Annotated in this window: 51 protein-coding genes, 9 tRNA genes and 1 pseudogene (2 of these 61 cut by a window edge); 21 read left to right on the top strand and 40 right to left on the bottom strand. The window is 43.1% G+C overall.

Annotated features, from left to right (window positions below):
* The 3 genes in view from BDE27_RS17225 to BDE27_RS17215 are tightly spaced (at most 13 nt apart) and all read left to right on the top strand, a layout consistent with a single transcriptional unit that may run on beyond the window.
* Positions 1-602, top strand: the 3' portion of a protein-coding gene (locus BDE27_RS17225) for a Bug family tripartite tricarboxylate transporter substrate binding protein (RefSeq protein ID WP_222941512.1). It extends 373 nt beyond the left edge of the window; 602 of the gene's 975 nt are visible here — the last part of the coding sequence; its start codon lies beyond the left edge, outside the window; its stop codon occupies positions 600-602.
* A 13-nt stretch (positions 603-615) separates the two neighbouring features.
* Complete coding sequence (locus BDE27_RS17220; protein ID WP_099132030.1) at positions 616-1,047, top strand: tripartite tricarboxylate transporter TctB family protein; 432 nt, start codon at positions 616-618, stop codon at positions 1,045-1,047.
* A gap of 10 nt (positions 1,048-1,057) precedes the next feature.
* Entirely contained in the window at positions 1,058-2,566 is a 1,509-nt protein-coding gene (locus BDE27_RS17215; RefSeq protein ID WP_099132031.1) for a tripartite tricarboxylate transporter permease, read from the top strand.
* Positions 2,567-2,626: 60 nt separating this feature from the next.
* Here BDE27_RS17215 and fabB read toward each other — a convergent pair whose 3' ends face one another.
* Positions 2,627-3,841, bottom strand: coding sequence for a beta-ketoacyl-ACP synthase I (fabB, locus tag BDE27_RS17210; protein ID WP_099132032.1), 1,215 nt, complete (start codon positions 3,839-3,841; stop codon positions 2,627-2,629).
* Between the two features lie 204 nt (positions 3,842-4,045).
* On the opposite strand from fabB, the gene mnmC reads away from it, so the two are divergent.
* On the top strand, positions 4,046-6,094 hold the full coding sequence (mnmC, locus tag BDE27_RS17205; protein WP_099132033.1) for a bifunctional tRNA (5-methylaminomethyl-2-thiouridine)(34)-methyltransferase MnmC2/FAD-dependent 5-carboxymethylaminomethyl-2-thiouridine(34) oxidoreductase MnmC1: 2,049 nt from the start codon (positions 4,046-4,048) through the stop codon (positions 6,092-6,094).
* A gap of 95 nt (positions 6,095-6,189) precedes the next feature.
* Here the strand turns inward: mnmC and BDE27_RS17200 are convergent, their stop codons facing one another.
* From BDE27_RS17200 to hutI, 13 genes are all read right to left on the bottom strand, one after another.
* A complete protein-coding gene (locus BDE27_RS17200) occupies positions 6,190-6,723 on the bottom strand; it encodes a GNAT family N-acetyltransferase (RefSeq protein WP_099132034.1) in 534 nt (177 codons plus the stop codon).
* 5 nt (positions 6,724-6,728) lie between these two features.
* The gene (locus tag BDE27_RS17195; RefSeq protein ID WP_099132035.1) at positions 6,729-7,565 is read right to left on the bottom strand and encodes a hypothetical protein; all 837 of its coding nucleotides are present in this window, start codon (positions 7,563-7,565) and stop codon (positions 6,729-6,731) included.
* Positions 7,566-8,302: 737 nt separating this feature from the next.
* A complete protein-coding gene (locus tag BDE27_RS17190; protein WP_099132036.1) occupies positions 8,303-8,578 on the bottom strand; it encodes a YfcL family protein in 276 nt (91 codons plus the stop codon).
* Between the two features lie 16 nt (positions 8,579-8,594).
* A complete protein-coding gene (locus BDE27_RS17185) occupies positions 8,595-9,152 on the bottom strand; it encodes an elongation factor P hydroxylase (protein ID WP_099132037.1) in 558 nt (185 codons plus the stop codon).
* 21 nt (positions 9,153-9,173) lie between these two features.
* Positions 9,174-9,974 (bottom strand): sulfite exporter TauE/SafE family protein, encoded by an 801-nt coding sequence (locus BDE27_RS17180; RefSeq protein WP_099132038.1) that lies wholly within the window; start codon positions 9,972-9,974, stop codon positions 9,174-9,176.
* Positions 9,975-10,060: 86 nt separating this feature from the next.
* The gene (gene aroC, locus BDE27_RS17175) at positions 10,061-11,146 is read right to left on the bottom strand and encodes a chorismate synthase (RefSeq protein WP_099132039.1); all 1,086 of its coding nucleotides are present in this window, start codon (positions 11,144-11,146) and stop codon (positions 10,061-10,063) included.
* Positions 11,147-11,357: 211 nt separating this feature from the next.
* Positions 11,358-12,293 (bottom strand): 50S ribosomal protein L3 N(5)-glutamine methyltransferase, encoded by a 936-nt coding sequence (gene prmB / locus BDE27_RS17170; protein WP_099132040.1) that lies wholly within the window; start codon positions 12,291-12,293, stop codon positions 11,358-11,360.
* Positions 12,294-12,430: 137 nt separating this feature from the next.
* On the bottom strand, positions 12,431-13,795 hold the full coding sequence (locus tag BDE27_RS17165; RefSeq protein ID WP_099132041.1) for an amino acid permease: 1,365 nt from the start codon (positions 13,793-13,795) through the stop codon (positions 12,431-12,433).
* 92 nt (positions 13,796-13,887) lie between these two features.
* The gene (hutH, locus tag BDE27_RS17160; protein ID WP_099132042.1) at positions 13,888-15,420 is read right to left on the bottom strand and encodes a histidine ammonia-lyase; all 1,533 of its coding nucleotides are present in this window, start codon (positions 15,418-15,420) and stop codon (positions 13,888-13,890) included.
* A 14-nt stretch (positions 15,421-15,434) separates the two neighbouring features.
* On the bottom strand, positions 15,435-17,129 hold the full coding sequence (gene hutU, locus BDE27_RS17155) for a urocanate hydratase (protein ID WP_099132043.1): 1,695 nt from the start codon (positions 17,127-17,129) through the stop codon (positions 15,435-15,437).
* 301 nt (positions 17,130-17,430) lie between these two features.
* Positions 17,431-18,162 carry a histidine utilization repressor gene (gene hutC, locus BDE27_RS17150; RefSeq protein WP_099132044.1) on the bottom strand — a complete coding sequence of 244 codons (732 nt, stop codon included), beginning with the start codon at positions 18,160-18,162 and terminating at the stop codon, positions 17,431-17,433.
* 37 nt (positions 18,163-18,199) lie between these two features.
* Entirely contained in the window at positions 18,200-19,159 is a 960-nt protein-coding gene (gene hutG / locus BDE27_RS17145) for a formimidoylglutamase (protein WP_099132149.1), read from the bottom strand.
* Positions 19,160-19,178: 19 nt separating this feature from the next.
* Positions 19,179-20,447 (bottom strand): imidazolonepropionase, encoded by a 1,269-nt coding sequence (gene hutI / locus BDE27_RS17140; protein ID WP_099132045.1) that lies wholly within the window; start codon positions 20,445-20,447, stop codon positions 19,179-19,181.
* A 181-nt stretch (positions 20,448-20,628) separates the two neighbouring features.
* On the opposite strand from hutI, the gene smrB reads away from it, so the two are divergent.
* Entirely contained in the window at positions 20,629-21,171 is a 543-nt protein-coding gene (smrB, locus tag BDE27_RS17135; protein ID WP_099132046.1) for an endonuclease SmrB, read from the top strand.
* 47 nt (positions 21,172-21,218) lie between these two features.
* On the opposite strand, the gene sixA is transcribed toward smrB, so the two are convergent.
* The 4 genes from sixA to BDE27_RS17115 all read right to left on the bottom strand — a co-directional run bounded on the left by sixA (position 21,219) and on the right by BDE27_RS17115 (position 25,898).
* Positions 21,219-21,701, bottom strand: a complete 483-nt coding sequence (gene sixA, locus BDE27_RS17130) for a phosphohistidine phosphatase SixA (RefSeq protein WP_099132047.1) — start codon at positions 21,699-21,701, stop codon at positions 21,219-21,221.
* Between the two features lie 114 nt (positions 21,702-21,815).
* Entirely contained in the window at positions 21,816-23,999 is a 2,184-nt protein-coding gene (fadJ, locus tag BDE27_RS17125) for a fatty acid oxidation complex subunit alpha FadJ (protein WP_099132048.1), read from the bottom strand.
* Positions 23,999-25,309: an acetyl-CoA C-acyltransferase FadI gene (fadI, locus tag BDE27_RS17120; RefSeq protein ID WP_099132049.1), complete on the bottom strand. Its 1,311-nt coding sequence runs from the start codon at positions 25,307-25,309 to the stop codon at positions 23,999-24,001. The genes fadJ and fadI overlap by 1 nt, the downstream gene beginning before the upstream one ends.
* Before the next feature lie 292 nt (positions 25,310-25,601).
* Positions 25,602-25,898: a YfcZ/YiiS family protein gene (locus BDE27_RS17115; protein ID WP_099132050.1), complete on the bottom strand. Its 297-nt coding sequence runs from the start codon at positions 25,896-25,898 to the stop codon at positions 25,602-25,604.
* Between the two features lie 360 nt (positions 25,899-26,258).
* Here BDE27_RS17115 and fadL point away from each other — a divergent pair, with 360 nt between their 5' ends.
* The gene (gene fadL, locus BDE27_RS17110) at positions 26,259-27,569 is read left to right on the top strand and encodes a long-chain fatty acid transporter FadL (protein WP_099132051.1); all 1,311 of its coding nucleotides are present in this window, start codon (positions 26,259-26,261) and stop codon (positions 27,567-27,569) included.
* Between the two features lie 67 nt (positions 27,570-27,636).
* Here fadL and mlaA read toward each other — a convergent pair whose 3' ends face one another.
* The gene (gene mlaA / locus BDE27_RS17105) at positions 27,637-28,389 is read right to left on the bottom strand and encodes a phospholipid-binding lipoprotein MlaA (protein ID WP_099132052.1); all 753 of its coding nucleotides are present in this window, start codon (positions 28,387-28,389) and stop codon (positions 27,637-27,639) included.
* Positions 28,390-28,933: 544 nt separating this feature from the next.
* On the opposite strand from mlaA, the pseudogene BDE27_RS19655 reads away from it, so the two are divergent.
* A pseudogene (locus tag BDE27_RS19655) lies at positions 28,934-29,114 on the top strand (helix-turn-helix transcriptional regulator).
* On the opposite strand, the gene BDE27_RS17095 reads toward BDE27_RS19655, so the two are convergent.
* On the bottom strand, positions 29,101-30,276 hold the full coding sequence (locus BDE27_RS17095; RefSeq protein ID WP_099132053.1) for a tyrosine-type recombinase/integrase: 1,176 nt from the start codon (positions 30,274-30,276) through the stop codon (positions 29,101-29,103). The pseudogene BDE27_RS19655 and the gene BDE27_RS17095 sit on opposite strands and share 14 nt — an antisense overlap.
* Before the next feature lie 193 nt (positions 30,277-30,469).
* On the opposite strand from BDE27_RS17095, the gene BDE27_RS17090 reads away from it, so the two are divergent.
* Positions 30,470-30,544: transfer RNA gene (locus BDE27_RS17090), tRNA-Arg, on the top strand.
* Positions 30,545-30,705: 161 nt separating this feature from the next.
* Here the strand turns inward: BDE27_RS17090 and BDE27_RS17085 are convergent.
* Genes BDE27_RS17085 through BDE27_RS17055 form a run of 7 tightly spaced genes read right to left on the bottom strand, consistent with a single transcriptional unit; the run spans position 30,706 to position 36,654 of the window.
* Positions 30,706-31,560 (bottom strand): tagatose bisphosphate family class II aldolase, encoded by an 855-nt coding sequence (locus tag BDE27_RS17085; protein ID WP_099132054.1) that lies wholly within the window; start codon positions 31,558-31,560, stop codon positions 30,706-30,708.
* Between the two features lie 9 nt (positions 31,561-31,569).
* Positions 31,570-32,004, bottom strand: a complete 435-nt coding sequence (agaF, locus tag BDE27_RS17080) for a PTS galactosamine/N-acetylgalactosamine transporter subunit IIA (protein ID WP_099132055.1) — start codon at positions 32,002-32,004, stop codon at positions 31,570-31,572.
* Positions 32,005-32,013: 9 nt separating this feature from the next.
* A complete protein-coding gene (locus BDE27_RS17075) occupies positions 32,014-32,907 on the bottom strand; it encodes a PTS system mannose/fructose/sorbose family transporter subunit IID (RefSeq protein ID WP_099132056.1) in 894 nt (297 codons plus the stop codon).
* Positions 32,897-33,685, bottom strand: coding sequence for a PTS N-acetylgalactosamine transporter subunit IIC (agaW, locus tag BDE27_RS17070; RefSeq protein ID WP_099132057.1), 789 nt, complete (start codon positions 33,683-33,685; stop codon positions 32,897-32,899). Before agaW ends, BDE27_RS17075 begins: the two co-directional genes overlap by 11 nt.
* Positions 33,686-33,695: 10 nt before the next feature.
* Positions 33,696-34,178, bottom strand: a complete 483-nt coding sequence (gene agaV / locus BDE27_RS17065) for a PTS N-acetylgalactosamine transporter subunit IIB (protein WP_099132058.1) — start codon at positions 34,176-34,178, stop codon at positions 33,696-33,698.
* Positions 34,179-34,192: 14 nt separating this feature from the next.
* The gene (locus BDE27_RS17060; RefSeq protein WP_099132059.1) at positions 34,193-35,362 is read right to left on the bottom strand and encodes an SIS domain-containing protein; all 1,170 of its coding nucleotides are present in this window, start codon (positions 35,360-35,362) and stop codon (positions 34,193-34,195) included.
* Positions 35,359-36,654: a D-tagatose-bisphosphate aldolase, class II, non-catalytic subunit gene (locus BDE27_RS17055; RefSeq protein ID WP_099132060.1), complete on the bottom strand. Its 1,296-nt coding sequence runs from the start codon at positions 36,652-36,654 to the stop codon at positions 35,359-35,361. The genes BDE27_RS17060 and BDE27_RS17055 overlap by 4 nt, the downstream gene beginning before the upstream one ends.
* 530 nt (positions 36,655-37,184) lie before the next feature.
* On the opposite strand from BDE27_RS17055, the gene BDE27_RS17050 reads away from it, so the two are divergent.
* The 5 genes from BDE27_RS17050 (at position 37,185) to BDE27_RS17030 (ending at position 41,908) form a co-directional block, all read left to right on the top strand.
* Positions 37,185-38,132 (top strand): glycosyltransferase family 9 protein, encoded by a 948-nt coding sequence (locus BDE27_RS17050; protein WP_099132061.1) that lies wholly within the window; start codon positions 37,185-37,187, stop codon positions 38,130-38,132.
* Between the two features lie 173 nt (positions 38,133-38,305).
* Positions 38,306-38,677 (top strand): YkgJ family cysteine cluster protein, encoded by a 372-nt coding sequence (locus BDE27_RS17045; RefSeq protein ID WP_099132062.1) that lies wholly within the window; start codon positions 38,306-38,308, stop codon positions 38,675-38,677.
* Between the two features lie 189 nt (positions 38,678-38,866).
* Positions 38,867-40,132: an S-methyl-5-thioribose kinase gene (mtnK, locus tag BDE27_RS17040; protein ID WP_099132063.1), complete on the top strand. Its 1,266-nt coding sequence runs from the start codon at positions 38,867-38,869 to the stop codon at positions 40,130-40,132.
* Positions 40,133-40,141: 9 nt separating this feature from the next.
* On the top strand, positions 40,142-41,236 hold the full coding sequence (gene mtnA, locus BDE27_RS17035) for an S-methyl-5-thioribose-1-phosphate isomerase (protein WP_099132064.1): 1,095 nt from the start codon (positions 40,142-40,144) through the stop codon (positions 41,234-41,236).
* A 27-nt stretch (positions 41,237-41,263) separates the two neighbouring features.
* Positions 41,264-41,908 (top strand): L-fuculose-phosphate aldolase, encoded by a 645-nt coding sequence (locus BDE27_RS17030; protein WP_099132065.1) that lies wholly within the window; start codon positions 41,264-41,266, stop codon positions 41,906-41,908.
* Between the two features lie 89 nt (positions 41,909-41,997).
* On the opposite strand, the gene BDE27_RS17025 is transcribed toward BDE27_RS17030, so the two are convergent.
* The 6 genes from BDE27_RS17025 to BDE27_RS17000 form a co-directional block, all read right to left on the bottom strand.
* Positions 41,998-42,073, bottom strand: a tRNA-Lys gene (locus BDE27_RS17025).
* 30 nt (positions 42,074-42,103) lie between these two features.
* Positions 42,104-42,179 (bottom strand) — tRNA-Lys (locus BDE27_RS17020).
* A gap of 30 nt (positions 42,180-42,209) precedes the next feature.
* Positions 42,210-42,285, bottom strand: a tRNA-Lys gene (locus BDE27_RS17015).
* A gap of 46 nt (positions 42,286-42,331) precedes the next feature.
* Positions 42,332-42,407 (bottom strand) — tRNA-Val (locus tag BDE27_RS17010).
* A 45-nt stretch (positions 42,408-42,452) separates the two neighbouring features.
* Positions 42,453-42,528: transfer RNA gene (locus tag BDE27_RS17005), tRNA-Val, on the bottom strand.
* A gap of 34 nt (positions 42,529-42,562) precedes the next feature.
* Positions 42,563-42,638, bottom strand: a tRNA-Val gene (locus BDE27_RS17000).
* 270 nt (positions 42,639-42,908) lie between these two features.
* On the opposite strand from BDE27_RS17000, the gene gltX reads away from it, so the two are divergent.
* The 3 genes from gltX to BDE27_RS16985 all read left to right on the top strand — a co-directional run bounded on the left by gltX (position 42,909) and on the right by BDE27_RS16985 (position 44,739).
* The gene (gene gltX / locus BDE27_RS16995; protein ID WP_099132066.1) at positions 42,909-44,324 is read left to right on the top strand and encodes a glutamate--tRNA ligase; all 1,416 of its coding nucleotides are present in this window, start codon (positions 42,909-42,911) and stop codon (positions 44,322-44,324) included.
* A gap of 197 nt (positions 44,325-44,521) precedes the next feature.
* Positions 44,522-44,597, top strand: a tRNA-Ala gene (locus tag BDE27_RS16990).
* 66 nt (positions 44,598-44,663) lie between these two features.
* A tRNA-Ala gene (locus tag BDE27_RS16985) sits at positions 44,664-44,739 on the top strand.
* A 255-nt stretch (positions 44,740-44,994) separates the two neighbouring features.
* Here BDE27_RS16985 and BDE27_RS16975 read toward each other — a convergent pair.
* The 4 genes from BDE27_RS16975 to zipA all read right to left on the bottom strand — a co-directional run bounded on the left by BDE27_RS16975 (position 44,995) and on the right by zipA (position 49,704).
* Entirely contained in the window at positions 44,995-45,210 is a 216-nt protein-coding gene (locus BDE27_RS16975; RefSeq protein ID WP_099132150.1) for a DUF3820 family protein, read from the bottom strand.
* Positions 45,211-45,319: 109 nt separating this feature from the next.
* Positions 45,320-46,510, bottom strand: coding sequence for a NupC/NupG family nucleoside CNT transporter (locus BDE27_RS16970; protein WP_099132151.1), 1,191 nt, complete (start codon positions 46,508-46,510; stop codon positions 45,320-45,322).
* A 176-nt stretch (positions 46,511-46,686) separates the two neighbouring features.
* Positions 46,687-48,705: an NAD-dependent DNA ligase LigA gene (ligA, locus tag BDE27_RS16965; protein WP_099132067.1), complete on the bottom strand. Its 2,019-nt coding sequence runs from the start codon at positions 48,703-48,705 to the stop codon at positions 46,687-46,689.
* 63 nt (positions 48,706-48,768) lie between these two features.
* Positions 48,769-49,704: a cell division protein ZipA gene (zipA, locus tag BDE27_RS16960; protein ID WP_099132068.1), complete on the bottom strand. Its 936-nt coding sequence runs from the start codon at positions 49,702-49,704 to the stop codon at positions 48,769-48,771.
* Positions 49,705-49,924: 220 nt separating this feature from the next.
* Here zipA and cysZ point away from each other — a divergent pair, with 220 nt between their 5' ends.
* The 5 genes from cysZ to crr all read left to right on the top strand — a co-directional run bounded on the left by cysZ (position 49,925) and on the right by crr (position 54,992).
* Positions 49,925-50,701 carry a sulfate transporter CysZ gene (cysZ, locus tag BDE27_RS16955; protein ID WP_099132069.1) on the top strand — a complete coding sequence of 259 codons (777 nt, stop codon included), beginning with the start codon at positions 49,925-49,927 and terminating at the stop codon, positions 50,699-50,701.
* A 230-nt stretch (positions 50,702-50,931) separates the two neighbouring features.
* Positions 50,932-51,885, top strand: a complete 954-nt coding sequence (gene cysK / locus BDE27_RS16950; protein ID WP_099132070.1) for a cysteine synthase A — start codon at positions 50,932-50,934, stop codon at positions 51,883-51,885.
* 442 nt (positions 51,886-52,327) lie between these two features.
* A complete protein-coding gene (gene ptsH / locus BDE27_RS16945) occupies positions 52,328-52,585 on the top strand; it encodes a phosphocarrier protein Hpr (protein WP_047767271.1) in 258 nt (85 codons plus the stop codon).
* A 124-nt stretch (positions 52,586-52,709) separates the two neighbouring features.
* Positions 52,710-54,437, top strand: coding sequence for a phosphoenolpyruvate-protein phosphotransferase PtsI (gene ptsI / locus BDE27_RS16940; protein ID WP_099132071.1), 1,728 nt, complete (start codon positions 52,710-52,712; stop codon positions 54,435-54,437).
* Positions 54,438-54,482: 45 nt separating this feature from the next.
* The gene (gene crr / locus BDE27_RS16935) at positions 54,483-54,992 is read left to right on the top strand and encodes a PTS glucose transporter subunit IIA (RefSeq protein ID WP_047767273.1); all 510 of its coding nucleotides are present in this window, start codon (positions 54,483-54,485) and stop codon (positions 54,990-54,992) included.
* Positions 54,993-55,140: 148 nt separating this feature from the next.
* On the opposite strand, the gene cysM is transcribed toward crr, so the two are convergent.
* From cysM to cysW, 3 genes are all read right to left on the bottom strand, one after another.
* Positions 55,141-56,022, bottom strand: coding sequence for a cysteine synthase CysM (gene cysM, locus BDE27_RS16930; RefSeq protein ID WP_099132072.1), 882 nt, complete (start codon positions 56,020-56,022; stop codon positions 55,141-55,143).
* 132 nt (positions 56,023-56,154) lie between these two features.
* Positions 56,155-57,243, bottom strand: coding sequence for a sulfate/thiosulfate ABC transporter ATP-binding protein CysA (cysA, locus tag BDE27_RS16925; protein ID WP_099132073.1), 1,089 nt, complete (start codon positions 57,241-57,243; stop codon positions 56,155-56,157).
* A gap of 14 nt (positions 57,244-57,257) precedes the next feature.
* Positions 57,258-57,671, bottom strand: partial view of a sulfate/thiosulfate ABC transporter permease CysW gene (gene cysW, locus BDE27_RS16920; RefSeq protein ID WP_099132074.1) — the final stretch only. It continues 420 nt past the right edge of the window; 414 of the gene's 834 nt are visible here — the last part of the coding sequence; its start codon lies beyond the right edge, outside the window — the gene reads right to left on this strand; the stop codon is at positions 57,258-57,260.

Below are 57,671 nucleotides of genomic sequence, written 5' to 3'. Positions count from 1 at the left end.
TGATTGCTGTACGCGATGATTCTCCTTACAAAACACTGACAGATTTGATGGAGGCTTTTAAAAAATCTCCCGATAGTATTGTGTTTGGCGCAGGTGCTTCCATCGGTAGTCAAGACTGGATGAAAACCGCATTACTGGCAAAAGAGGTCGGTATTGATCCCCGCAAAATGCGCTATGTCGCGTTTGAAGGTGGCGGAGAACCTATTACTGCCCTGCTGGGTAATCATATTCAGGTCGTATCCGGTGATCTAAGTGAAACTTTACCTTATCTCAATGGCAATAAAATTCGCATACTCGCTGTTTATGCAGATAAACGTCTGGATGGTGATCTGGCAAAAATTCCAACAGCAAAAGAACAGGGTTATGACCTTGTTTGGCCAATTATTCGCGGTTTTTATATAGGGCCAAAAGTTTCTGATGAACAATATCAATGGTGGGTAGATACCTTTAAAAAACTCCAACAAACTGACGAATTCAAAAAACAACGTGAACTGCGCGGGTTATTTGAATTCAATATGACTGGCAAAGAGCTGGATGACTATGTGAAAAAACAAGTTATTCAATATCATGAAATGGCCAAATCCTTTGGTTTAGCAAAATAACAGGGGTAGCATCATGAGCGATCGTATCTTTGCTACTGTATGGCTAGTGCTATGTGGAATAGGGTTGGTGATTGGATGGGGTATCCATAGCGAATATAGCTATGAACCTCTGGGTCCTCGTCCATTTCCAATTGCGATTATTTCACTAATGGCACTCTGTGCTTTATTGTTGCTGTTTAAAAAACCTGATCCTATTTACTGGCCGACACCACAAGTGTTACGTCGCTTAATTTTATTGATTGCCACACTAACCATTTATGCATGGTCATTTGAGTGGTTGGGTTTTCCACTAGCAACCACATTATTGACTATCTGTGTGGCACTACTCTTTAACGCTACTCTTCTTGCCGCGATTATTTCTGGGATATTTCTCGGCAGTTCGCTCTTTTTTGCCTTTGATCGTCTGTTAGAGGTCACACTGCCCGTCGGCAGTTGGCTCAGCTAAGGAGACAACGATGGATACTTGGATTTATCTGAGCCATGGTTTTGAAGTCGCATTAGTACCCAAAAACCTGGTCATTGCATTGATAGGCTGTTTTATCGGTACTGTTGTTGGGTTACTGCCTGGTCTTGGTCCCATAAATGGGGTGGCGATCCTGCTGCCATTGGCTTTTGCGTTAAAATTACCCGCTGAATCTGCCCTAATTTTATTGGCAACTGTCTACATTGGTTGTGAGTATGGAGGTCGTATCTCTTCAATCTTACTGAATGTACCGGGAGATGCCGCTGCCATTATGACAACGCTTGATGGTTACCCGATGGCAAAACAAGGGAGAGCCGGCGTTGCACTCTCTATTTCTGCCGTTAGTTCGTTTTGTGGCTCGCTTTTGGCTATCATGGGTATCATTTTATTCGCTCCACTTTTGGCTCAGTGGTCTTTGGCATTTGGGCCAGCTGAGTACTTTGCACTCATGGTATTTGCCATTGCTTGTCTCGGCAGCATGATGAGCCAAAACCCCATAAAATCACTACTCGCGGCCTTAATCGGTTTGGCTTTAGCAACCGTGGGCGTGGACGCTAATTCCGGCGTTTATCGTTTTACCTTCAATAACGTGCACCTCTCCGATGGTATCCAATTTATTGTTGTCGTCATTGGGCTATTTTCAGTCAGTGAAATTTTATTGATGTTGGAGAGTACTTCTTCGGGGCAAAAAGTCATTAGACAAACAGGGCGCTTGCTATTCAATAGAAAAGAAGCGGCAACGTGTGTAGGGCCAACCTTACGTTCCTCAGTGATCGGCTTTTTTGTGGGAATATTACCCGGCGCAGGGGCTACAATCGCCAGTGCAATTACATACATGACTGAAAAACGGCTCAGCGGTAACAGTGATTCATTTGGTAAAGGTGATATCCGTGGTGTAGCTGCACCAGAGGCAGCCAATAACGCATCAGCATGTGGTTCATTCATCCCCATGCTGACTCTCGGTGTACCTGGTTCAGGTACAACCGCTGTGATGCTAGGTGCTTTGACACTTTACAACATCACTCCTGGCCCTACCATGTTCACCGAGCAACCTAATATCGTCTGGGGACTCATTGCGGCTTTGTTGATCGCCAATATTTTGTTACTGATCATGAATATCCCGATGATTGGGCTATTTACCCGTATGCTGAGTATTCCAATGTGGTTCTTGGTTCCTTCAATCGCCATCGTTTCCGCAGTTGGGGTATATGCTATCCACAGTACTACTTTTGATCTTATGTTGATGATCGGATTAGGCGTTTTCGGCTACATACTGCGAAAAATGAATTTCCCAATGTCACCACTGATTTTAGGTTTCGTCTTAGGCGAAATGCTGGAACAAAATCTACGGCGGGCATTATCAATCAGCAATGGAGATTTTGAGATCCTATGGAGTAGTACTATTACACAAGTTTTGCTGGCTCTGGCAGTATTGGTAATTGTTATTCCACCAGTTCTGCGCATCATTAATAAACGCCGCAATAAAATCACGGCTCCTTAATAAAAATAGCCAATCCACATAATCAATGGATTGGCTGTAAATTCTTTATGACTTAAAAAATCAGTTTGAATACTTGCGCATCACCAGGGATGCGTTTGTACCACCGAACCCGAAGCTATTGGACATCACTGTGCTTAGCTCGCGTTCGGTAGGTTCAGTAATAATATTCATGCCCTGCGCTTTTTCATCCAGGTCTTCAATATTAATGCTTGGTGCAATAATTCCATGCTCCAACATCAACAAGCTATAAATCGCTTCATGGGCACCCGCTGCACCCAATGAATGCCCTGTCATCGCTTTAGTGGCGGAAATGGCAGGTGTATTGTCACCAAAAACTTCTCTAATAGCTTCCAGTTCTTTCAAATCACCAATTGGTGTCGAAGTTCCGTGGGTATTGATGTAATCGACTCCACCTTCAACACCATCTAATGCCATCTTCATACAACGTACAGCGCCTTCTCCCGAAGGAGCGACCATATCTGCACCATCTGAATTTGCGCCATAACCGATAATTTCAGCATAAATATGCGCACCACGGGCCAGTGCATGCTCTAATTCTTCAACAACAACAATACCACCCCCCCCAGCGATCACGAAACCATCGCGATTCTGGTCATAAGTACGGGAGGCTAGTTCTGGGGTTTCATTATACTTAGTGGAAAGTGCTCCCATTGCATCAAATTCACAAGCCATTTCCCAGCTTAATTCCTCACCACCGCCGGCAAAAATAATATCTTGCTTACCAAGTTGGATTAACTCAACGGCATGACCAATACAATGTGCCGAAGTTGAACAGGCAGAACTGATGGAATAGTTGACTCCCTTGATCTTAAACGGTGTTGCTAAACACGCTGATACGCCAGAGGCCATTGCCCGTGTGACCATATAAGGCCCCACACCACGCAACCCACGAGCACGCATGCCATCTGAACCAGCGACTTGGTTATAGGGAGAGCCTCCTCCTGAACCAACAACCAATCCAGTACGAAGGTTAGAAACTTGTTCATCGGACAGGCCAGAATCTTTAATTGCCTCATCCATTGCCAGATAAGCATAAATAGATGCGTCACTCATGAAACGTAAAGTTTTGCGGTCAATCAAACCAGAAGTATCCAGTTTTACATTACCCCAAACGTGGCTGCGCATACCCATTTCTTTAAATTTTTCAGAGAAAGTTATCCCGGAACGACCTTCTTTCAGAGATTCCAGCACCTCTTTCTGGTTATTACCAATACTGGAAACAATACCCAGACCGGTGATCACTGCACGTTTCATTACTTACCTCATCAATATGTTTACCTGCGGGATTTACTCACCCGCACTTTAGCGTACACTTGTACGCCGAACAAGTCCGATCAGGTTAAAAATTCAAGGAAAAATTGATCTGGACTCAACTCTGAATCTTTACTATGGGTGGTGCAACTGAATGAAGACCGTTAAAATCCACATATTATTGTTATCAACAGTACAGGCATTATTGTGAAAAGCAGTGCTATCAACAACGCAACCCTAAGCTGGAATGAGCAGGGCACTCCTATTTCAGAGCATTTTGATGATGTTTATTTTTCAAATCAAGATGGCTTGGAAGAAACGTTATATGTATTTTTGCAAGGCAATCATTTTCCTCAACGTTTTAATACACATTCCCGTTCAGAATGCGTTATTGCAGAAACAGGATTCGGTACTGGATTGAATTTTCTGACACTTTGGCGATCTTTCTCTCATTTTAGACAACAATATCCTGAAGCTGCATTAAAACGACTGCATTATATCAGTTTTGAAAAATATCCATTAAAAACAACTGACCTGAAAACAGCACACCAACGTTGGCCAGAACTTAAGGCGTTTTCTGCCCAATTATACCAACAATGGCCCTTACCACTGGCAGGCTGCCATCGATTAATTCTGGATAATGGCGCTATTACCTTGGATCTTTGGTTTGGCGATGTAAATGATCTATTACCGAAGATAAATTCCAGCCTGACAGGGAAAGTTGATGCCTGGTTCTTAGATGGTTTTGCGCCAGCAAAAAATCCACAAATGTGGAGTGAACAGTTGTTCGCTGCAATGGCAAGATTTTGTCGTCCTGAAGGTACTTTTGCAACCTTTACCTCCGCCGGAATAGTCCGCCGAGGATTACAAGCAGCAGGCTTTAATGTCACTAAGGTTAAAGGATTTGGACGTAAAAGAGAGATGCTAACTGGTACTTTATCTCCATTAAGTAACCCACTTTCCTTACCTTATACACCATGGTTTTCTCGCAAATCCGCTACCTGTACCAATGATATTGCCATTATCGGTGGTGGTATTGCTAGTACATTAACTGCACTTGCTCTACTGCACCGTGGCGCCAAAGTTACGCTATATTGCCAGGATGCTCAACCTGCCCAAAATGCGTCCGGCAATCAACAAGGGGCCCTTTATCCTTTACTAAATGGTAATGACGATCCATTAGAACGCTTCTTTACATCAGCATTTACTTTTGCCCGCCGTCAATACGATCAGTTAATTGACGAAAATATATCGTTCGATCATCAATGGTGTGGCGTCAGCCAATTAGCTTATGATGAAAAAAGCGCGAATAAAATAAGCAAAATGCTACGAACAACATGGCCAGAAGAAATTGCACTCGGTATGAACCGCGATCAATTAAGCCATGTAAGTGGACTAGATGTAAATTATGATGGCATTCACTATCCACAAGGAGGATGGTTATACCCCGCACAACTGACTCAAGCAGTGATTAAACTGGCTGAGCAACGTGGAATGCAGGTTTATTTTAATCATAAAGTAACTGAGCTCATCCAAAGTGAAAACGGCTGGCAATTGCAGATTGAACACAAAGAAAACCTGCAATGCAAGGATCACAACGTTGTCATTATTGCCAATGGTCACTGTCTGCCACAATTTGAACAGACTAAAAAACTCCCTGTAACCGCTGTTCGTGGTCAAGTTAGCCATATTCCAACTACAGATAGCCTAAGTCAATTAAAAAGTGTACTGTGCTACGATGGCTACATGACTCCCGTTAATCCTAATAACCAATATCACTGTATCGGCGCCAGTTATCAACGCAATCAGTTAGATACACTGTATTCTTCTATCGAGCAACAAGAAAACCGAGATCGTTTACTAAAATGTTTTCCTGATGTTGGTTGGCCACAGGAAGCTGACATTTCAGAAGAGAAATCTCGCCAGGGTATCCGGTGTGTCATTCGGGATCATATGCCAATGGTCGGTAATGTTCCTGTTTTCAGTAAGCTTATGGATAAATATGCAAATTTATCTCTGCAAATAAACGCTAATAAAATCATTGAAGAATCTCCTTGTTACCCAGACTTATTTGTTCTTGGTGCGTTGGGTTCACGTGGATTATGTTCTGCTCCTTTAAGTGCCGAATTATTGGCTAGCCAAATTTTTGGGGAACCTCTACCGCTTGATGATGAAACATTAGCGGCTTTACACCCAAATCGCTTTTGGGTTAGGAAGCTATTACGTGGCAAAGCAGTAAGAACAGAAAAACCTTAAAGTAGTTTATTCTGTTGCATCAGGTATGGAAACAATCATGCCTGGTGCCCCACGGTCTTTATTCCCAAAACTGATATTATTTCAAATTCAGTATGTTATTTAGGTATGGTGGTCATAGTAAGCAAACGTCTCATTGCACAACGTTGTTCTTCAGCAAATCCATCATCAATTTCACTTTGTAGTATTTGCTGCAATGACACAGAAAGTTGCTGCGAATCTAAGATCTCAAATCCCAATTTATGGTAAAAGGGTGCGTTCCAATTAACATAACGAAAAGTTGTTAATGTCACAGCGTTAAGATGGCGTTGTTCAGCAACCTGAATGACTTTTTCAATCAATGCCCTTCCGATACCTTTTCTCTGCCAATTTTCATGCACAGAAAGCTCCATAATATGTAACCCATCATCTAATGGCTTAGCTAAAATAAAACCAATAGGACAAGAGTTTTCGTTAAGGGCAACCCAGCTATTGCCTTGCATAATATAGTCCAAATGTTGCTGCTCCGTTTGCACATAACCATCAACTATCCAAGCCAGTTCAGATATAAACCTAAATAATTTCGCAGCAGAATGTTCTATTGCGGGTAAATGAGTTACATCTGATTTTTGTGTTAAGCGAATAGAAGACATTGTATTCAAATCATAAACCTCATTGCTGCAATAATGGCACCAGAAAAACCAAACATTATTGTTACCATCCATTTAGTTTGAGCAACTATTTTATTGGATAGCTCCTCACTTACAGTTGATATTTTCTGATGTATAGATGATATATCACTACGTACAACTACCATATCCTTCTGCAAAGTCGATATGTCACTACGTACAACTACCATATCCTTCTGCAAAGTCGATATATCGCTACGTACAGCTACCATATCCTTCTGCAAAGTCGATATATCACTACGTACAACTACCATATCCTTCTGCAAAGTCGATATATCGCTACGTACAGCTACCATATCCTTCTGCAAAGTCGATATATCACTACGTACAGCTACCATATCCTTCTGCAAAGTCGATATATCACTACGTACAGCTACCATATCCTTCTGCAAAGTCGATATATCGCTACGTACAGCTACCATATCCTTCTGCAAAGTCGATATATCGCTACGTACAGCTACCATATCCTTCTGCAAAGTCGATATATTATTGCTTACAGATCCCATATTATTCTGCAAGGGTAATATATTTCCACGCATAGAAGATATTTCTTTATTAATCAATACATTAATAGACTCAATATCCGCTTTTGTTGCATAATTTGATTTTATAACAGCAACATCCATTTTTATTTGAGCAACGTCTGATTCCAGATTTTCAACCCTTTTTTCCAGTGTTGTATTCATCACTTTTTTCTCAGCAAATTTTAATGAGTCAGAATTTATCGATTCAGGTAACAAAAGTATTTTGTTACTTTCAGTATGATCTCTGTAACCACTCTGAACAAAATTATTTTCCAGCTTCATGCCACTATTTCCTGAATAATCCTTTTCTGATTTTGACTTTCCAAGGGAAATTTATCTGTTTTGTTAATATAAAATTTTACTGATTTTTTATTTAGCAATATTTCACCTACTCCATCAGTCTTTTAGTGCGGAATTACCATCATTATTACTGTTCATTTGTTCTGAACAAGGATTTGTCCATATACCAGAGATATCTTATTGCATATCAACCTCTTATTATTTATGGTTTTCCGTTAGTTAATCAGGTAAAAATCACTTCATTTTCCAACATATCATTGTCAAAACTTTAGCATTTCTACTTATTTTAATCATCAGTTGTTCTATTAATAACATGATTAATAAAAATAAATAATAAAATAATTATATTAACAACCGTTAAAACAGAACACATTTATACATTATTTAGATAGCAAGTAAAAAACCTTTTTAAATAACAACAATAAATAGAATTTCATTATTTTGTCCACCGCATTATATTCATATTAAATATATTAACACCCTAATCATTTTAATTGTAAATAATTAAAAAACACATGTAGGATAGATTTAACAACCAAATTACTGTACTTTATATTTACTATAAAAAGATCAATAAAGATTTAATTATCACTATTTATTCTCATTATTGAGAAGCACTACGAGTTTTTTTGTAACTGAAGATGGGAAGTTACTCAGTTAAAGCAAAAATAAAGGGCTACATGAATAGCCCTAAATAAAGTTATTTTTATATCAAAGAATTAATCTTTTGCACCATTCAGCAATTTTTGCCAAGTTGCCAAAACCAAAATCTGATCCGGTGGAGTCAGTTCTCCCACTTTAATTGCTTTGTGGATGCTTTCTTCAACACGCTGATGGAGCTGTTCGATAGTGTTTGCACCTTCTTGCTCTAATTCAGCAACAGCTAATGTCAGATGCCCGCGGAGGTAACCACCAGCAAATAATTCATCATCACTGGCCTGTTCAACCATATCATCAATTTGCGCCAGAATACGTGTTTCAAACTCTGCGAGCATTATTTTTTCCTCAAAATCAATTTCTGTTAGCAAAGAGATCTTCCGGATAAGGAAAATGCTCTGCTTTTAATGGAGGCGTATTGTAGAACGATTGCAGACCTTGAATAAAGCGTTCAGCTCGTGCGGGTATCCCATTTTCAAGGTATTGCATGACTTGCGCATGCACTTTCTGCTGAAAAGCCAGGCGATCCGGCTCAAAATCGCCTTCAAGGTTGTCACAACTGATATTAAAGGGAAACCCCGCTGCTATACAGAATAACCACTCCAGCGATTGTGGTTTAATCTCCACCTTTTCAAACTTCTCCTGAGTTTGGGCATCGCGCCCATCAGGGCAATACCAGTAACCAAAATCGATCAGTTTGCGACGCTCTTCACCCGCAATGCACCAATGAGAAATTTCATGTAATCCACTGGCATAAAATCCGTGGGCAAACACTATCCGGTTATAGTTAACTTCATCATCTGCAGGCAGATAAATCGGCTCATCATCACCTTTTATCAAACGGGTGTTATAGTCATTGCTAAAGCAATTATCAAAAATTTCAATCAGTTGCTGATAATGATGTGCGGTCATGTATTAATGCCAGATCCTAAATCAAAAATAAAATGCCAGCCAAGAACGGACTGTATCTCCGTGATGATCATAAAGAAGTTTGATGCTCATCAAAAAGGAAATTGTCACCAACAGCGGACGAATAAGTTTCTTCCCTTTGCTCAGTACTAAACTCGCCCCAAATCGCGCACCGATTATTTGTCCTACCAACATCACAACTCCCGCCAGCCATAAGATCTGTCCGCCAAGAACAAAGAATCCTAAGGCTCCGATGTTAGATGCAAAGTTCAGTACCTTGGCATGAGCCGTTGCTTTTGCCAAATTGTAGCCACAAAGCATGACATAAGAGAGTGCAAAAAAAGATCCCGTCCCTGGCCCAAACACGCCATCGTAAAAACCAATACCACATCCGGCAAGGCAACCAAACGCAATTGGACCAAGACGATGTTGCCGATCTTCTGCCCCAATATTCGGCACCAATAGGAAATAAACGCCGATAATGATCACTAATGCCGGCAATAAATAACGCAAAAAATCCGGTGAGATAAATTGAACCAGCAAAGCTCCTAACATGGCGCCAATTATCGTCATGAAGATAGCAAAACGCTGGGAACGCAAATCCACTACGCCACGGCGGATAAAATAGAGGCTGGCAGAGAAAGAGCTACCTATAGCCTGTAACTTACTTGTTGCCAGCGCTTGGACAGGAGAAACGCCCACCGATAGCAACGCAGGGATGGTCAATAATCCACCACCTCCGGCAATGGAATCGATAAACCCTGCCACCATCGCAACTAAAAAGAGGAAACCGTAAATTTCCGGCCCCAATAATGACCATTCCATTATGCATTTCACCAGAAAACTGCTTGCCTATTCTCATGATACCTTTCAGCACCAACCAAAGCGGGTATCAGGAGCCTCTTCCCTAATTACCAGCGTGGAAGTGATGATATCACATCAGCACATTGTGCCCGCTGGCGCAGTAAGTGATCCATCAGTACAATTGCCATCATTGCTTCTGCGATAGGTACGGCACGAATACCAACACAAGGATCGTGGCGGCCGCGAGTTACCATATCCACTTCTTCTCCCTGACGATTGATAGTTCTGCCTGGCACCATAATGCTGGATGTTGGTTTCAAGGCGATATGCGCAATAATTGGCTGACTACTGCTAATTCCGCCTAAAATGCCGCCTGCATGGTTACTGGTAAATCCCTGTGTCGTCATTTCATCGCGGTTCTCGCTGCCACGTAAGTTGATAACACCGAAACCCTCACCGATTTCAACACCTTTGACCGCGTTAATGCTCATCAAAGCATGAGCGATGTCTGCATCCAAACGGTCAAAAACCGGTTCACCCAATCCGGCAGGAACGTTTTCGGCAACCACACTCACTTTCGCACCGATAGAATCCCCCTCTTTTTTCAATGTACGGAGTAATTCATCAAGCTGAGTCAACTTACTTGCATCCGGGCAGAAAAAAGGATTCTGTTCAACAAGATCCCAATCTTTCAGTTCACAATGAATATCACCCATCTGAGTCAGGCAAGCACGAATAAGAATACCGTGTTTTTCGAGTAGATATTTTTTAGCAATTGCCCCTGCTGCAACGCGCATAGCGGTTTCACGGGCAGATGAACGCCCGCCACCACGGTAATCACGCACCCCATATTTCTGTTCGTAGGTATAGTCAGCATGGCCAGGGCGGAAAACATCTTTAATTGCACTGTAATCTTGTGAACGCTGATCGGTGTTTTCAATCATCAGGCCAATGCTAGTACCGGTTGTCACGCCGTTAAAAACACCAGAAAGAATGCGAACTTGATCGGGTTCACGACGCTGCGTCGTATAACGGGAAGTTCCCGGACGACGCCTGTCTAAATCGATTTGCAAATCAGCTTCTGTAATAGCAATACCCGGTGGAACACCATCGACAACGCATCCCAGTGCGATCCCGTGAGATTCACCAAATGTGGTGACACGAAAAAACTGTCCAATACTATTTCCTGCCATTCTTACCCTGCCATCATTATTTATGCGTTACAAATGAGATCGAATAACAATAACTCACCCAATGATTAAAACCTATCTTATTTCAGTAATTTTATTTGCCTTTTATCCTTAATCTTTCGAGCAACAATATTGCTAGCTGCTACTCGAAATCCACTGGATATAGATACAATTATGAAATATCTGTTTTAACCATTGGATGAATGAAAAAATATCAGTCTTTGAATTGCTGGAAATATTCGTGATATTCAACAAGCTGCTGGCGAGTCAGCACGAAAACACCATCACCATAATCATGTTCGAATGTTAGCCATTTGAATGGTACTTCAGGGTATTGCTCAATCAGGTGTACCATACTGTTACCTACTTCACATACCAGTATTCCATCTTCTGAAAGGAAATCCGGGGCAGTTGCCAGAATACGACGAACCAAATCCAACCCGTCAATACCTGCAGCCATGGCTAATTCAGGTTCATGATCGTATTCCTGAGGAAAATCACTCATATCTTCTTCATCGACATAAGGAGGATTAGTGACAATGATGTCGTATTTCACCGATGGTATATCATGAAATAGATCTGAACGAATCGGGATTACACGGTGAGAAAGCTTATGATTCTCTATATTTATTTCTGCAACTTCCAAAGCATCTGGAGAAATATCAACAGCATCAACTTCGGCTTCTGGGAAGGCATGGGCACAGGCGATTGCAATACAACCGCTTCCTGTACAAAGATCCAAAATTGTCGATGGCTGACGTGAGATAAGTCCTTCAAAATGGTTTTCAATCACATCTCTAATCAGTGAACGTGGAATCAAAACTCGCTCATCGACATAAAATTCATGACCACAGAACCAAGCTCGATTTATCAAATAAGCAACAGGAATACGTTCATTAATACGACGTAAGACAAGTTCCACGATACGTTGACGCTCTGTTGATGTCAGGCGTGAAGCCATCATTGAATCAGGGACATCCATAGGCAAACGCAATGAGGGGAGAACTAATTGCAAAGCCTCGTCCCACGGATTACATGCAGTATGTCCACAATAGATATCCGATTCGCTAAAACGGCTAGTAGACCAACGCAACATATCTAAAATAGTACGCAGCTCTGCAACAGCCTCATCGACTAAAATCTTATCCAAAAAACACCTCCAAACAACAAAAAAGATATATCAACTCGTTAGTTTGCCATGATCCAGAACACAAATCAGCTTTCTTAACACTGAGTTATCTTAGGATGAAATTGTATTCACAAAATACATAAGGTGGTATGGGAGGGTTAACCATGACTTGGTTTTTTTACCCATAAATAATAGCTGATAGTCAATAATACTATCCATACTATCCCTACGTATAATGCAATCCGGGTATTAGGGAAATAGCCTAATACCACAATAACAAATGCCATAAAAGCAATGGCTAAAGTCGGCGCAACAGGCCAGAAGGGAACGGAGAATTTAAGCTGCTTGGCCTCCTCTGCCGGCATTTTTCGGCGCATAACATATTGTGACAGCAAAATCATCAGCCATACCCAAACGGTTGCAAATGTTGCGATGGAAGCAATGATGACGAAAACTTTTTCCGGCAACAAATAATTCAAAAGGACGCCCACCAACAAGATCCCAGACATTGCCAGCACCGTAACCCACGGTACCCCGTTTTTAGTCAGTTGGGTAAAAGAGGCTGGTGCCTGTTTTTCCTGGGCCATGCCATACATCATCCGTCCGGCACCAAAAATATCACTGTTGATCGCGGAAATTGCAGCGGTAATCACGACAATATTTAAAATATTGGCTGCGGAATCAATTCCCAGGCTGGAGAAGATCTGGACAAATGGGCTGCCATTTTGTCCCACTTGATTCCACGGATAAATGCACATCAAAACAAACAGTGTAAGAACATAAAACAGTAAGATACGGAACGGAACCGCATTGATCGCACGTGGGATGGATTTTTCTGGATTTTTAGCTTCACTGGCCGTGATGCCGATGACTTCAATGCCACCAAAGGCAAACATAACGACTGTAAACGAAGCAATTACCCCCGCTATGCCGTTTGGCATAAATCCACCATGTTCCCATAAATTCGACAGGCCTGTGACATGCCCTGCTTCCTGACCAAACCCATACATCATGATGGCAAAACCACCGACAATCATGGCGATAATCGCAGCAACTTTGATGATAGACAGCCAAAATTCCATTTCACCAAATACCTTGACGTTACATAGGTTGATTGCGCCAATAAAAAAGACAATGCCAAGAACCCAAATCCACTGGTCAACATGGGGAAACCAGAGCTTCATATAGATGCCAAATGCGGTGACGTCAGCAAGACAAACAACCAGCATTTCAAAGACGTAAGTCCATCCGGTCAGAAAACCTGCCAATGGCCCTAAGTATTGGGTGGCATAATAAGAGAAAGAGCCAGGTGCAGAGCGATGTACCGCCATTTCCCCCAATGCCCGCATGACCATAAAAACGGCTGCACCGCCAATTGCATAAGCCAGCAATACCGCCGGTCCTGCGGCTTTAATAGCGCCTGCCGAACCATAGAAAAGACCTGTGCCAATTGCCGAACCCAGAGCCATAAACCGAATGTGGCGAACGCTTAACCCGCGCTTGAGTTGTGAAATATTTTGCATGATTTATCCTTATGTCTTTTATTATTAGATTGGAAGAGATAAATACTACGATAAGGCCGGATTTTATCCGGCCTAAAACGATGTGTTTGTACTTAGTTTTCTAAGATATTCCCAGCAGGCAACAAAGCAGAAAGTTGCTGCTCGGCCAACAACTGAATTGTTACATCAATATCCGGAGCAAAAAAGCGGTCTTTATCATAATGTGTAACTTTATCACGAAGAATATGGCGAGCTTTTTCTAATACCGGACTACTCTTCAAGCCATGACGGAAATCCATGCCCTGGCAAGCTGTCAACCATTCAATTGCTAAGATCCCTCGCACGTTATCTGCCATCTCCCACAGGCGACGGCCTGCGGCGGGTGCCATTGAAACGTGATCTTCTTGATTGGCAGATGTCGGCAGACTATCGACACTGGAAGGATGCGCCAGTGCCTTGTTTTCACTTGCCAGCGCAGCCGCCGTCACCTGTGCAATCATGAAACCAGAGTTAACACCGCTGTTTTCAACTAAGAATGGTGGCAACTGGGACATATTGCTATCCATCAGCAAGGCAATGCGACGTTCTGACAATGAGCCGATTTCTGCCAAAGCAATAGCCAGATTATCTGATGCCATAGCGACGGGTTCCGCGTGGAAATTACCACCAGAAATCACCTCATCTTCTTCGGTAAATACCAGTGGGTTATCAGAGACTGCATTGGCTTCAACCATAATAACATCAGCAGCATGGCGGATTTGGGTTAAACAAGCCCCCATCACTTGTGGCTGGCAGCGCAATGAATAAGGATCCTGAACTTTCGGGCAGTTTTTATGGGATTCACAAATCTCACTTTGTTCTTCCAATATCAAACGGTAAAGGGCTGCCACATCAATCTGGCCTTTCTGTCCACGTACTTCATGGATACGGGCATCAAAGGGTTTACGGGAGCCAAGAGCGGCTTCAACAGACATGGCGCCACAAACAATCGCTGATGCGAGTAAATCTTCTGCGGCAAATAGCCCTTTTAAGGCAAAAGCGGTAGAAGCCTGCGTACCGTTGAGCAGTGCCAAACCTTCTTTTGCGACAAGACACATCGGCTCAAGTCCTGCTTTTTCCAGTGCCTCTTTTGCCGGTAACCATTCACCACGATAACGGGCTTTACCTTCGCCCAACAATAACAAGCTCATATGCGCCAAGGGTGCTAAGTCACCGGAAGCCCCTACCGAACCTTTGCTTGGAATACAGGGATAAACCTCAGCGTTGACCAAGGCAATCAGTCCCTGAATGACTTCCAGACGAATGCCAGAATAACCACGGGCAAGGCTATTAATTTTCAACACCATAATCAAGCGGACAATTTCATCCGGCAGAGGTTCACCCACTCCCGCCGCATGTGACAACACGATAGAACGCTGCAACTCTTCCAAATCCTGCTCTGCAATACGGGTATTCGCGAGCAAACCAAAACCGGTATTGATACCGTAAGCCGTTTTATTTTCACTGATAATGCGATTCACACAAGCAACACTACCTTCAATGGCAGGGAAACAGTGTTCGTCCAAACTAATGTGAACAGGATGCTGATAAACATGACGTAATTCTTCAAGCGTCATTTTTCCCGGATGAATAGTAATATTTTTCATTTTAACAACGCTCCTTATTTCGCATCAGTCACTGGCAGGTTTAACATTGGCAGGTTTAGCCCCTGCTCTTTCGCACACTGGATAGCCAATTCATAGCCCGCATCAGCATGACGCATAACGCCCGTTGCCGGATCATTGTGTAATACACGGGCAATGCGCTCAGCAGCTTCATCAGTTCCATCACAAACAATGACCATGCCAGAATGTTGAGAGAATCCCATACCAACGCCACCACCATGATGCAGGGAAACCCATGTTGCACCACCAGCCGTATTCAGTAAGGCATTCAGTAATGGCCAATCAGAAACAGCGTCAGAACCATCTTGCATGGATTCAGTTTCACGATTAGGGCTGGCGACAGAGCCAGAATCCAAATGATCACGGCCAATCACGATTGGTGCAGAAAGTTCCCCTCGGCGAACCATTTCATTGAATGCTAAACCTAATTTGGCACGATCTCCCAACCCTACCCAACAAATACGTGCAGGCAAGCCTTGGAAACTGATGCGCTCTCTCGCCATATCTAGCCAGCGGTGTAAATGGGCATCATTCGGCAACAGTTCTTTTACCTTGGCGTCAGTTTTATAAATATCCTCAGGATCACCGGAAAGCGCCGCCCAACGGAAAGGTCCTATACCTCGACAGAACAGCGGGCGAATGTAAGCGGGAACAAAGCCAGGAAAATCAAAAGCGTGTTCAATACCCACCTCTTTCGCCATTTGGCGGATATTATTGCCATAATCGAAGGTAGGTATACCCTGTTCCTGAAAGGCCAACATAGCTTCAACATGTGCGGCCATTGACGCTTTTGCCGCTTGGATCACCACTTCTGGCTCACTTTCGGCACGGCGGCAATACGCTTCCCATGTCCAACCAGCCGGCAAGTAACCGTGTAATGGATCATGGGCACTGGTTTGGTCTGTTACCATATCAGGACGCACGCCACGGCGTACCAGCTCAGGTAAAATCTCTGAAGCATTACCACACAATGCTATCGAGATTGCTTTACCTTCCTGGGTATAACGTTCAATACGCGCCAAAGCATCATCCAGATCAACGGCCTGCTCATCCACGTATTTGGTACGCAGACGAAAGTCAATGCGACTTTGTTGGCACTCTATGGTTAATGAAGAGGCACCTGCCAATGTCGCAGCCAGTGGCTGGGCACCGCCCATACCGCCCAAACCCGCCGTCAGTATCCAACGTCCGGTCAAGTTGCCGTTGTAGTGTTGGCGGCCTGCTTCGACAAAAGTTTCGTAAGTTCCCTGAACAATGCCCTGACTGCCAATGTAAATCCAACTACCGGCTGTCATCTGGCCATACATAGCCAGCCCTTTGGCATCCAATTCGTTAAAATGTTCCCATGTCGCCCAGTGTGGCACCAAATTCGAGTTGGCAATTAATACACGCGGGGCATTCTCATGGGTTTTGAACACCCCCACAGGTTTACCGGATTGCACCAGCAGGGTTTCGTCATTTTCCAGATTCTTTAAGGTTTCAACGATTTTTTCATAGCATTCCCAGTTTCTGGCTGCACGACCAATGCCACCATACACCACCAATTCACAGGGATTTTCCGCCACATCGGGATCAAGGTTATTCATGAGCATACGAAGTGGTGCTTCGGTTAGCCAGCTTTTTGCTGTCAGTTGCGTCCCTCTGGGAGCGCGAATGGTTACGTTGCTGAATTTATTATTTTGCGTCGTCACGGTTTTTTCCTATCTCATCGTTGTGAATTTTATTAATTGTATAGTTGTATATACATGTGCATTCAATAGGCAAAAATGTGACGGAGATAAAGTTAATGATGCGGGTAAAATATTTTTTTGATGAAAATCAAAAAGATGATATTGATTTATTTCGTGATAAACAGGGAAATATTTTTGCTGGTTTTGTGTTTAACATCACATTGATTTTACATTATTGTTACAAGGACTAATGAAAAACCTCTTCTCCCCAAAGGAAAAAAGAGGTTTTTGCAGCCTGATTTTTTGTAGCTCCATTAGGGAACTATGAACTAAAACGCCCTTTCAATTTATATCGATACCCAGGAAACAATAACCTGGCACTGGAAACAATAAATTCTCTCGACCAGGTTCGTCGGCTGATTAACAAACAGGGCGTATTTGCCTCAATTTGTAATAACCGACAAGAGAGGGCATCTCCCGCCACGGCTTCAACGATATGTTCCCCTTCTGTCAATGGCGCTACCTGGGATAAATAATCATGGGCCGTTTGCTGACGGAAATCTTGCCGCAAATATTCCGGTGCTGCCTGAACATTGACAAAGCGATCTTCAATTTGCACAGGTACATCATTTTCATAATGTACAATAATGGAATGGTAGAGCGGCGCACCTACTGCAATACTGAATTCCTCAGCCTGAGTCATATTGGCGCTCACTTCAGCGAGTTTCAACACCTTGCAACTATGTCGGTTAGAGCGGGAAGCAATTTCATCTGCAATACTGTGAATTTCAAATAACGCAGATTGTCCTTTCGGCTCAGAGACAAACGAACCCACCCCTTGCAGACGGAATAGAAAACCTTCTGCCGTTAGCTCCCTTAATGCCCGGTTAGCCGTCATGCGACTACAGTTAAATTGCCTGACCAATTCCGCTTCCGAAGGAATCCGATCATGCGGTTTCCATTCCCCTGTATAGATCTTTTCAATAATCGCTTGTTTAACTTTTGCATATAAAGGTACTGGCTTGGTACATATATCTGGTAAATCGTCTGTCACTATTCCTTCCTTCTCACTTTCTACTCTTCCCACCAGCCTATTTATTCCACCAATGCACCAACTGCCATGCAAGCCGAGCCGCCGCTTTCCCTCCCATTCCCTGGATATCATATAAAGGGTTAAGCTCAACTAAATCTACGGCTTGCAATTTTTTGCTCTGACAGATGAGTTGAACTAATGGCAATAAACGCTCCAGCGGAACTCCCAACGCCGCAGGTGCAGAAACGGCTGGCATTTGCCAAATTGGCAGCACATCCAAATCGATAGTCATATAAATGATATCAACCTGATTAATGATATCTTGTAATTGCTTCTGTACCTTATCCAACATGGATTCAACACAGTGGGTATCCCAAATAATGGTGACATCAAGATGATTAGCCTCATCCAGTAATGCCTGGGTATTTGATGCCAAGCTGGCGCCAACACAACTGTAATTAAATGGACGCTGATGTTGCTGGCAGTAATGCGCAAGTTGCCGAAATGGGGTTCCTGATGTAGGCTGCGGCGAATTTCTCAGATCCAAGTGGGCATCAAAATTGATGATACCGACACGCTGCTCCGAAAACGCACGGTAAATTCCCATCCCATGAGCAAAAGCCGTTTCATGCCCACCGCCAAAAATCAGCGTTTTCATATTATGCTGCTGGCATTCATAGACAGCATCACTGAGTGCCTGCTGTGCTTCACTCAATTCCCCAGAATTAGCGCGAATATTTCCCAAATCCACCAATCTATCATGACCATCATAACTCGCCAGGTTTGCCAAGGATTGGCGCAAATATTCTGGTCCTAACTTCGCTCCCGGACGTCCCTGATTAAGTTTAACGCCTTCATCACATTCAAATCCCAATAGCGCAATATGATGAGGAAATTCAGCTGGAGAAAAACTGGCCGGCTGTTTTATTGTCTGGAATAGACGTAAGGCGTTATTGGCTTCTGCAAGATCATTGCGCCCTTGCCAAATGTTTTCTGATGTTGGATGCCATAAATTCATATTTTTTCCCTCACCACCATTAATTAAAGCCATTTAAGTCATCACGATGCGTGATTTCACCATGATAAATACGATAAACCAACGGGTTATGTCCCAGTTCATATAAAATATCAACTGGATTCTGGGCATCCCAAACGACAAAGTCCGCTATAAAACCTGCCGCTAATTGACCGTGACTATCCGCTCGTCCCAGTGCCTGAGCTGCATGAATAGTCACTCCTCGCCAAGCTTCTTCTGGTGTCAAGCCAAATTGTACACAAGCCATATTCATAATCAGGCGCAAGGAAGCAAAAGGACTCGTACCGGGATTAAAATCTGTTGAAATAGCCATTGGAACACCATATTGACGCAATAATGCAATAGGAGGACGTTGAGTTTCTCTCAGAAAATAAAATGCCCCCGGCAATAACACTGCTACTGTTCCACTACGGCTAATGGCTTCAATACCCTTTTCATCCAAATGCTCAATATGATCAACGGATAAACCTTGATATTCAGCAACCAGTTCACTTCCTCCCAAATTGGAAAGTTGCTCAACATGACCTTTTACGGGAATATTTAAGCGTTTTGCGGTTTCAAAAAAGCGTTTGGTCTGATTCAAAGTGAAACCAACTGTTTCACAGAATACATCTACAGCGTCGAATAACTGTTTTTGCCAAAGAGTAGGCAGGATGGAGTCACAAACTAAATCAATATAGGCATCAGGATCATGTTTATATTCAGGTGGGACAGCATGGGCAGAAAGTAATGTTGGGCTAATTTCGATGGGATTTTTCTGTGCCAATGCCCGCACAACCTTCAATTGTTTTTCTTCATTTGCCAGATCCAACCCATAACCTGATTTCATCTCAATCGTTGTCACCCCTTCGGCCATCAATGCATTGAGACGCTTCTGGGATACGTTTTCCAACTGTTGAGCCGAACTATTGCGGGTGGCATTAACTGTGGAATTAATACCTCCCCCTTTGGCGCTAATTTCTTCATAAGAAACCCCATTCAGGCGTTGTTCCCACTCAGAGGCTCTATTGCCACCAAAAACTAAGTGAGTGTGGCAATCGATTAAGCCAGGTGTGATCAAGCGCTGTTCTGCGTCAATGATTTTACATTGATTGGCGGGTACACTATCTGTCGGCAAAATCGCTAAGATTTTTTCATCCCGCACAATAAGGTCATGCTGTTCTAACATGCCGTAATAACTTTCACCATCAACGTTTTTAATTGCAGGGTTCATTGTGGCAAGTTTGGCATTGCGCCATATAACATCAGTGTCTCTTAGTTCAATCGACATTGTACTATCCTGTTATTTTTCTCGTTTGTATCAGAACTCATGTTGTATATACATTTATTTTATAACCAAACATAATTGTCAAATCATTTTGTGAACGATTTGTTACTTAAAATGATAACTGCCAGGAAAAATCACAAAAAATCATGTACACTTGCCAAAAGTGTGAGTAAATGAATGTGTAATGAAGAAGAAATATCAATTAAACTCAGAAGACATCAGTCTATTCAGAACGTCTGTTACAGGAACCCGTCGTATTACGCAAGATACGGTTTCCCATCCCCCGAAAAGAAAAAAAATCAACCATGTTGCCCCTGAACGCTTAATGCAAGAACAAGCTGATGCCAGTTACTATTTTTCCGATGAGTTCCAGCCAAATTTGGATATGGAAGGCCCGACTCGTTACATTCGGGAAGATGCCAGTCATTATGAATTAAAGAAATTGCGTCGTGGAGATTATTCCCCTGAACTTTTTCTGGATTTACATGGGCTAACTCAGTTACAGGCCAAACAAGAAATTGGGGCATTAATCGCTGCCTGTCGTCGTGAGCATGTCTATTGTGCCTGCGTTATGCATGGACACGGTAAACACATTCTCAAACAACAAACCCCGCTATGGCTTGCCCAACATCCTGATATTATTGCTTTCCATCAAGCCCCCAAAGAGTGGGGAGGGAACGCTGCGTTACTCATTTTGGTGGAAATGGATGAGTTTACGCGGCGCTAATTTGGTTTTTATATTTAATTAAATTGCCTAATAATTAAGGTGTCTGGTTAGGATTTCGCCGCCAATTGTGCAGGTGATGTTTGCCATAACAGACACCCTTTTTCTGTTTGGGGTTCCAACTCGACACAAGCAATGCTGGATGTAGCAAACATTGGCGGAGTTTGTCCAGGGCAAAGCTCAGACACCAAATAGCCGACTAACGGTAAATGGGAAACTACCAATACAGATTTATGCCCTTGTGTTGACAAAACGTGCAAATAGCTGGCAACCAACATGACATCTCCTGATGGCGTTAACTCAGCCAGTATTTCTTCATTGTCAGGAAGTACCAAATTTTCTCGCACCACCTTTAATGTTTGTTCTGCACGGACATAAGGGCTGACCAAAACACAATCGATGTCAGGCGATTGCTGCGAAAGCCAGCCAGCCATTGTCTGTGATTCCTGGCACCCTCTGGGTGTAAGTTCCCGTGCTGCATCACTGATTGCATTCAAGGCAGCATCACCATGACGCATAATAAAAACGTACATAATCCACCGTTTAGTTAATTGCGAACCTATCTCAGAATAATCATTTAATTCCTATAAAACATCGACTCTTAATTAAAAGAGCCGATCTAACTGTTTTAACAAGAAAAATTAAAATTATGCGTGAAATTTATTTTTCTGTTCAGCCATCTGGATTAAACGCTCACAGGGAGCAAACCTTTCGCCATATTGCGCCTCCAGACGACGTAGGATTTCTACAACTTTATCGCTGCCAAGCCTATCAATATAACGGAATGGTCCTCCCAGGAATGGCGGGAATCCGATGCCAAATACAGCACCAATATCACCATCACGAGGACTTCTGATAATTCCCTCATCCAAACAGCGCACTGCTTCATTCAGCATCAGCATCACACAACGCTGGGCTATGTCAGCAGGCAACATTTTTATAGCTGGCTTGATCTTTAATAAGGAATAAATCGATGCGTCCACTTCTTTGTTAGGTTTTTTGCCAAAAGGCCAGAATGAACTTTTTTTACTCGCATACAAATAGAAACCGCGGCCATTCTTTTTGCCCTTTCGGTCATCCCGCAAAATTGCATCCAAAATCTCTGGTGCTTCAAATCGACTTCCCAATTCTTCTACCAAAACAGGGATAATTTTAGTACCTACATCTATGCCAACTTCATCCAGCAGATTGATTGGGCCAATAGGAAAACCGAAATTCATTAAAGCATTATCAATATGTTCAATCGGCTCACCTTCCAATACACAATAACCAGCCTCATTAATGTAAGGTGTCAGAATTCGGTTCACATAAAAACCTGCTTTATCCCCGACAACAATCGCTGTTTTTCCCTGTTTCTTGGCCAACGCCACAACAGTTGCGATCGTTTTTTCACTCGTTCCCGCATGTGGAATGACTTCCACCAACGGCATTTTGTCTACAGGGCTGAAATAGTGAAGGCCAATTACCTGTTCTGGTCGAGTCGCCGCTTCAGCGATCTTATGGATTGGCAATGAAGAAGTGTTAGATGCAAAAATAGTTTCGGGTTTCGTATTTTCTTCAATTTCTGCAACCATTTGGCGTTTCAATACTAAATCTTCAAATACCGCTTCAACTATAATATCAGCTTGCTTAAACCCACTGTAATCCGTCGTTCCTGTCAATAACGACATCTGACGAGAACGCTCACTTGATTTCAAACGACGCTGTTTTACCCGCTTAGAAAGGAGATCCCATGTATATTTCAATGCCTGACTAATGCCTTTTTCATTAATATCTTTAATGCGAGCAGGCAAATTTCCCCGCGTCACAGTCACATTGGCAATACCGCCCCCCATCAGGCCTCCTCCCAAAATCCCCACATGTCTGATTTCCGCGGGCTGTTCTGAAGAGCCAGTTTCATTCTTCAACGTTGTAGAAGCAAAGAACAAGCTCCGCAATGCTTCTGATTCCTGTGTCATCGCCAGTTCACCAAATGCCTTGGCTTCAAGCTGAAAACCTTTCTCTGAGCCTTTTTCCAGGCCAGCACAAATCACATTGATGATTTTCTCTGGAGCAGGATAATGGCCACGAGTTTTTTCTCGCGTTTTTTTATGAACCATTTGGAATAACAACGGCCTGCCTAACGCACTTGCCAGTATACGCTGCGACCATGCCAATGGCTTACGCTTCACGATGCCTTTTTTAACATATTGCACAGCAACATCTAGCAAGATATCTAAAGGAACTGCCTCATCTACAACACCCAACCGTTGCGCCTGTTTTACCTTAAGCTGACGGCCGGTCAATATGATGTCCAAAGCAGCACTGACACCAATCAAACGAGGCAATCTCTGCGTTCCGCCTGAACCTGGTAATAACCCTAGCTGAACTTCCGGCAAACCAAGACGGGTTTTTTCATCCAAAGAACAGATACGCGCATGACAAGCCAATGCCAACTCCAGCCCACCACCTAAGCACGCGCCATGAATTGCTGCCACAACAGGTAGAGGATAATTAGCAATCTGCGCAAACAGTTTTTGCCCTTTTTCAGCCAATGCTGTCGCTTCTTCCTGGGTTTGGCAATTCGCTATCATGCTAATATCAGCACCTGCAATGAAGGTATCTGGCTTACCGGATACAATAACCAGCCCTTTCAAGCCTGAAACTTGTTGTGCTTTTTCAAACATGATCAGGAACTGTTCAACAAATTCGGCTTTCAGTGTGTTAACTTTCTCTCCTGGTACATCAATGGTGATAATTCCCACCTTGTCGTCCCTGACAGAAAAACTGAATACCGATTGCTCCGGTTGCATTACTGCTGACATAACCGTTTCTTTTTCAGCCTGAACCATTATTCCACCTCCAATACCATTGCTGCACCCAAACCACCCGCGGCACAAGCTGTTGTTAATCCAAACCCACCCCCACGGCGACGCAATTCATTCAACGTTTGGGTAACCATTCTGGCTCCTGTCGCCGCGAAGGGGTGCCCATAAGCAATTGATCCACCCAATACATTGAATTTATCCATATCCACTTCACCAATTGCCTGAGTACGCCCCAACTTTTCACGGGCAAATTTCTCACTGGCAAACATTTTTAAATTCGTTAGTGTTTGGGCAGCAAATGCTTCATGCATGTCGATAAGAGTCAGTTCATTCAAAGTGATACCAGCACGCTCCAGTGCCAACGGGGTTGCATAGGACGGCCCCAGTAACATGTCCTGCCAAACATCAATGGCAGAAAATGCATAACTACGTAAATACCCCAGTGGAACCATACCGAGTTCTTTGGCAACGGATTCACGCATTAACATCACTGCTGCTGCACCATCCGTTAGTGGTGTGCTGTTTGCTGCAGTCACTGTGCCATGTTTACGATCAAAGGCCGGACGCAATTTGGCATACGAAGCTAACGTCGAGTTTTTTCTGATGTTGTTATCTTCTGCCAAGGTTTTGCTGTATGGCGGGAAATATGCCGATATAATTTCCTCTTGCAAAAGCCCTTGCTCCCAGGCTTTGGCTGCCATTACATGAGAGCGGTGCGCAAATGCATCCTGATCTTCGCGACTGATATGATAAGTTTTTGCCATCTGCTCAGCGGTATCCCCCATTCTCAACCCCGTGGAATACTCAGCAACAGCAGGAGATACAGGCAATAAATCACGTAATTTCAATCGGCTGAGTAATTTTAATCGTTGGGGGAGACTTTTGGCTTTGTTCATGTCAACTAACGTGCGCGCCAATGACTTAGTCACTCCGATAGGCAAAACAGATGAGGAATCCGCGCCTCCAGCGATCCCTATATTGACTACTCCTGCCATAATACTTTCAGCCACGTTTGCGATTGCCTGAAAACTCGTTGCACAGGCACGGGAAACACTATAAGCATCAGTATTCACACTTAAGCCTGCCCCCAAAACAATTTCCCTTGCAATATTTGGAGCTTCCGGCATTTGAACAACCTGCCCAAAAACCAATTGGTCGATCTTCTCAGGCGACAAACCGCTCCTAATAACCAGCTCGCTTACAACAGCCTTTCCCAAGTCAACAGCCGGAATACCGTGGTAGAAAGTTGCTTGTTTCGCAAAAGGAATGCGCAACCCGCTGACAATAGCGACACGTTCCCTTTGCGGTATTACTTTTGTTGAAGAACGACCCATAGCAACTCCTAATTATTATTAACTAAATCAATTGATTGATTAAAAATATTTACTTACCTCATAAGAGGTCAGACCTGATGATGCATTGTTAACGCAATGTTGGAAAATAGCAAATAGGTATAAACTAAAAATGAGAACAAACTCAACTTTAAACTATTTATAATTTATACAACTTAAATGAAGAATAAGTGGCAGGAGTACAAAGAAAAGGCCATAATTTACAATCTATTACTAGCGATTTTCTCACTGTTTGGCATGACAAAACAATGAGAAAACCGTTGTTCAGCGTGAATTAACGCAAGCCTAACTGAAAAATGAGAGCTTCTGCTTGACAACTAAAGGTAAAATCCACAGATAGTTGCATTCCACCGTCAACTGCTTCGATGCTGTGATGTATAATACATGGATCAGATTCCACTGATTTAGCCTTTTTGATCAATGAATTAAGCATAACTTCGGCTTCTTGTTCACTCACAAAAACACACTGGTAAGAAGCGGTGCAATCTTCATTATCAATAACGGTTCCCACATCAACACAGCAGCAAGCAGCCGTTTCTTCGGCACTACAGCGGTTAATCGCATCAGACATTTAAATTTCTCCGGCTAAAAAACATGCTGATAATTCTACGTTCTCCTGACTACTGATAACCAGCATTTACGCTGTTTGGAGCCATTTATCTCACAATTTATTGATCTGACCACACCAACAGAAATCCATTTACACTTCATTAACGGAAGCTGTCTACTTTTTGTTAAGCAAGTCCCAATTTAAGAATCATTTTAGTTATATTTAGAAAACATTCTTGCAACATATTCTATTATCAAGCCTATACTTCGTGCACTGGTCTGATTTGTCATTGTTGTCATTGCGACAAATCGACTCTACAATCCCGCGCTCTCAGCTACTTGAGTGGCATGTTAATAATAATTAGACAATGAGGTTTTGGTTATGGACCAGAAAAACCTATTTACACGTTCAGCGTTAGCAGTGGCGGTTGCAATCCTCTCATCCAACGCTAGTGCTGCTGGTTTTCAATTGAATGAATATTCATCATCAGGACTAGGCCGTGCATTTTCTGGGGCTGGTGCCGTTGCAGATAACGCTTCCGTAGGCAGTCGTAACCCTGCGGCCATGACCTTATTTGATCGTCCATCGTTTTCTGGTGGTTTGGTGTATGTCAACCCAGATGTTGATATTACCGGAAAGTCACCTGTGACTGGTCAGAGCACAGATGCTAAAAACATCGCACCACATGCATGGATCCCAAACCTGCATTTTATCATTCCAATCAATGATCAATGGTATGTTGGTGCATCAGCCGTGAGCAACTTTGGCTTATCCACGGAATTCAGTAATAATTATCCTGCTGGCCTAATTGGTGGGAAGACATCACTCAAAACGTTGAACTTTAATCTAAGTGGTGCTTACAAATTTAATGATCAATTCAGCTTTGGCTTAGGTGTCAATGCTGTTTATGCCGATGCCAAAATCACTCGTCATATGGGTGAAACTGGTCCTGCAACATCCACAATGACAGGACTTAATACCCAAGCAACTACTGAAGCTGCCAAATTGGAAGGTAAAGATTGGGGCTATGGCTGGAATGTAGGATTCCTATATCAGTACGATGAAAACAACCGTTATAGCCTGACGTATCGTTCCAAGGTCAAAGTTAAGTTCAAAAAGGGGGATTACAGCAATGAAATGCCAGCTCTGCTCCCCGGTGGCCTCGCTGGCAACACCATTAAAGGTACTCTGGATCTGAACTTACCTGATATGTGGGAACTTTCGGGCTATAACCGTGTTGCACCACAATGGGCAATTCACTATAGCTTCTTGTATACAGGCTGGAGCGAATTTAAAGAATTACGTGGTAAAAGCAAAGATTCCGGTGCTACCTTATTCCAAAAGCACGAAGGTTTCCGCGATGCTTACCGTATCTCGCTAGGTACAACTTACTACTATGATGATAACTGGACATTCCGTACCGGTATCGCCTTTGATGAAAGTCCTGTACCAGCCAAAAATCGTTCTATCTCCATTCCGGATCAAGATCGTTTTTGGTTTAGCTTAGGAACCACTTATGCATTCAATAAAGATGCTTCTGTGGATGTCGGTGTTTCCTATATGCGCGGTAAGAAAGTACATGCTAGCGAGAAACTGCAAGAGAATGCACCTGCTCCTTTCAATACACCATATGAGTTTGATTCCAAAGGAACCGCATGGTTGTATGGCATAAGCTTTAACTACTCGTTCTAGTACATATTAGAACCGAATCTAAAAAAAGGATAGCACCGCTATCCTTTTTTTAGTTATAGGTAACGAATTAATCTATAGAATCCAATTCATCTTGAATACTTGCCGCATTAGGATTTTTTTCCGGCTCCAACTTGCCACCATTAGCCATAAAATCGTGGCGTTGGAAGTAAGCATCGCGCATCATCAAATAAGGATCTGAAGAGTTTTTTAGCAGGCCATCAGAGTCCAGCAAGCGAGCGCGGGTTTCTATACCTTCGAACACCCATTTGCCTACCAACATCCAACCAGTAAGATAACTCAATACGGGATAAGTCATATCCGCAAAGTTACCGCCTTCATCACGCAATGTAAAACTACCGTAACCGGGCAGAACAACATATGGGCCATACCCCACGTTATAGTGTCCTAATGTGCTACCAAAGCGCATTGGATCTTCTTTTGCCAGTTTGGGATTCGCCATGGAAGCAACATCAATAAGCCCCCCCATTCCCAACAAGGTATTCAAAAAGAAACGGTTAAAGTGTTTCGCACCTTCATGAACATCTCCACGCAAAAAACTGTTAACCATGCTGGCTGGTTCTTCAAGATTACTCATAAAATTGCCAATGCCATTTCGCGCTGGCATCGGCATATAATTACGCCAACCTACAGCAACCGGGCGCAGTACATACGGATCGAGAACATCATAATTAAAGTTGAACATAGCACGGTTAAACCCTTCCAGCGGATCAGAACGCCCCTGTTCCATCATATTCGATGAACTGGCACATCCCACAAGTAAGACTGCTGTAAGAGCAACCCCGCTCAGACGAGACTTCATATTGTTCTCCATATAATTATTTTTAGATATTAACTATCACGCTGCATACCAGCTAATGCACCCAATATGTAAAATATACCGCCAATCTTTCATTAATGGTAATCAAAAAGAGGGGTGATTATATAGGCAAACAGTTCGTTATGCCTTATCTTTGACAAGAAAAACAGGTATACTGCGTTTCGTTGTCCCCTTAGTGGATATAACGAACTAATAAGGTAATTAGTTGATAATTAAATAAAAAATATTAAATAAATATCTTACAAGTACACCAATATCTACACAACTTCAAAAACAACCCTCTTTTTCTTACTTCTTATTTTACTATCTCTATCTTAATCCCGACAGTTACCTGTGGTTATCTTTCGGGACCCGTCCCAAATGCGTTCCACCTTTTTAGTCTCTTGATATTTCATATTGTCATTTATTAACTTAACCGCAATTCTCGATAAATACACACCTAAATTCAAACCATTCAACCACATGAAGTTCAGCGCTAAATCTGTGCTGGCGTATTATGTGAGGATAATTCAGAAGGAGATGAAGGATGGATAAAAACTTAATTGAAGAAAAAGAGGTTTTTGATATGTTAGGAAAGAAAAGAACGGCAATATATCGGCTCAGGAAAAAAATATGGATTTCCTGAACCAGTTCTCAATCATCCCGCCCGATACAGCCATTCAGCTATACGTGAGTGGCTCGACAATGGCGGAGTCAACCGTTCGTGAGTTGCTTAATATGCCAAAATACTTTATCTGCATATAGCTCATACGCCTCTTTTTGTTCATCAATCCAATCGTGCTTGTTGTACACAGCCATCACCCCGCCTAATTCGTGCCCCAGCATCTTCTCGGTGACATGGGGTGCAATCCCCTCGCTTGATAAATTAGTCACCAACGAACGTCTAAAATCATGTGTACGCCATTCAGGTATACCGATAGACTTCCTTAGCTTGTTCATATAGAGGTTTGCTGACGATCTGTCTATGGCTTTATCCAATTCCTGTCCAGGAAACAAAATATCATTACCCATGTTTAATAGTCGTTCTATATATGGCGTGATCTGCTTAAATATAGGCCTTCTAATTACATTGCCCATTTTCGAGTGAGCTACCGGAGTCGTCCAGATCAAATCATCCATATTAAATTCATTAGCAGTAGCTAGCCGTAACTCAGATAATCGAGCACCCCATAACAAAAGGAGTTGATGTAATATTTTGTTGGATGAAACTATCTTATTATTTTCCAGTGCTAACCAGACCTTAGCCAGTTCCGTGTAAGTTAAAACTCGGCTACCAGTGTCTGGTTTTTTGCCTATATTTTTCACGCTAAGTTTCATGACCTCGCATGATGGGATAAATTGCCTTCCTATGCACCAGTTAACCACTGAGCGCATTTGAGTTAAAAGCACTCTGGCTTTTTTAGGGTTTCCCTTTTCCTGTTTGTCGAAAAACTTAACCCAAGATGACACAGGTATGCTAGCTACTGGTGTATCCAAGAATTGTGTGTACATCGTGTTGTACACGACGGACTTATAAAGTATCTGAGTATTGGGTTTTAGCGTAGATACGTACTTATCCCACCAGTAGTCAAGGCAGTCTTTTAATGTTGCCTCTTCTTCAGAATGAGAGAAATACATTTTTGGATCAAGACCCTTTATGTACAATGAGCGCATATTACCTACTGCTACTCGTGCGTCCTTTAATGACATCTCAGGATATCGACCAACAGTAAGGCGAACGGGCTTGCCATTCCAGCGATATCTGTGCTGAAATGTTATGGTTCCGTTTGGAGTGATCCTGACACTCAAGCCGTCACCATCGGTTAATTCAGGTTTGCCTTTGTAGGGCTTGTTGTGGATGCCACGAAGTTTAGTGTCGCTCAATGCCATAGCTATAACCTGTACACAAGATGAAATGTGATTATGTACTCAATCTGTACACAATGGCAAGTGAACGAACCGACTACAACGAAAAACAAACGACAACAAAACGAAACAAACAAAGGCAAAAAACTTGATTAAAACAGGCATAAAGAGATAAGATACAAACGACTCAAAACAGTCTGAAACAAAGCAGTAAAAAGTCCCCTTAGTTAAATGGATATAACGAGCCCCTCCTAAGGGCTAGTTGCAGGTTCGATTCCTGCAGGGGACGCCAGAGTCAACTAAACTGCAATAAAGTACATGATGGGATTGTCTATCTGAAGGAATTGGGTACTTGTCATACAGGTCAGTATCAACACCATGATCAGGCAAACCACAGGTATAGAGAAGTCAGCCATTGTGATCTCTATAAAGGGTAGCTACCCTGATTTATGATTACATCATTCCTGCGCTACCGCAAATGCGGATTTTAGTTTCGACCACCTTGCGCATTGCCTCTTTACCCGGTGTGATATATTTGCGTGGATCGTTTGCATCCGGGTGTTCAGCAAAATATGCTTTAACCGCGTCAGCAAAAGCAATTTTCAGATCTGTCGCCACATTCACCTTGCAGATCCCGAAATTAATCGCATGCCGTACCATCTCCTCAGGGATACCTGATGCACCATGCAGAACCAGTGGAATATCAACCTGCTGCCTGATAGCGGCCAGGCGATCAAAATCAAGGTGTGGCTCTCCGTGATACAGGCCATGCGCTGAACCTATCGCGACCGCCAGTGAATCAATGCCTGTACGAGCAACATATTCTTTCGCAGCCATAGGATCAGTATAGAAACTATCTTTGCTATCGACGGCTAAGTCATCTTCCTGCCCGCCGAGCCTGCCTAATTCTGCCTCAACACTGACATCGTAGTTCTGACAAAATCGAACCACACGGGATACCGCCTCGATATTCTGCTCAAAAGGCAGATGTGAACCATCAATCATCACAGAACGGATACCGGACTGCACTTTATGACAGATATCATCATACTCTTCATGGTGATCCAGATGCAGTGCTATCGGCAGATGGTTGATATACGCCGCTTCACGACAGATAGACACCATATATTCCAGCCCTGCGTAGGTAAAGGTGCCAGGTGTTCCCGCCAATATCACCGGTGATGACAGTGCGGTAGCGGTTTCTACCACCACCTGCACTGTTTCAAGGTTATGGACATTAAAGGCAGGTACAGCGTATCTGCCACGCTGCGCTTTTTTCAGCATTTCCCGGTTAGAAATCAGATACATGTTATCTCCTCAGATACCATCAATACCCTGTGATGCCTGTCTTTCACGCTGCTGCTCATGCCACAGGCTGGTCAGCCCACGATGTCCGCATTCCAGTGCCATGTCGCGAAACTCGGTGACTGTCATACCGTCACGCTCAAGCATCATTTCCGCAGCCATCTGCATATTAGTACCAGTAATGACCTGATATGCAGGATGATTTAATGCCATCTGCGCAGCCTGTCTGAACGGAGAACCGCCGAGCAAGTCAGTGAGAAAAACCAGCCCTTCACCCTGATCACATTGGTAGCACGCAGCCTCCAGTGCTTTTTTCAGTGCCTCAGTACACATTCCTTCTGGAAAATCCACGGCTACACACTGCTCTTGCGGACCGATAACCTGTTCTACCGCCTGCAACAGACCACTGGCAAAACCGCCATGTCCGGTTATCACTACACCTAGCATCTGCACTCCTTATAGAAAACCGACGAACTTACCGACAATCCCAAACACCACTGTGATACCAATCAATTTCACAGGTGATGCTCCCTTCTTCATCAGCCAGTAAACCAACAGAGTAAAAGCCAGAGGCAACAGATTAGGCATCACTTTATCCAGTACATCCGTCTGTAGAGCGAGCTTCGCTTCGCCGGCCTTCAAGACTAACGGTGTGGAAAGATGAACGTAGGAAGCCACCAGTGCGCCTATTACTGTCATACCGACAATTGAAGCCGCATGAGAAATGTTCTTGGTGTGCGCTTTCAGCATGGCAATCGCTTTGATTCCTGCCCGATAACCGTAATGTGCCAGTCCGAAACGCAGGACAAAGTGCGCAATGTTGAACATCAGCAGAAAAATAATTGGCCCGAATAAACTGCCCTGAAGTGCCAGAGAGGCACCAATGCCGGCACAAATAGGTAGTAGTGTTAACCAGAATAAAGCATCACCAATCCCGCCTAAAGGCCCCATCAATGCAACTTTCACAGCACGGATGGTAGACACCTTCTCTTTACTCCTTTCCATCGCTAGTACAAGCCCAGAAAGGAAAGTGACGTCAAAGGGATGGACATTGATAAACTCCATATGCATTTTCATAGAGTTGGATAGGTCCTGTGGATTTTTATGGATCTTGCGCAGTGCCGGTATCAGGGTATATAACCAGCCCCCTGCCTGCATACGCTCATAGTTAAACGATGCCTGTAATAATAGTGAGCGCAGCGCCATTACGTTAATATCGCGGTTTGTCAGTTCAGGACTAAGCTCATTATCAATATAGTCGTCCCGATCAACCTGGCTGGTTGCTATAGCCTGAGCCATCCTCTGTTCCGCTTTTGCCGCCAGCGCTTCATCTGAATCATTAAATGCCATCGTTCATCTCCTGTGCAGTAGTCTGAGAGCCAGTACTCTGATCGTCGTTGCTGTCGTTACGGGTACGATTAAAAAAATCAATCAATGCAATTGCGAATGCGCCAAGTGCTACTGCAATAATCGGCATATTCAGGAAAGTCACAGAAATAAAACCTAGAATGAAGTAGGCCACATAGGTTTTTTTCATCATAAACTTCATTAGTAATGAGAAACCGATAGCAGGCATCATTCCCCCTGCTACCGCAAGGCCATCAAGCAGCCATTGTGGTGCTTTCCGAACCATTGTGCTCGCCGCATCTGCACCGAAATAGACAGGCAGGAAAGCAACAATAAAGTAGAAAAAGAACAGAATGAGTATACCGAAATAGTTGACCCATTCGACACCACGCCAGTTCAGTTTTCTCACCATTTCATCGCACTTATGCATCATCGGCGAATAGATAGTAAACAACAGTGTGATACAACCCTGTACGGCTATCGAAAACGGCACAGCTATTCCTATCGCCACTTTCGGATCGGTATGGGCCATGATCGCAAACGTTGTCCCAATCACCCCGCCGATAACCACATTAGGCGGTTGCGCTCCGGCCAGCGGCACCATGCCCATCCAGACCAATTCCAGCGTTCCACCAACCAACAAACCAGTCTGTACATCTCCTAAAATCAGTCCGACTAAAGGACCAATCACTATGGGACGGTGAATGTGAGTCAGTCCGTTAAACAGGTCAACACCGGCGATCCCTGCCAGTAAAGCGATAAGTAGTGCGCTAGTAAGCATACTGGCCTCCTCAGCTAATCAGCTTAGAGACAGATTCACCTGCTTCATCCGGCACCCTACGGATTTCACAAGTGATTCCCAATTTATCCAACTCACGGAATGCATTGATATCAGCGTCATCAACAGAGACCGTTTTGTGGATCTGTTTTTTTCCTTCCGAGAAATGCATATTTCCGACATTGACAAATTTGATAGGAACACCTCCTTTAACCAGAGTAAGCACATCCTGAGGTGTTTTGCAGACAATAAAAATTTTCTGCCTGTCCGCCGCCTTGTGAATGACAGCGATTGTTTTCTGCAATGTGAAATAGCGGGTCTGCACACCGTCAGAGACCACCATATCCATTAAAGATTGGGCAACAGGGTCGGCTGATGCTTCATCATTTGCCACCACAACCAAATTCGCGCCCAGTGAATTTGTCCAAGTCACGCCAACCTGACCATGAATCAGACGGTTATCGATTCGGGTCATCAATATGTTTGGGGCAGACATACTCACTCCTATTATTATTTTGTATATTGATAAGGGTATAATTGGACACCTTTTACAACTCGGTTTACTTCCCCTGTCGGGCAAGGATTATCGGGTGATAAGCTATGTGACAACGAGGTATTGAATGCCAACAACTGGAAGAAGATAAGATATGGAAACATCAGCCAAATATCAGAAAACCCGCTATTCAGTTCAACAGCTCCCGGCAGTGGCAGGCTGCTAAGCGGAATAATCTGTTTTGCCAGTTCATCATGTTTCAGTTCATTGAGCAGATCGATATCATAACGGCGGCAATACGCTTCTGCCGACAGCATCACGATAACTAAGGTATTTTCATCAATCATGAATTTAGGCCCGTGACGTACACCGAGTGTAGAGTCAAAACGGGTTGCCACTTTACCGGCTGTCAGTTCGAGCATCTTCAGAGCGCCTTCTTCCGCAATACCGGTAAAACAGCCGGAACCCAATGCTACCATTCTGCTGAAACCAGACTGTGATACTTTCTGAACCCGCGGCAACCATTCTGAAAAACACGTTTCACAGAGAGTGGCCATCTTTTCGACTGACTTATCTGCCCGTGCAAAATCCAGTTTGCCAAGCAGTAGCAATGTCGCCAACGTCATGCAACTGAAGCTGGATGTCATTGCAAAACTACGATCATGGGAACCTTTAGGCATAATCAGCGCACAGGCATTGTTCTTGCCCTCTGCGCGCTTGACCTTTGCATAATGGGCAAGCGCACCATCTGGATTACAGGTAAGTATCAAGTGATAAACATCATCTGCTAACTGATCCGCCAGCTCAATTGCCCCGACACTTTCCGGGCTGTTACCGGAACGTGCGTAGGAGACCAGTAAGGTCGGACGCTGTTTTTCAAGATACTGCCACGGTGTCGGCACAATATCCGTTGACGCATAGGCGTAGACATCCAACCCACAATGTTCACGTAACCACGGAGCCATCGCTTTACCGATAAAAGCGGAAGAACCGGCACCACAGAGGATAATCTGTAAATCAGGCTTAACTAACAATGAAGACAAAAAAGGCTGCCACTGTGCCGCACTGGATTCCAGTTCACGATAGAGTTCACGCCATAAACGGGGTTGATGGGCAATCTCCTCTGCGGTAAACAGCGCATTGTGTTCTTCCAGCCATGACTGTGAATATGACAGTATCGTCCTCATGCTACAGCTCCTTCACTCTGTCCCTCACACGCTAGTGCGTACTGAAGTAAAACGGTTCTCACTTTATCCATCACCCACGCTTTCGGATCATGTTCCAGCCGCCCTGCTTTTACTGCTTCGGCCTGCTCAGGCAGGTATTGACTCAGCATCGACAGGGGTATTGGATTATTACGCAGGTTATTCAACAGATTATTGACTGCCGTTTCTGCCTTTGGAGCTGCCCAGTAGTAACGGATGCGGTCACTAAGACTGTATTGGCGGTCAATATATTGCTGATGTGCACTACCTTGGTAATAAGGACTCCAGTACTGAGGCTGTTCATGCATGATTTGCTCCAGCGTACTGTGCAGGTGAGCTGCATTCAGCTCACCATTCCATTCACGGTCTAGCTTATCGAGAGCAAACAACCCCTCACGCAAGGCAAACGTCAGCGCCGGCCCTACCTTTAGGATGGCAAAGTGGTCACGCACCAATTCACGGTAAGCACGCAGAGTCTGATAATCCGTAGAATGAGCCTCATAAACCAAATGGGGGACGGTTTCGATAAACTGGCTTAGTGTTTGTGCTTTCGCTGACTTGTAATGTTCAACATTATGATGATCAAATTCGACGCCAGGCTGAACCACAAGGCCAATAACCCGCGGCCAGACATCCGCTAAACCGTGCTCTTGCCATGCGTGTTGATGAATTTTCAGCGTCGTTTCTGCTGCCTGAGGTGAAGTGATCTGCATCCCTGCCATTGACGCCTTAGCACCTCCCGGTACAGGAACTTCAGTACCAATCACATAAACAGGGCGTTCACCGCTGTGCTCTTTCCAACTACGCTCAGCAACCTGACACAGCCTCGCTGCACGGGATGCTACGATTCCATCACTAAGCGGCACCGGATCATCTGCACAGGACATTGAACAATCGAGATGAATTTTCCTGAAACCTGCCGCAATATAATCGTAAATCAGTGTTTCAGAGAGCTGCATAGCCTCTTGCGCGCTACGGTTCTGCCATGCATTAGGACCCAGATGATCGCCACCGAGCCAGACTCTTTCGCGGGGAAGCCCTATTTTGTCAGCAATTTTCCAGATCATTGCGCGGAAATCTGCCGGTTGCATTCCGGTATATCCGCCGAACTGATTAACCTGATTAGAAGTCGCCTCAATAAGTACCGAAGAGTTTCTCTCTTTGGCTAAACGAATTGCACTTTCCAGCACCCAAGGATGCGCCGAGCAGACAGAGTAAATCCCTACGTTCTCGCCTGATTTATGGCGACGGATCAACTGTAATAGTGGCTGCATAGTATCTCCAGTCTATTCAGATAGGGTTAAAAACATTCGTTTTTAATTAAAATAGATATTTCTTATTCATCAACCACAATGACATCGACATCAAAAAAATCAGCGCCTGACGATAATCCCAGCTTCAAGGTCAAAACCGTCCACATCAAGAAACAATTACAGCAGAGTGGATCAATCGAAAATGTGATCCTTATTAAAGTTCATTTTTAGAGAAAAACCACCCCCGAAAATATTTCATTTTCATTCAAATCGAAAGCATGATCTTTCATTCGGCTTATTCGTTCTTCTACTTAAAGGCAGTCAGGAACTATAATTAAAGGAATTAAAAAATTAACAAACTTTAGTATTTTTTACGGCAACGACATCACGAATAAATTAAAAATCAATCATCACATTGATTTTGTGGATAAAATAGCCTGTAATCTCGACTATATGTGAGAAATTTGCTCAGTGGTGTTAAAGAATGGAATTAATTTAACTATAATGAAATCAACTTTAAACGATAGAATTTTTAATTCTGACAATGCTCTATGAAAATAGCCATACTACGTCGAAATGGACTTGGTGATCTCATTTGCACTCAACCATTAATAAAATTTTTACAGAAAACATATCCTGACGCAGAGATCAGCCTATTTATAGATTCTGGCAATGCTGAACTTGCTCATTATTTGTACCCTGAAATCAATATCTGTATCATCCCTAAAGGAAATAAATACCTGGCTATTATTAAAACTGCATTAGCATTTCGTCGAAAAAAATTTACTATTGCTATCTCAGCCAAACCTACACCTATGAAGCTAAATAATCTATTCTTATGGCTATTAGGGGCTAAAAAACGCTATGCTGTTGTTACAGATAAGAATTGGCATGCAAAGTTAATTAACTATCCAGTGAATCAGGAACAAGTTAATGGTTACCATCAGGCATTAAAAGTATTACGTACATTTTCACCTAATGAAAATAAATTATCTGCTGAACTTTTTCCTTGTATCAAATTTAACAATACCTTTCAACCTATTGAACCGCAGACTCCCATGATTTTATTTTCTGTATCTAACAATAGAAAATACAGTCTCATAAATAATGAACGTCTCACTTTAATAGCAAATAAAATTCTAGAAAATCACCCAGATACAAAATTTTTTATTTCTTCATATCAGCATGACACTCCTTTAGCTGAGGATTTAAAATTACGTATAGGAAAAAATAGTGAAGTTGTAGTATCCGATTCTCTGGATTCTTTTTTAGCTTTATTGAATAGCATGACACTCATTGTTGTCGGTGATGGTGGTATTTGTCATTTAGCAGCCGCGCTACAGAAAAAGCTTGTTGCCTTTTATGGTGTAACAAAACCTGAAAATTGGGCACCACTGGCTACAAAAGATAAGTCTATCACATTATACGATCCTGAAAATGTCAACAATATTGATTTAAATAAAGTTTATCCAGCTATATTTTCTTTGCTAAAGGAGTGATTTATTAAATAACTTCAATTACATCCAAAAGATATAAATTTATCTTGAAAATAGATATAATTTGACAACATAATTTATTTTTAAGGAGGCTCGCTTTCCATTGGAGAACGGGCTTTTGAGGAAAGGTTATTTTACCTAAGTATATATCTTAAACATCAGATAGTGACTCTGGTATGAGTAAGACGTTAATTTCTCAATCTAAGTTACAAGACAATCCCTGTATTAGCTGCGGTGCTTGCTGTGCATATTTTCGTGTTTCATTTTATTGGGCTGAAGCTGAGGATGGTGGCGGTACAGTTCCCGTATCTATGACCGAAAAATTAAATGATTTCATGCGCTGCATGAAAGGCACAAACGAAGCTCACCCCCGATGTATCAATTTATGTGGTGAAATTGGTAAATCGGTTTCCTGTTCTATCTATGATAAAAGGCCCTCTCCTTGCAGGGAATTTCCCCAGGCCTGGGAAACAGAAGATTATAATGAAAGTTGTGATCGTGCCAGAGCTGCTTATGGCCTTCCCCCTCTGCCAAAATCTCAACCATAGTTGATACTCGTTTGATATTAGTCGAATAAAAAACAGAATATTTCACTCAAGAGGAATTCGTTAGTCCCATCACAGACACCTTACTTTTGCATATCTATAGTTAACAAATGTAAATTTCATTACAGCAGAATGAGTTATCGCTGTGCAATTTATGAACTTTCCTTCATGAAATTATCAGGATGAAAAATAATGTCTGCTCATCTTCCTACAGGATATATTCCACAAACTTGCGAATCTTTATCACATTATCTTGCTAAAAATTTACCAACCACCATTTCACCAGGCGGTTCCCCTGAAACCTGGCAAATTCAAGAAGTGGGTGATGGAAATCTTAATTTAGTATTTATCGTCTCTGGAAAAGAAAAAACGATTGTCGTCAAACAAGCCCTGCCTTATGTACGGGCTGCGGGTGAATCATGGCCACTTTCCCTTGTTCGTGCGCATTTTGAATATCATGCTCTAATTGAAGAAAAAAAAGTCGCCAAAGAATATGTTCCTGATGTCTATTTTTATGATGAGAAAATGTCTCTCTTTGTCATGGAGTATTTATCTCAGCATATCATCCTGCGCAATCGCCTTATTGCCGGAGAAAAGTTTCCCCATCTCGCCGAAGATATTGGCATTTTCCTTGCGAATACGCTGTTCCATACCTCCGATATTGGCATGGCTGGTAAAGATAAAAAAAATCTTACTGCTCTCTTCGTTAATAATCATGAACTTTGCAAGATCACTGAAGATCTGATTTTTACTGAACCCTATTTTAACGCAGAGAGAAATAACTGGACTGCCCCCCAACTTGACGATGAGATTGACTCCATTTGGCAAGATCGAGCACTCATTCAAGCCGCCATGCAGTATAAGTATCAATTCATGACGCAAACACAAGCTTTGCTGCATGGTGATCTCCATTCCGGCTCAATCATGGTGACGCCAAATTCCACCAAAGTTATTGATCCAGAATTTAGTTTTATGGGACCAATGGCGTTTGATATCGGTAACTATATCGGTAATTTATTGATGGCTTACTTCGCCCAGCCAGCCCTGCGAGAAAATAATGCCCAGTGCGTTGATTACCAGACATGGCTTTTAGGGCAAATAGAAACAACCTGGTCGGTGTTTGAACGCCATTTTCGCCAATTATGGAATGAAAAAGACATTGGGGATGCCTATCCTGTCGTGCTTTATCAACAGGGCACATTCGATGCTTCCTTCTTAAAAACAGTGCAAGATAACTTTCTATCCACCTTATTTAAAGACACACTCGCCTATGCTGGCTTAGAAATTAATCGTCGTATTGTTGGGTTTGCCGGTGTTGCCGATTTTAAACAAATTGAAGATCAAACCCAGCGCGCTATCTGTGAAAAACGGGCACTAAAACTGGCACGAGAATTGGTAGTCAATGGAGAAAATTATCCCACTTTTTCGCTAATCAGACGTTATATTGCACAGTGTTAAGAGATTGATATGAAAATTAACGGCATTCATTACCGTTCTGTTTGGCTTGCCAGCGATGGTTATACCGTCGAAATTTTCGACCAAACCAAACTTCCTTTTGAAGTGCAGACTATTCAACTACGCACTATGCAAGATGCTGCAACAGCCATCAAAGAAATGTGGGTACGGGGAGCGCCTTTGATTGGTGCCGTCGCCGCATATGGTATGGCTTTGGCAATGCATCAAGAAAGTAGCGATGAAAGTCTGCAACAAGCTTACAATGTTTTGGTGAAAACCCGCCCTACTGCGATCAATTTAAAGTGGGCTTTGGAGCGAACTTATCGAGTACTAGAAAATCTCGAACATTCACAACGTGAAACAACGGCTTATCGTATCGCCAATGAAATTGCAAATGAAGATGTGGAATTCTGTCACAAAATTGGTGAGCATGGATTAAAAATAATCCAGAGTATCGCAGAAACCAAATCAACAGGCGAAACGGTCAATATTTTGACTCACTGCAATGCCGGCTGGCTCGCGACGGTAGATTGGGGGACGGCTCTGGCGCCAATTTATATGGCACATGATGTCGGGATCAAGGTTCATGTCTGGGTTGATGAAACCCGCCCACGTAATCAAGGAGGGTTAACTGCTTTCGAATTGGGTTCACATGGTGTACCACATACTTTAATTGCTGATAACGCCGGTGGGCATTTGATGCAACATGGCAAAGTGGATCTCTGTATTGTTGGCACAGACCGGACAACTGCTCGAGGCGATGTATGCAACAAAATCGGTACTTACCTCAAGGCATTAGCAGCCAAAGCCAATCAGGTGCCTTTTTACGTTGCCCTGCCATCTCCTACACTGGATTTAACAGTCTGGGATGGCGTAAAAGAAATTCCCATTGAGCTACGTTCAGGTGAAGAACAATCCCACGTATATGGCATCACACCTGAAGGTCTACGAAGCTGGGTCAACACAGCGCCACATGGAACATCTTGCGAAAACTATGCTTTTGATGTTACACCTGCTGAACTTATCACCGGATTGATTACTGAACGTGGGATTTGTGATGCCAGTGCGGAAGGATTACGGGCGCTTTTCCCTGATCTGTGTGGGTAACCGTCATTATCATGCAAGGTAAAAATGATGAATAGAGAGCAAATCGCCCAAGAGATTATTGAAACTTGTCTCAAAATGAACGCGCTTGGATTGAACCAAGGGACATCGGGCAATATCAGTGCCCGCTATCAAGCCGGTTTTCTGATTACTCCCAGTGGCATACCTTATGAAAAGCTAACGGCTGATCAAATCGTATTTGTCAGTAATCAGGGGGAATATGAAGCCGATAAGGTGCCTTCAAGCGAATGGCATTTTCATCTCTCTTGCTATCAAGCACGTTCTAATCTCAATGCCGTTGTACATAACCATGCTGTTAATGCCACGGCAGTCTCTATTCTCAATCATGCCATACCTGCTATCCACTATATGGTTGCCGTTACAGGTACTGATCATGTTCCCTGCATTCCCTATGCCACTTTTGGGACGACTGAATTAGCTGACAATGTAAAAAAGGGGATCGCATACAGTAAGGCATTATTGATGCAGCATCATGGCATGATTGCAATGGAAGTTAATCTGGAAAAAGCGCTATGGCTGGCCAATGAAATTGAGATATTGGCACAACTTTATTTAAAAGTGCTGCCAATTATAGGAACAGTTCCGATACTTTCTCCGGCAGAAATGCAGCAAGTGCTGGAAAAATTCAAAAGTTATGGACTAAAGGTAAAATAGCCGCGAGATTCTATATATCAGAAGAAAAAGTATTAAGGGGATATTACGCTAAGGTAAGCGATTTCCTGATAAGAAATGCTGGGATGAAATGGTGGGTCGTGCAGGATTCGAACCTGCGACCAATTGATTAAAAGTCAACTGCTCTACCGACTGAGCTAACGACCCGATTAGGTAATTCTGATTTTGGTATCTAAATGGTGGGTCGTGCAGGATTCGAACCTGCGACCAATTGATTAAAAGTCAACTGCTCTACCGACTGAGCTAACGACCCGATTAGATAATTTTGATTTTGATATTTAAATGGTGGGTCGTGCAGGATTCGAACCTGCGACCAATTGATTAAAAGTCAACTGCTCTACCGACTGAGCTAACGACCCATTCTAAATATCAATGTGATACTGGAGACGAAACAACCCGATGAAGTGGTGGGCGATACCAGATTCGAACTGATGACCCCCTCCTTGTAAGGGAGATGCTCTACCAACTGAGCTAATCGCCCACTTCACGATGACTATTAACGACATCAATACCACTGATTTATGATTGGTGGGCGATACCAGATTCGAACTGATGACCCCCTCCTTGTAAGGGAGATGCTCTACCAACTGAGCTAATCGCCCAATCACAAAATCATTTTTATCACTACGAGAAATATGGTGGGCGATACCAGATTCGAACTGATGACCCCCTCCTTGTAAGGGAGATGCTCTACCAACTGAGCTAATCGCCCCGTCGTGATGGAGTCGCATTATAGGGATAGTTCGAAGTGAGTCAACGCTTTTTATCACTAAAACAATCGTTCGTCGTAAAATTAAACAGAATGAAACAATTATAGTCACGTAATGGTATCATTTAGGCGGGTTATTTTAGCTTTTCTCAATAACCTGCCGTTAACGCCATTGAGGAATTGAAGTGCAGTGATAAAATAACTCCCACTGTTGTTACTTCAATCATCCAACACGCTCTCTAATAAAGAGAAACGTAATTAAGGCAATTCCTGATGAGTAAAATTAAAACCCGTTTTGCACCAAGTCCTACTGGCTATCTGCATGTTGGTGGTGCGCGTACTGCTCTTTATTCCTGGTTATACAGTCGCCACAATCAAGGTGAATTTGTTCTTCGCATCGAAGATACCGATCTGGAACGTTCTACCCAAGAAGCCATCGACGCAATTATGGACGGGATGAACTGGTTAAATCTGAATTGGGATGAAGGCCCTTATTATCAGACCAAACGTTTCGACCGTTACAACCAGGTTATTGATGAAATGTTAGAGCAAGGTACTGCTTATCGTTGCTATTGCTCTAAAGAGCGTTTGGAACAATTGCGTGAAACTCAGATGGCTAATGGTGAAAAACCACGTTATGACGGAAAATGCCGTGATAACGAGTGCCAGCATAGTCACGATGAGCCACATGTTGTGCGTTTCCGCAACCCACAAGAAGGGTCTGTCGTTTTTAATGACAGTATCCGTGGCCCGATTGAATTCAGTAACCAAGAGCTGGACGATTTGATCATTCGCCGTACCGACGGCTCACCAACTTATAACTTCTGTGTGGTAATTGATGATTGGGATATGGAAATCACCCATGTTATTCGTGGTGAAGACCATATCAACAATACCCCACGTCAGATCAATATCCTGAAAGCGCTTGGCGCACCTGTCCCAGAATATGCCCATGTTTCTATGATCCTCGGCGACGATGGTAAAAAACTGTCCAAACGCCACGGTGCAGTCAGCGTAATGCAATACCGTGATGATGGTTATCTGCCAGAAGCACTGTTGAACTATCTGGTTCGTATGGGCTGGTCACATGGTGATCAGGAAATTTTCACCGTTGAAGAAATGACTGAACTGTTTAGCCTTGATGCCATCAGCAAATCTGCCAGTGCATTCAATACGGAAAAATTGCAATGGTTGAACCATCACTACATTAATACTCTGCCAGCAGAAAAAGTTGCTGTACATTTAGCGTGGCATATTGAACAGCAAGGTATTGATACTCGCACAGGTCCAGAACTGGTTGATTTGATCAAACTGTTGGGTGAGCGCTGCAAGACCTTGAAAGAAATGGCTGAATCTTGCCGTTATTTCTATGAAGAATTTGCCGAGTTTGATGCAGATGCCGCGAAAAAACATCTGCGTCCTGTTGCTCGCCAGCCATTAGAAGTTGCCCGTGCGAAACTGGCAGCGATAACTGAATGGACACCTGAGAATATCCATCACGCTATTCAGGCGACGGCTGACGAACTGGAAGTTGGGATGGGTAAGGTAGGCATGCCACTGCGTGTTGCTGTTACAGGTGCGGGTCAGTCTCCGAGTGTTGATGTAACAATCCATGCTATTAACCAAGCTCGTTCATTATCTCGTATTGATAAGGCACTGGTTTATATTGCTCAGCGTGAAGCGCAATAAATCGTCATTTACCGATGTTACGTCATAATGTGGCGTGAATAATCAAGGCACTCAATTTATTACAGTGCCTTGATTTGTTACCCTCCAGACTGGTCACTGACGGCTTTTTCAGCGCTTACACAGAGAATGTTAATGAATTCATTGACAGAATTCTCTGGTTTTCATATGATTCGCCCCGTTCTACAGAATTTTGATTTGGGGCTATAGCTCAGCTGGGAGAGCGCTTGCATGGCATGCAAGAGGTCAGCGGTTCGATCCCGCTTAGCTCCACCAAATACTTATCTTACTTACTCATCAGAGTAATCAGTATTTGGTATTCAAAACCTGAACCACATTCGTGGGGCTATAGCTCAGCTGGGAGAGCGCTTGCATGGCATGCAAGAGGTCAGCGGTTCGATCCCGCTTAGCTCCACCAAAATTCTTAATCCCTGAAGACGCAAGTTTTCAGGGATTTTTCTTATATCGCTGTATTCGTAATCCCATTAAGGGTTAAGGTCGATTATTAAAAAAATTGGCTATAAGAGCCTGTCCCTGTCATCATTTATTGTATTTACACGTTTCATTGGATGACTATTTGCCATCCATTCTCTGACATCTGTAGGCAGGGTTTGCATGTACGGAGTATCAACATAACCTGGTCCAACTGCAATGAACAAAAAAACTTTATCCATCAGGTTCCTTTCAACGGTTTTACCAGCGAGTCCAATCCTTCAATTTTTATTGCAAGCGTCATTTCCATCAATGCTCCCAGTTTTCCCTGTGGGAACTCCCCTTTGCGGACAAACCAAAGTAAATACTCTTCCGGCAAATCAATTAACATTCGCCCTTTATATTTACCAAATGGCATAGCTGTATTCGCTATTTCCAACAAGTTTTCTTTGTTCATCATAATCAACCTCATTATCTCACTATGAATATAAGACTATGAATATAAAAAAGTGGCGCCCGCCAGAACGCCACTTTCGATTGTTTTCTATCAAATCTAATGAAACAGATTAGAGGCTCAAAATCAGTCCGGTAATTGCTGCGGACAGGAAACTCACCAGCGTTGAACCAAACAGCAATTTCAAGCCAAAGCGCGCAACAGCATTACCCTGTTGTTCATCCAGCCCTTTAACAGCGCCAGAAATAATCCCAATGGAACCGAAGTTAGCGAAAGAAACCAAAAATACGGACAGAATACCTTTCGAATGTTCACTTAGTTGAGCAGACATCTCTTGCAGGCTCTGCATCGCCACAAATTCGTTGGAAACCAACTTGGTTGCCATGATACTGCCGACTTTCAGCGCTTCATCACTTGGAATACCAATGATCCATGCAAACGGATAAAACACATATCCCATACACTCCTGGAAAGTAATACCAAATACCAGATGGAAAATTGCGTTAATTCCTGCAATCAAGGCAATAAAACCGATCAACATCGCAGTGACAATCAAAGCAACTTTGAAACCCGCCAGAATATAATCGCCCAGCATTTCAAAGAAACTTTGCCCCTCGTGGAGGTTGCTCATATGGATATCTTCTTCATTCTCAACAGAGTAAGGATTGATGAGAGATAAGATGATAAAAGTGCTGAACATATTGAGGATCAGTGCCGCAACCACATATTTTGCATCCAGCATCGTCATGTAAGCCCCGACGATAGCCATAGATACGGTAGACATTGCTGTTGCCGCCATCGTATACATCCGGCGTTCAGACATGTTGCCCAACACATTCTTATAAGCAATGAAGTTCTCTGACTGCCCCAGAATCAATGAACTCACCGCATTAAATGATTCCAGTTTACCCATGCCATTGATTTTAGACAGTATTGTACCTATTACACGAATAATAATTGGCAATACTTTGATGTGTTGCAAAATACCAATCAGGGCGGAAATAAAAATGATAGGACACAATACATTTAGGAAGAAAAAGGCCAGATTTGCTTCTATCATGCCACCGAAAACAAAGCTGGTCCCTTTCGCTGCATAAGACAATAGATGGACAAATAAATCGTCAAATCCTTTAACGACCCCCAAACCCACGTTAGAGTTCAGGAAGAACCAGGCCAGAAAGAGTTCAATTATAATTAACTGAATAATATAACGAATCTTAATACCCTTCCGGTTATTACTTGCCAAAACCGCCAGGCCGCCAATGACCACTAATGAGAGGAAAAAATGTAAAATATGAGATATAGACATAAAGAAGAGCTCCAAACACGATTCTGTGCAAATTTACATCTGTATTTTATGTAACACATAATAGTAAATTTTGATTACTATCACACTAATTTACTATTTAGGTGGTTACATGTCTCTATTTAGCTAACTCGATCACACTTTAATAATCGCCTCCCTAAGTAGAAGACATATTATCCACCCAATAAACGGAGCATTTCCTCTTCATCAATAACGTAAATTCCCAGCTCATTAGCCTTAGCTAATTTGGAACCCGCAGCTTCACCTGCAATAACCAGATCTGTTTTCTTAGACACGCTTCCTGTCACTTTTGCACCTAAGGCTGTCAGCTTATCTTTAGCTTCGTCTCGGGATAAACGACTCAATGAGCCCGTCAATACTATTGTCTTGCCAGCCAATGGACTGTCGACTTCATCAAAGTTCAAGCTTTCAGTCGATTCCCAGTGAATACCAATATTGTTAACCAGATCATCAATCACCACCTGATTGTGTGGCTCATTAAAGAAATTCACAACATGGCGGGCAACAACATTTCCCACATCCTGCACCGCAATCAGTGCCTCAATGTCCGCTGCACGTAATTTTTCTAACGTGCCAAAATGTGCAACCAGGTTGGCAGCTGTCGCTTCGCCAACTTCACGAATACCCAAAGAGTAAATAAAGCGTGCAAAAGTGGTTTTCTTCGCTTTCTCCAAAGCATTAATGATATTTTGCGCAGACTTAGGCCCCATACGATCAAGACCCGTTAATTTTCCGGCTGTCAGTCGGAAAAGCTCAGCTGGCGTTTTGACATACTCTTTATCCACAAGCTGCTCAATAATTTTTTCGCCCATGCCATCAACATCCATAGCACGACGGGAAACAAAATGTTTCAGTGCCTCTTTCCGCTGCGCTCCACAGAACAAGCCTCCTGTACAACGAGCGACTGCTTCACCTTCGACACGCTCTATATCTGAGCCACAAACCGGACAATGTGCGGGAAAAATCACTTCCTGAGTTTCTGCTGGCCTGTTTTCATAAACAACGCCCACGACTTGCGGAATAACATCTCCAGCACGACGAATAATCACCGTATCACCAATACGCAGCCCCAGACGTTCAATTTCATCTGCATTATGCAGCGTGGCATTACTCACCGTAACACCTGCCACCAATACAGGCTCCAGACGAGCAACCGGAGTAATGGCGCCAGTACGTCCTACCTGAAACTCGACATCACGGATGATAGTTATCTGCTCTTGAGCCGGAAACTTGAAAGCTGTCGCCCAACGTGGCGCTCGGGCAACAAAGCCCAACCTTTCTTGTAATTCGAGGGAATCGACCTTGACGACAATTCCATCAATATCAAAGCCCAGTGTCGGCCGCTTCTGCTCAATGTCATGGTAAAAATCCATCACCCGTTGAGTTCCCTGGCATAATTTCACATTGTCATTGACAGGCAGTCCCCACCGCTTGAATTGCATCAGGCGTTCATAGTGGCTTGCTGGTAACTCTCCGCCTTCCAACACACCAACCCCATAGCAATAGAAAGTAAGTGGACGCTTGGCAGTAATGCGAGGGTCAAGTTGACGCAATGATCCAGCCGCTGCATTGCGGGGATTAGCGAAGACTTTATTTCCTGTGCGACGCGCTTCTTCGTTGAATTTTTCAAATCCGGCTTGTTTCATAAAGACTTCACCACGGATTTCGACGCGAGCGGGAATATTATCCCCTTTCAAACGCAAGGGAATGGCACGAATAGTACGAACGTTGGCGGTAATATTCTCCCCCGTTGTCCCATCACCACGAGTCGCTGCCTGCACCAATTCCCCATTTTCATACAGCAAACTGACCGCCAAACCATCAAGTTTTAACTCACAACAAAACACCAAATCCTGGCTGTCTTTCAGACGATCACGAACGCGTTTGTCAAATGCCAGGTAGCTCTCTTCATCAAATACGTTATCCAGAGATAGCATAGGGATCTCATGGCGTACCTGCTCAAATGCCGTTAACGGTGCAGCTCCCACTCGCTGGGTAGGAGAATCCGCAGTAACCAGTTCTGGATGCTGCTCTTCCAGTGCTTTTAATTCTCTCATCAAACGATCATATTCTGCATCAGGGATCTCTGGCGCATCCATAACATGATACAAATATTCGTGATGACGTAATGTAACTCTTAATTCTTTGATTTTTTGTATAATATTTTCCATGACTTCTCACCAGAGATGAAAAACCCCCGACTAGCGGGGGCTTGATACTAATAAAAAGAGAGGTTATTCACTGACATTGAGCGTATCACGGATACGCGCCTTATAGAGTTCGATCATCTGTGGTGTCAGCAACTTGCGCTCACCATCCAGAACTACGCCTCCCACATCGGCAGCGATGCGCTGTGCTGCCTGTAACATCAGTTTAAAATTCTGATTGGAATCACCATATGAAGGCACAAGCATAAATATGGAAACGCCAGGAGTAGTGAAATCTGTCATTTGGTCTGGGTCAAATGAGCCAGGTTTTACCATGTTAGCTAAACTGAATAACACAGCACCGCTACCCGATGGATTTAGATGGCGATGAAAAATATTCATCTCACCAAACCGGAAGCCTGCCTGTAAAACGCTTTGGAACAAGACTTCACCATCCAGTTCCTGCCCATGATGAGCGGCCACATGCAACACCAACACTGTCTCTTTTTTAGTCTGTTCAGATTTAGACTGTGCTTCATTTTTCGCTGCCTTTGGCTGCCCTTCCACAATGTCAGAGTTTGACTCTGCTACCCTGGCTTCTTTCGATTCAGCGGATTCAATCGGGTCGAACAAACCAAGTTGTGGTTCTTCCTGTTGATCATCGACACCTTTTACCTTGACTGTAGAAGCATCAGATTGATGCCTTGCAAGTAAAGGATCAGTACCATCATCAGGCACTATGGCCGACGATTCAGACGCATGACGTTCGATAACCGGCTCTGCGCGGTGTTCAGTATGCGGTTTCGCCGATTCCTGAACATTCGATTTTGACGTATTATCAAACAGTTCATCGCCATCATCATCCTTTGGCTCTTCCTGACGCCCCTGTTTATGACGTTTAACTGGGCGATCACGAAAGAGTGATGAACGCTCTTTACGGCTGGTCCACAACCCATGTAATAGCAAAGCTATTATGGCTATCGCACCAACAACGATTAATATCAGACGCAAATCCTGCATCATTGCTATCTCTGTTGTTTAAATTAATTGCCATCACGGCGGAATATTCTTTAGATAAGAGTATTTGTCAAATAAGACAAGTGCAAGTCTCTACATACTTTTCTTACCATAATGAGAGAATTTCTCTGTTTTTTTGGATGTTTTTTACTCATAAAACGACTGGTCAGTAGAAAGTCCTGCCTATATCATACCGTCTCAATCATCTAAGGGAGAATAAGAAAATATGACGAATTCGACAAAGTTGCCAAAACATGCGAGTGGATTTCACTATATTGCCCAAGGTTGGCAACTAATAACCCGTCCTGGCATTAAGAGATTCGTTCTATTACCTTTATTGGCTAACATCTTATTGCTAGGTGGTTCATTTTGGTGGCTATATCATAAACTGGGTGACTGGATACAATGGACTCTCGATAAAATACCAGACTGGATGCAATGGTTAAGCTATTTAATTTGGCCACTTGCAGTTATCTCTATCTTACTGGTTTTTACTTATTTTTTCAGTACACTAGCTAATTTTATCGCTTCACCATTCAATGGCTTGCTGGCAGAAAAACTGGAAGCTGACTTAACAGGCATTCCGGCACCAGATACTGGCGTTATCGACTTACTCAAAGACACGCCCCGTATTCTGAAACGCGAAGTAGTGAAAATTCTTTATTATATTCCGCGTGCACTTATCCTATTGTTACTTTACTTCATTCCAGGAATAGGCCAAACCATCGCTCCTCTCCTTTGGTTTATTTTCAGTGCCTGGATGCTGACAATCCAATATTGTGATTACCCGTTTGATACTCATAAAGTCAGTTTTACCACTATGCGCAATACATTACGCCAAAATAAAATAGATAACCTGCAATTCGGCGCAGCAGTAAGCATTCTGACCATGCTCCCAATTGTGAATCTGTTTATCATGCCCGTTGCGGTTTGTGGAGCCACTGCGATGTGGGTTGATCGCTACCGTGCTCAATATGCCCTGAATCACACTTTATCAAACTAATTTAATCTTCTGTTTACTACCTTTTGCCTACGACAAGCCCCCTGACAGGTCATAAGCATGTCTGGGGGCTTTGTTTAAAAATTCATGCCAATCTTAAATAATCAGAAGAATATAAAATGACCATCAATTATTCTTTTATATAATAAGAATAGACTGAAACCTTATTTCCATAAATAGGATGTTAGCGTATGGTTAATCAGTATTTACGGTATGTTAGGGGCAAACGAACAATGAGCAAAATTTATGAAGATAATTCGTTGACTATTGGTCACACTCCGCTAGTACGTTTAAAAAATTTCGCAAATGGTCGCATTCTCGCGAAAGTAGAATCCCGTAACCCCAGCTTTAGTGTCAAATGCCGCATTGGTGCCAATATGATTTGGGATGCTGAAAAACGTGGCATTCTGACCAAAGATAAAGAACTTATCGAGCCAACCAGTGGTAATACAGGGATTGCACTTGCCTATGTGGCAGCTGCCCGTGGTTATAAGCTGACATTGACCATGCCTGAAACAATGAGTCTTGAACGACGTAAGTTGCTAAAAGCACTCGGCGCAAATTTGGTGCTGACCGAAGGTGCAAAAGGCATGAAAGGTGCGATTGAGAAAGCTAATGAAATTCATGACAGCAATCCCGACCGTTATATACTCCTGCAACAATTCAGCAATCCTGCCAACCCGGAAATTCATCAAAAAACTACTGGCCCTGAAATTTGGGAAGATACTGACGGTAATGTAGACGTTTTTGTTGCTGGCGTAGGAACTGGCGGCACAATCACGGGTGTTGCCCGTTACTTAAAAAATACTCGGGGCAAACAAGTTACCATCGTTGCGGTAGAACCAGAAAGTTCACCTGTTATCAGCCAAAAATTGGCGGGTGAAGAACTTAAACCAGGCCCACATAAAATTCAGGGAATTGGCGCTGGATTCATTCCTGATAACTTAGATTTAACATTAGTTGACCGTGTATTTAAAATCAGCAATGAAGAAGCGATGCAAATTGCACGTGAAATCACTGAAAAAGAAGGTATTCTTGCCGGTATTTCTTCAGGTGCTGCTGTTGCGGCGGCCATCAAAATAGCGCAAGAAGATGCATACAAGGATAAAAATATCGTGGTGATTTTGCCTTCGTCGGCTGAACGTTATCTCAGTACAGCACTGTTTGCTGACTTACTCGGTGAGTAAAAATCACTCTATAGAATTTTTCACTACATTGACAAAAAGGCACCTCTAGGGTGCTTTTTTGTGCATCAGATCAAAGTTTAAAACTTTCTTAGATGATTTATTCAAGTAGCTTTAGTATTTAACCAGTAATTATTTCGATGCACGAAATTAATCACCAACCAGATGGCAAATAAGGGTGTTCAATTGAAAGCCTTCTTCGGATAGCGAGTATTAACACCAAATCAACAATTGAGTGCATCAAGTATGTTAATTTTTTGATAATGATTATTATAATCCCACTAAATTTCAAGTTAAAATTAGCAACGCAATAACTTGAAAAGCGAAGGGAATACGCTTTACTTCATTATCATTTTAACGGTTGTATAAGCCGCAGGGAATTCAGCTATATCCAATGGAATTCTCTTAGCTTATCAACGAATATTTAAGTTATTGAGGAAATACTATGTTCCAGCAAGAAGTTACTATTACTGCACCAAACGGTCTCCACACTCGCCCTGCGGCACAATTTGTCAAAGAAGCAAAAGGCTTTGCTTCTGACATTACTCTAACTTCTGGGGGCAAGTCTGCCAGCGCAAAAAGCCTGTTCAAATTACAAACGCTGGGATTGACTCAAGGTACAGTCGTAACGATTTCTGCTGAAGGCGAAGATGAGCAACAGGCTGTTGAACATTTAGTTAAATTAATGGGTGAATTGGAATAATCGTCCGTTCAATCAAGCCAATCTATTTCATTCAGCTTATCCCCAGGCCAATAAAATCTGGGGATATTTAGGGCATCTCCTAAGTCTTAATGAAAGGTAATCACCCGCAGTAAGGTCATATAATATGATTTCAGGCATCTTAGTATCACCAGGAATTGCTTTCGGTAAAGCGTTATTACTGAAAGAAGATCCCATCATTATCAATCATAAAAAAATTATTCCTGAACAAGTCGAACAAGAAATTTCCCGCTTTAAGCAAGGCCGTGACAAATCTTCCGCACAATTAGAGATTATTAGAGAAACAGCCGAAAAAAATCTGGGTGCAGAAAAGGCCGAAATCTTCGAAGGCCATATTATGTTGCTGGAAGATGAAGAGCTAGAGCAGGAAATTATTACTCTTATTAAAAAAAATCTGTTAACAGCAGATGCAGCCGTTCATTCCGTTATTGAAGATCAGGCCAATGCGCTGGAAGAACTGGATGATGAATATTTGAAAGAGCGAGCCGCCGATGTCCGTGATATTGGTAAGCGCTTACTGAAAAATATTCTGGATATGCCAATTATCGACTTAGGTTCCATTGAAGAAGAAGTCATCCTGGTTGCCAATGACCTGACCCCATCAGAAACCGCACAACTCAATCTGGACAAGGTATTAGGTTTCATTACTGATCTTGGTGGCCGGACTTCTCACACTTCCATTATGGCTCGCTCTCTGGAATTACCAGCGATTGTTGGTACAACCAATGCGACCAAACAAATCCAAAATGGCAGTTACCTGATTCTGGATGCCGTCAATAATCACATTTATGTGAACCCATCTGATACCGAAATCGAGAAACTGAAAACAGCGAAAAGTGAGTATCTGACAGAAAAAACCGAACTGGCGAAGCTGAAAGACTTACCGGCCATCACATTGGATGGTCATCAAGTTGAAGTTTGCGCCAATATCGGTACGGTACGTGACATCGCTGGCGCTGAACGCAATGGTGCCGAAGGTATTGGTTTATACCGTACTGAATTCCTGTTTATGGATCGTGATTCTCTGCCAACCGAAGACGAACAATTTGAAGCCTATAAAGCAGTTGCAGAGGCTGTTGGTAATCAAGCCGTCATTATTCGTACGATGGACATTGGTGGCGATAAAGACTTACCTTACATGAATCTGCCAAAAGAAGAGAACCCATTCCTTGGCTGGCGCGCGATCCGTATTTGCCTTGACCGTAAAGAGATCTTACATTCTCAATTACGTGCTATCCTGAGAGCTTCTGCATTTGGTAAACTGCGCATTATGTTCCCAATGATTATTTCAGTTGAAGAAATTCGGGAATTGAAAGCTGAGCTTGCGTTACTCAAAGAGCAATTACGCAATGAAAACAAAGCATTTGATGAATCGATTGAAGTTGGCATCATGGTGGAAACGCCTGCTGCTGCAACCATTGCTCATCATCTTGCAAAAGAAGTTGACTTTTTTAGTATTGGGACAAACGATCTAACTCAGTATACTCTTGCGGTAGACCGTGGTAATGAGCTGATTTCTCATCTCTACAACCCAATGTCACCAGCAGTGTTGAGCTTAATCAAGCAGGTTATTGATGCCTCACACGCAGAAGGTAAATGGACAGGCATGTGTGGAGAGCTTGCCGGTGATGAGCGCGCCACGCTGTTGCTCTTGGGCATGGGGTTGGATGAGTTCAGCATGAGTGCAATATCAATTCCACGCATTAAAAAGATCATCCGTAATACTAATTATGATGATGCAAAAGCACTGGCAGAGCAGGCCTTGACTCAGCCAACAGCAAAGGAATTGATGGATTTGGTTGACACTTTTACCAGAGAAAAAACACTCTGCTAAAAATTAGCCAGAATACGGTCCCATTAAACAATTAGGAGAAGATTCATGGGTCTGCTTGATAAATTAAAATCTCTGGTTTCAGACGATAAAAAAAATAGTGGCAGTATTGAAATTATCGCGCCATTGTCAGGTGAGATAGTCAACATCGAAGATGTTCCAGATGTTGTTTTTGCCGAAAAAATCGTTGGTGATGGTATCGCGATTAAACCAACCGGCAACAAAATTGTCGCTCCTGTTGATGGCACCATTGGCAAGATCTTCGAAACTAATCATGCTTTTTCTATCGAATCTGATAGTGGCATTGAGCTATTCGTCCATTTTGGCATTGATACCGTTGAACTGAAAGGTGAGGGTTTTAAACGCATTGCCGAAGAAGGTCAACGGGTACAAAAAGGTGATTTGGTTTTAGAGTTTGATCTGGCATTTCTGGAAGAAAGAGCTAAATCAACCTTAACTCCTGTTGTTATTTCTAACATGGATGAAATTAAAGAGTTAACGAAAGTAAATGGCTCCGTAGTCGTAGGTGAGTCAGTCATCATGCGAATCAAAAAGTAACAGAAGAATCATTGAAGGATATTTGCCTCTTTTTCTGTTAACCGATTCATTTTAATTGATGAACTGTTCGTAAATCGTCACTGCTTTATCAGGCTAGTCAGTAAAGTGTCTGATAAAACAGGACGATTTTTTTACGGATGATAAAAGGTTAATTAAATACCCCTGTAGACAAGTACCTGTCACCACGATCACAAATAATCGCTACAATGACTGCCCCAGGGTTTTCGGCTGCGATGCGTAACGCGCCAGAAACTGCGCCACCAGAGCTTACGCCACAGAAAATACCTTCCTTTTGGGCCAACAAACGCATGGTATTTTCCGCTTCCGTTTGGGTGATATTCAGAATCTGATCCACCAGCTCTTTCTGATAAATGCCGGGCATATAAGCTGGAGTCCAACGACGAATACCAGGAATATGACTATCTTCCGCAGGTTGTAATCCGGTAACTTTCACTCTGTCTGACTGAGATTTCAGATAGCGGCTCACCCCCGTAATTGTGCCTGTCGTTCCCATACTGGAAACAAAGTGCGTGATCCGTCCCTGTGTTTGCTGCCAAATTTCTGGGCCAGTAGTATTAAAATGAGCCAGTGAATTATCCGTATTATTAAATTGGTCCAGAACTTTTCCTTCCCCATTCTTCTCCATTTCTTGCGCCAAATCCCGCGCACCTTCCATTCCCAATTCTTTACTGACTAAAATTAATTCAGCACCGTAAGCCCGCATTGATGCCTGTCTCTCAAGGCTCATATTTTCAGGCATCAATAATTTTAGGCGATATCCTTTTACCGCCGCGATCATCGCCAGTGCAATACCGGTATTACCACTCGTTGCTTCAATCAAAACATCACCCGGAGCGATTTCCCCACGCAATTCCGCTTGCAGGATCATCGAAAGCGCTGCTCTGTCTTTTACGGAACCCGCCGGGTTATTGCCTTCCAACTTTACCCAAATCTCAGCATCAACACATTCTGTAATTCGTTCTAATTTTACCAGTGGTGTATTACCTATAAATTCTTCCAAGCTTGCCACAGCATTACCTAGTTCGTATGAGAATGGATAAACAAATAATCATATTAAGGAAACTGTAGCAAGACATTAAGCAAAAAATCCCTACTTCCTTGCATTGCGGGAAATAGGGATTCAATATAAAGATGAATTAAATCAAGCAGATTCAGCAAATCGCAACACTTTTAATGGCAAATCCCCGGCATACAAGCGAGCACCTGTGCCGCCAATAAAATAGTCATTTCCCCTAACCGGTATGGATGAATCATCCCGCCAAATCACTGACAGGTATTCATCTCCCCATCCTAGCGGTTGAACAGATAGGAGGAAAAAATGACCGCGCGGACTCACTTCCACAACCTGCACTGGCAAAGGACAAGCAAGTGTTTGCTTAGCACTAAGCGTCATATCCCAAGGCCGAAAAAATACATCAACATTTCCTTGATGTAGCGGTGTGATATTCAATGGAAAAATTTTCCCGCCAATCCAGAGTTGGGAACCTTTAATTTCACCATTCAGTTTGTTTATTTCCCCCATGAATTCAAGGACAAATCGGCTTTCCGGTTCATGCCATACTTGCTGAGGAGTACCAACCTGTTCAATGCACCCTTGATTCATAAGTACCACCCTGTCAGCCACTTCCATTGCCTCTTCCTGATCATGGGTAACGAATACGCTGGTAAACTTCAATTCTTCATGTAACTGCCGCAACCAACGACGCAATTCCATACGAACCTGAGCATCTAATGCACCAAAAGGTTCATCCAACAAGAGGATCTGTGGTTCAACCGCCAATGCCCTTGCTAATGCCACACGCTGTTTTTGCCCACCAGAAAGCTGCGATGGATAACGTTCTGCCAAATGGGCAAGTTGCACCATATCCAGCAAAGCCATAACTTTACTACGCAATGCCTCAGCATGGGGACGCTGACGACGAGGAAGAACCGTCAGGCCAAAAGCCACGTTATCAAATACCGTCATATGGCGAAATAAGGCATAGTGCTGGAATACAAACCCAACACGCCGATCTTTTGCATGTAGCCGGCTGACATCTTGGCCGTGGAATTTCAATTGGCCCGCATTCTGCTGCTCAAGCCCTGCGATGATCCGCAACAGTGTCGTCTTGCCAGAACCCGATGGGCCAAGCAGGGCTACCATCTCACCAGATTCAATATCCAGTGAAATTTCATTCAGTATCTGAGATCGACCAAAAGATTTACTGATTTTACTGATTTCAATACTCATATTCCGCTCCTAACCTACCCTTGCTGGCGGCTTAAACGCCATTGCAATGCACTTTTGACAATCAGAGTAATAATCGCCATCACCGCCAATAAGGCCGCAGCCGTAAATGCGCCAACCGTGTTGTAATCTTGATACAACAGCTCAACCTGCAAAGGTAGCGTATAGGTTTCACCACGAATGGCCCCCGATACTACAGACACAGCACCAAATTCCCCAATCGCCCGCGCATTGGTCAAAACAACGCCATATAACAATGCCCAACGAATATTTGGCAATGTCACACGCCAGAACATCTTCCAGCCGGAGGCACCCAATAATAGGGCGGCTTCATCTTCCTGATTACCTTGACTCAACATCACCGGCACCAATTCACGGACCACAAACGGACATGTCACAAACACTGTCACCAATACCATACCCGGCCATGA

Origin of the sequence: Xenorhabdus ehlersii (assembly GCF_003610465.1) — a bacterium.
Classification (GTDB): domain Bacteria; phylum Pseudomonadota; class Gammaproteobacteria; order Enterobacterales; family Enterobacteriaceae; genus Xenorhabdus; species Xenorhabdus ehlersii.
The sequence above is the reverse complement of the archived record's forward strand: the minus strand, read 5'-3'. Positions and strand labels throughout refer to the sequence as shown.

Excerpts from the sequence above, each read along its gene's own strand:
- BDE27_RS17185 (WP_099132037.1), bottom strand. The coding sequence starts at position 9,152 with ATGACCGCACATCATTATCAGCAACTGATTGAAATTTTTGATAATTGC.
- ptsI (WP_099132071.1), top strand. The coding sequence starts at position 52,710 with ATGATTTCAGGCATCTTAGTATCACCAGGAATTGCTTTCGGTAAAGCG.
- fadL (WP_099132051.1), top strand. The coding sequence starts at position 26,259 with ATGGACCAGAAAAACCTATTTACACGTTCAGCGTTAGCAGTGGCGGTT.
- mlaA (WP_099132052.1), bottom strand. The coding sequence starts at position 28,389 with ATGAAGTCTCGTCTGAGCGGGGTTGCTCTTACAGCAGTCTTACTTGTG.
- fadJ (WP_099132048.1), bottom strand. The coding sequence starts at position 23,999 with ATGGTTCAGGCTGAAAAAGAAACGGTTATGTCAGCAGTAATGCAACCG.
- mtnK (WP_099132063.1), top strand. The coding sequence starts at position 38,867 with ATGTCTGCTCATCTTCCTACAGGATATATTCCACAAACTTGCGAATCT.
- BDE27_RS17180 (WP_099132038.1), bottom strand. The coding sequence starts at position 9,974 with ATGGAATGGTCATTATTGGGGCCGGAAATTTACGGTTTCCTCTTTTTA.
- BDE27_RS17075 (WP_099132056.1), bottom strand. The coding sequence starts at position 32,907 with ATGGCATTTAATGATTCAGATGAAGCGCTGGCGGCAAAAGCGGAACAG.
- BDE27_RS17220 (WP_099132030.1), top strand. The coding sequence starts at position 616 with ATGAGCGATCGTATCTTTGCTACTGTATGGCTAGTGCTATGTGGAATA.
- sixA (WP_099132047.1), bottom strand. The coding sequence starts at position 21,701 with ATGTACGTTTTTATTATGCGTCATGGTGATGCTGCCTTGAATGCAATC.
- smrB (WP_099132046.1), top strand. The coding sequence starts at position 20,629 with ATGAAGAAGAAATATCAATTAAACTCAGAAGACATCAGTCTATTCAGA.
- gltX (WP_099132066.1), top strand. The coding sequence starts at position 42,909 with ATGAGTAAAATTAAAACCCGTTTTGCACCAAGTCCTACTGGCTATCTG.
- BDE27_RS17095 (WP_099132053.1), bottom strand. The coding sequence starts at position 30,276 with ATGGCATTGAGCGACACTAAACTTCGTGGCATCCACAACAAGCCCTAC.
- BDE27_RS17190 (WP_099132036.1), bottom strand. The coding sequence starts at position 8,578 with ATGCTCGCAGAGTTTGAAACACGTATTCTGGCGCAAATTGATGATATG.
- hutG (WP_099132149.1), bottom strand. The coding sequence starts at position 19,159 with ATGAATTTATGGCATCCAACATCAGAAAACATTTGGCAAGGGCGCAAT.
- cysZ (WP_099132069.1), top strand. The coding sequence starts at position 49,925 with ATGACGAATTCGACAAAGTTGCCAAAACATGCGAGTGGATTTCACTAT.
- aroC (WP_099132039.1), bottom strand. The coding sequence starts at position 11,146 with ATGGCAGGAAATAGTATTGGACAGTTTTTTCGTGTCACCACATTTGGT.
- BDE27_RS17045 (WP_099132062.1), top strand. The coding sequence starts at position 38,306 with ATGAGTAAGACGTTAATTTCTCAATCTAAGTTACAAGACAATCCCTGT.
- agaW (WP_099132057.1), bottom strand. The coding sequence starts at position 33,685 with ATGCTTACTAGCGCACTACTTATCGCTTTACTGGCAGGGATCGCCGGT.
- BDE27_RS17085 (WP_099132054.1), bottom strand. The coding sequence starts at position 31,560 with ATGTATCTGATTTCTAACCGGGAAATGCTGAAAAAAGCGCAGCGTGGC.
- hutI (WP_099132045.1), bottom strand. The coding sequence starts at position 20,447 with ATGTCGATTGAACTAAGAGACACTGATGTTATATGGCGCAATGCCAAA.
- agaV (WP_099132058.1), bottom strand. The coding sequence starts at position 34,178 with ATGTCTGCCCCAAACATATTGATGACCCGAATCGATAACCGTCTGATT.
- BDE27_RS17200 (WP_099132034.1), bottom strand. The coding sequence starts at position 6,723 with ATGTCTTCTATTCGCTTAACACAAAAATCAGATGTAACTCATTTACCC.
- crr (WP_047767273.1), top strand. The coding sequence starts at position 54,483 with ATGGGTCTGCTTGATAAATTAAAATCTCTGGTTTCAGACGATAAAAAA.
- BDE27_RS17195 (WP_099132035.1), bottom strand. The coding sequence starts at position 7,565 with ATGAAGCTGGAAAATAATTTTGTTCAGAGTGGTTACAGAGATCATACT.
- fadI (WP_099132049.1), bottom strand. The coding sequence starts at position 25,309 with ATGGGTCGTTCTTCAACAAAAGTAATACCGCAAAGGGAACGTGTCGCT.
- hutH (WP_099132042.1), bottom strand. The coding sequence starts at position 15,420 with ATGAAAAATATTACTATTCATCCGGGAAAAATGACGCTTGAAGAATTA.
- cysA (WP_099132073.1), bottom strand. The coding sequence starts at position 57,243 with ATGAGTATTGAAATCAGTAAAATCAGTAAATCTTTTGGTCGATCTCAG.
- BDE27_RS17115 (WP_099132050.1), bottom strand. The coding sequence starts at position 25,898 with ATGTCTGATGCGATTAACCGCTGTAGTGCCGAAGAAACGGCTGCTTGC.
- fabB (WP_099132032.1), bottom strand. The coding sequence starts at position 3,841 with ATGAAACGTGCAGTGATCACCGGTCTGGGTATTGTTTCCAGTATTGGT.
- BDE27_RS16975 (WP_099132150.1), bottom strand. The coding sequence starts at position 45,210 with ATGAACAAAGAAAACTTGTTGGAAATAGCGAATACAGCTATGCCATTT.
- BDE27_RS17165 (WP_099132041.1), bottom strand. The coding sequence starts at position 13,795 with ATGCAAAATATTTCACAACTCAAGCGCGGGTTAAGCGTTCGCCACATT.
- agaF (WP_099132055.1), bottom strand. The coding sequence starts at position 32,004 with ATGCTAGGTGTAGTGATAACCGGACATGGCGGTTTTGCCAGTGGTCTG.
- BDE27_RS17055 (WP_099132060.1), bottom strand. The coding sequence starts at position 36,654 with ATGCAGCCACTATTACAGTTGATCCGTCGCCATAAATCAGGCGAGAAC.
- BDE27_RS17050 (WP_099132061.1), top strand. The coding sequence starts at position 37,185 with ATGAAAATAGCCATACTACGTCGAAATGGACTTGGTGATCTCATTTGC.
- ptsH (WP_047767271.1), top strand. The coding sequence starts at position 52,328 with ATGTTCCAGCAAGAAGTTACTATTACTGCACCAAACGGTCTCCACACT.
- cysK (WP_099132070.1), top strand. The coding sequence starts at position 50,932 with ATGAGCAAAATTTATGAAGATAATTCGTTGACTATTGGTCACACTCCG.
- BDE27_RS17215 (WP_099132031.1), top strand. The coding sequence starts at position 1,058 with ATGGATACTTGGATTTATCTGAGCCATGGTTTTGAAGTCGCATTAGTA.
- zipA (WP_099132068.1), bottom strand. The coding sequence starts at position 49,704 with ATGATGCAGGATTTGCGTCTGATATTAATCGTTGTTGGTGCGATAGCC.
- BDE27_RS17060 (WP_099132059.1), bottom strand. The coding sequence starts at position 35,362 with ATGAGGACGATACTGTCATATTCACAGTCATGGCTGGAAGAACACAAT.
- BDE27_RS17030 (WP_099132065.1), top strand. The coding sequence starts at position 41,264 with ATGAATAGAGAGCAAATCGCCCAAGAGATTATTGAAACTTGTCTCAAA.
- ligA (WP_099132067.1), bottom strand. The coding sequence starts at position 48,705 with ATGGAAAATATTATACAAAAAATCAAAGAATTAAGAGTTACATTACGT.
- mtnA (WP_099132064.1), top strand. The coding sequence starts at position 40,142 with ATGAAAATTAACGGCATTCATTACCGTTCTGTTTGGCTTGCCAGCGAT.